This window comes from Curtobacterium sp. MCBD17_008 (assembly GCF_003234475.1).
Lineage (GTDB): Bacteria > Actinomycetota > Actinomycetes > Actinomycetales > Microbacteriaceae > Curtobacterium.
Genome location: NZ_QKTK01000015.1, coordinates 1 through 55216, shown reverse-complemented (window position 1 = coordinate 55216; position 55216 = coordinate 1). Strand labels below are relative to the sequence as shown.

The 55216-nt window shown below is 72.1% G+C and carries 55 protein-coding genes, 3 tRNA genes and 1 pseudogene; 23 read left to right on the top strand and 36 right to left on the bottom strand.

Annotated elements, in window-relative coordinates; all coding sequences use genetic code 11:
- Positions 1-165 precede the first annotated feature (165 nt).
- The 4 genes from DEI95_RS13540 to galU all read right to left on the bottom strand — a co-directional run bounded on the left by DEI95_RS13540 (position 166) and on the right by galU (position 3247).
- Positions 166-238 (bottom strand) — tRNA-Ala (locus DEI95_RS13540).
- Between the two features lie 74 nt (positions 239-312).
- On the bottom strand, positions 313-1461 hold the full coding sequence (locus DEI95_RS13535; protein ID WP_181436344.1) for a hypothetical protein: 1149 nt from the start codon (positions 1459-1461) through the stop codon (positions 313-315).
- 146 nt (positions 1462-1607) lie between these two features.
- Positions 1608-2267, bottom strand: a complete 660-nt coding sequence (locus DEI95_RS13530) for a GNAT family N-acetyltransferase (protein ID WP_110824056.1) — start codon at positions 2265-2267, stop codon at positions 1608-1610.
- Positions 2268-2356: 89 nt separating this feature from the next.
- The gene (galU, locus tag DEI95_RS13525; protein WP_110890996.1) at positions 2357-3247 is read right to left on the bottom strand and encodes a UTP--glucose-1-phosphate uridylyltransferase GalU; all 891 of its coding nucleotides are present in this window, start codon (positions 3245-3247) and stop codon (positions 2357-2359) included.
- A gap of 103 nt (positions 3248-3350) precedes the next feature.
- On the opposite strand from galU, the gene DEI95_RS13520 reads away from it, so the two are divergent.
- Positions 3351-3935 (top strand): 5-formyltetrahydrofolate cyclo-ligase, encoded by a 585-nt coding sequence (locus DEI95_RS13520; RefSeq protein ID WP_111060581.1) that lies wholly within the window; start codon positions 3351-3353, stop codon positions 3933-3935.
- A gap of 1 nt (position 3936) precedes the next feature.
- A pseudogene (locus DEI95_RS17125) lies at positions 3937-4029 on the top strand (FmdB family zinc ribbon protein); the annotation flags it as partial.
- 62 nt (positions 4030-4091) lie between these two features.
- Here DEI95_RS17125 and DEI95_RS17120 read toward each other — a convergent pair.
- Positions 4092-4346 (bottom strand): hypothetical protein, encoded by a 255-nt coding sequence (locus DEI95_RS17120; protein WP_375342355.1) that lies wholly within the window; start codon positions 4344-4346, stop codon positions 4092-4094.
- Between the two features lie 17 nt (positions 4347-4363).
- On the opposite strand from DEI95_RS17120, the gene mscL reads away from it, so the two are divergent.
- Positions 4364-4867: a large conductance mechanosensitive channel protein MscL gene (gene mscL, locus DEI95_RS13510; RefSeq protein ID WP_111060579.1), complete on the top strand. Its 504-nt coding sequence runs from the start codon at positions 4364-4366 to the stop codon at positions 4865-4867.
- Positions 4868-4902: 35 nt separating this feature from the next.
- Here mscL and DEI95_RS13505 read toward each other — a convergent pair whose 3' ends face one another.
- Both DEI95_RS13505 and DEI95_RS13495 read right to left on the bottom strand, forming a co-directional pair.
- Entirely contained in the window at positions 4903-5490 is a 588-nt protein-coding gene (locus DEI95_RS13505; protein ID WP_111060578.1) for a CDP-alcohol phosphatidyltransferase family protein, read from the bottom strand.
- 426 nt (positions 5491-5916) lie between these two features.
- Positions 5917-9669 (bottom strand): AAA family ATPase, encoded by a 3753-nt coding sequence (locus tag DEI95_RS13495; protein ID WP_375342315.1) that lies wholly within the window; start codon positions 9667-9669, stop codon positions 5917-5919.
- A 180-nt stretch (positions 9670-9849) separates the two neighbouring features.
- Here DEI95_RS13495 and DEI95_RS13490 point away from each other — a divergent pair, with 180 nt between their 5' ends.
- The 3 genes from DEI95_RS13490 to DEI95_RS13480 are packed head-to-tail and all read left to right on the top strand — an operon-like array spanning position 9850 to position 12165.
- Positions 9850-10722, top strand: a complete 873-nt coding sequence (locus tag DEI95_RS13490; protein ID WP_181436341.1) for a CoA ester lyase — start codon at positions 9850-9852, stop codon at positions 10720-10722.
- Between the two features lie 10 nt (positions 10723-10732).
- Entirely contained in the window at positions 10733-11227 is a 495-nt protein-coding gene (locus tag DEI95_RS13485) for a DUF6264 family protein (RefSeq protein WP_111060576.1), read from the top strand.
- Between the two features lie 56 nt (positions 11228-11283).
- Positions 11284-12165 carry an aldo/keto reductase gene (locus DEI95_RS13480; RefSeq protein WP_110890990.1) on the top strand — a complete coding sequence of 294 codons (882 nt, stop codon included), beginning with the start codon at positions 11284-11286 and terminating at the stop codon, positions 12163-12165.
- A gap of 100 nt (positions 12166-12265) precedes the next feature.
- Here the strand turns inward: DEI95_RS13480 and DEI95_RS13475 are convergent, their stop codons facing one another.
- Entirely contained in the window at positions 12266-12769 is a 504-nt protein-coding gene (locus DEI95_RS13475; RefSeq protein WP_110824067.1) for a hypothetical protein, read from the bottom strand.
- A 144-nt stretch (positions 12770-12913) separates the two neighbouring features.
- Here DEI95_RS13475 and DEI95_RS13470 point away from each other — a divergent pair, with 144 nt between their 5' ends.
- Positions 12914-13891 (top strand): NAD(P)H-quinone oxidoreductase, encoded by a 978-nt coding sequence (locus tag DEI95_RS13470; protein ID WP_111060575.1) that lies wholly within the window; start codon positions 12914-12916, stop codon positions 13889-13891.
- 41 nt (positions 13892-13932) lie between these two features.
- Here the strand turns inward: DEI95_RS13470 and DEI95_RS13465 are convergent, their stop codons facing one another.
- The 8 genes from DEI95_RS13465 to DEI95_RS13430 form a co-directional block, all read right to left on the bottom strand.
- Positions 13933-14679, bottom strand: a complete 747-nt coding sequence (locus DEI95_RS13465; protein ID WP_111060574.1) for an amino acid ABC transporter ATP-binding protein — start codon at positions 14677-14679, stop codon at positions 13933-13935.
- Positions 14676-15572 carry an amino acid ABC transporter permease gene (locus DEI95_RS13460; RefSeq protein ID WP_111060573.1) on the bottom strand — a complete coding sequence of 299 codons (897 nt, stop codon included), beginning with the start codon at positions 15570-15572 and terminating at the stop codon, positions 14676-14678. The genes DEI95_RS13465 and DEI95_RS13460 overlap by 4 nt, the downstream gene beginning before the upstream one ends.
- 7 nt (positions 15573-15579) lie before the next feature.
- Positions 15580-16404, bottom strand: a complete 825-nt coding sequence (locus DEI95_RS13455) for an ABC transporter substrate-binding protein (protein ID WP_111060572.1) — start codon at positions 16402-16404, stop codon at positions 15580-15582.
- A gap of 106 nt (positions 16405-16510) precedes the next feature.
- Positions 16511-16753 carry a hypothetical protein gene (locus DEI95_RS13450; protein ID WP_111060571.1) on the bottom strand — a complete coding sequence of 81 codons (243 nt, stop codon included), beginning with the start codon at positions 16751-16753 and terminating at the stop codon, positions 16511-16513.
- 86 nt (positions 16754-16839) lie between these two features.
- Positions 16840-17337 carry a cupin domain-containing protein gene (locus tag DEI95_RS13445; RefSeq protein WP_258367614.1) on the bottom strand — a complete coding sequence of 166 codons (498 nt, stop codon included), beginning with the start codon at positions 17335-17337 and terminating at the stop codon, positions 16840-16842.
- Complete coding sequence (locus DEI95_RS13440) at positions 17334-18665, bottom strand: amidohydrolase family protein (protein ID WP_111060594.1); 1332 nt, start codon at positions 18663-18665, stop codon at positions 17334-17336. Before DEI95_RS13440 ends, DEI95_RS13445 begins: the two co-directional genes overlap by 4 nt.
- 62 nt (positions 18666-18727) lie before the next feature.
- Positions 18728-20482: an adenosylhomocysteinase gene (locus DEI95_RS13435; protein WP_111060570.1), complete on the bottom strand. Its 1755-nt coding sequence runs from the start codon at positions 20480-20482 to the stop codon at positions 18728-18730.
- Between the two features lie 103 nt (positions 20483-20585).
- The gene (locus tag DEI95_RS13430; RefSeq protein ID WP_258366022.1) at positions 20586-21590 is read right to left on the bottom strand and encodes a PrsW family intramembrane metalloprotease; all 1005 of its coding nucleotides are present in this window, start codon (positions 21588-21590) and stop codon (positions 20586-20588) included.
- A 75-nt stretch (positions 21591-21665) separates the two neighbouring features.
- Between DEI95_RS13430 and DEI95_RS13425 the strand changes: the two genes are divergently transcribed.
- The 3 genes from DEI95_RS13425 to DEI95_RS13415 all read left to right on the top strand — a co-directional run bounded on the left by DEI95_RS13425 (position 21666) and on the right by DEI95_RS13415 (position 22874).
- Complete coding sequence (locus DEI95_RS13425) at positions 21666-21929, top strand: glutaredoxin domain-containing protein (protein ID WP_111060569.1); 264 nt, start codon at positions 21666-21668, stop codon at positions 21927-21929.
- 118 nt (positions 21930-22047) lie between these two features.
- On the top strand, positions 22048-22326 hold the full coding sequence (locus DEI95_RS13420) for a GlsB/YeaQ/YmgE family stress response membrane protein (RefSeq protein WP_110824076.1): 279 nt from the start codon (positions 22048-22050) through the stop codon (positions 22324-22326).
- Between the two features lie 128 nt (positions 22327-22454).
- Positions 22455-22874: a hypothetical protein gene (locus tag DEI95_RS13415; protein WP_110911691.1), complete on the top strand. Its 420-nt coding sequence runs from the start codon at positions 22455-22457 to the stop codon at positions 22872-22874.
- Positions 22875-22953: 79 nt separating this feature from the next.
- Here DEI95_RS13415 and nadE read toward each other — a convergent pair whose 3' ends face one another.
- The gene (nadE, locus tag DEI95_RS13410; RefSeq protein WP_110824078.1) at positions 22954-23775 is read right to left on the bottom strand and encodes an ammonia-dependent NAD(+) synthetase; all 822 of its coding nucleotides are present in this window, start codon (positions 23773-23775) and stop codon (positions 22954-22956) included.
- A 115-nt stretch (positions 23776-23890) separates the two neighbouring features.
- Between nadE and DEI95_RS13405 the strand changes: the two genes are divergently transcribed.
- Positions 23891-24832 (top strand): DMT family transporter, encoded by a 942-nt coding sequence (locus DEI95_RS13405; protein ID WP_258367613.1) that lies wholly within the window; start codon positions 23891-23893, stop codon positions 24830-24832.
- Between the two features lie 31 nt (positions 24833-24863).
- Here DEI95_RS13405 and DEI95_RS13400 read toward each other — a convergent pair.
- From DEI95_RS13400 to DEI95_RS13380, 5 genes are all read right to left on the bottom strand, one after another.
- Positions 24864-24935 (bottom strand) — tRNA-Arg (locus tag DEI95_RS13400).
- Between the two features lie 85 nt (positions 24936-25020).
- The gene (locus DEI95_RS13395) at positions 25021-25515 is read right to left on the bottom strand and encodes an HNH endonuclease (protein ID WP_110824428.1); all 495 of its coding nucleotides are present in this window, start codon (positions 25513-25515) and stop codon (positions 25021-25023) included.
- A gap of 433 nt (positions 25516-25948) precedes the next feature.
- The gene (locus tag DEI95_RS17070; RefSeq protein WP_111060567.1) at positions 25949-26995 is read right to left on the bottom strand and encodes a C40 family peptidase; all 1047 of its coding nucleotides are present in this window, start codon (positions 26993-26995) and stop codon (positions 25949-25951) included.
- Positions 26996-27577: 582 nt separating this feature from the next.
- Entirely contained in the window at positions 27578-28120 is a 543-nt protein-coding gene (locus DEI95_RS13385; protein WP_111060566.1) for a hypothetical protein, read from the bottom strand.
- A 113-nt stretch (positions 28121-28233) separates the two neighbouring features.
- A complete protein-coding gene (locus tag DEI95_RS13380) occupies positions 28234-28929 on the bottom strand; it encodes a metal-dependent transcriptional regulator (RefSeq protein WP_111060565.1) in 696 nt (231 codons plus the stop codon).
- Positions 28930-29102: 173 nt separating this feature from the next.
- Between DEI95_RS13380 and serC the strand changes: the two genes are divergently transcribed.
- The gene (gene serC, locus DEI95_RS13375) at positions 29103-30221 is read left to right on the top strand and encodes a phosphoserine transaminase (RefSeq protein WP_111060564.1); all 1119 of its coding nucleotides are present in this window, start codon (positions 29103-29105) and stop codon (positions 30219-30221) included.
- 156 nt (positions 30222-30377) lie between these two features.
- Here serC and DEI95_RS13370 read toward each other — a convergent pair whose 3' ends face one another.
- On the bottom strand, positions 30378-30986 hold the full coding sequence (locus DEI95_RS13370; RefSeq protein WP_111060563.1) for a DUF3027 domain-containing protein: 609 nt from the start codon (positions 30984-30986) through the stop codon (positions 30378-30380).
- Between the two features lie 2 nt (positions 30987-30988).
- Complete coding sequence (locus DEI95_RS13365) at positions 30989-31366, bottom strand: cold-shock protein (RefSeq protein ID WP_110824086.1); 378 nt, start codon at positions 31364-31366, stop codon at positions 30989-30991.
- A 53-nt stretch (positions 31367-31419) separates the two neighbouring features.
- Between DEI95_RS13365 and DEI95_RS13360 the strand changes: the two genes are divergently transcribed.
- The 5 genes from DEI95_RS13360 to DEI95_RS13340 all read left to right on the top strand — a co-directional run bounded on the left by DEI95_RS13360 (position 31420) and on the right by DEI95_RS13340 (position 37857).
- Positions 31420-31722, top strand: a complete 303-nt coding sequence (locus DEI95_RS13360; RefSeq protein WP_146243676.1) for a multidrug ABC transporter ATPase — start codon at positions 31420-31422, stop codon at positions 31720-31722.
- A 28-nt stretch (positions 31723-31750) separates the two neighbouring features.
- A complete protein-coding gene (locus tag DEI95_RS13355; protein WP_111060562.1) occupies positions 31751-33535 on the top strand; it encodes a helicase-associated domain-containing protein in 1785 nt (594 codons plus the stop codon).
- 58 nt (positions 33536-33593) lie between these two features.
- Positions 33594-35291 carry a DNA repair helicase XPB gene (locus DEI95_RS13350; protein ID WP_111060561.1) on the top strand — a complete coding sequence of 566 codons (1698 nt, stop codon included), beginning with the start codon at positions 33594-33596 and terminating at the stop codon, positions 35289-35291.
- Between the two features lie 80 nt (positions 35292-35371).
- A complete protein-coding gene (locus DEI95_RS13345; protein WP_110824090.1) occupies positions 35372-36067 on the top strand; it encodes a response regulator transcription factor in 696 nt (231 codons plus the stop codon).
- A gap of 83 nt (positions 36068-36150) precedes the next feature.
- Positions 36151-37857: a cell wall metabolism sensor histidine kinase WalK gene (locus DEI95_RS13340; RefSeq protein WP_110824091.1), complete on the top strand. Its 1707-nt coding sequence runs from the start codon at positions 36151-36153 to the stop codon at positions 37855-37857.
- Between the two features lie 186 nt (positions 37858-38043).
- Here the strand turns inward: DEI95_RS13340 and DEI95_RS13335 are convergent, their stop codons facing one another.
- The 7 genes from DEI95_RS13335 to DEI95_RS13305 form a co-directional block, all read right to left on the bottom strand.
- Positions 38044-38826 (bottom strand): hypothetical protein, encoded by a 783-nt coding sequence (locus tag DEI95_RS13335; protein ID WP_146243675.1) that lies wholly within the window; start codon positions 38824-38826, stop codon positions 38044-38046.
- A 403-nt stretch (positions 38827-39229) separates the two neighbouring features.
- Positions 39230-40852 (bottom strand): chaperonin GroEL, encoded by a 1623-nt coding sequence (gene groL / locus DEI95_RS13330; RefSeq protein WP_110824093.1) that lies wholly within the window; start codon positions 40850-40852, stop codon positions 39230-39232.
- Positions 40853-41064: 212 nt separating this feature from the next.
- A complete protein-coding gene (locus tag DEI95_RS13325; RefSeq protein WP_022903461.1) occupies positions 41065-41268 on the bottom strand; it encodes a cold-shock protein in 204 nt (67 codons plus the stop codon).
- A gap of 257 nt (positions 41269-41525) precedes the next feature.
- Positions 41526-42149, bottom strand: a complete 624-nt coding sequence (locus DEI95_RS13320; RefSeq protein ID WP_111060559.1) for a LytR C-terminal domain-containing protein — start codon at positions 42147-42149, stop codon at positions 41526-41528.
- Positions 42146-42445 (bottom strand): DUF3263 domain-containing protein, encoded by a 300-nt coding sequence (locus DEI95_RS13315; RefSeq protein ID WP_111060558.1) that lies wholly within the window; start codon positions 42443-42445, stop codon positions 42146-42148. The genes DEI95_RS13320 and DEI95_RS13315 overlap by 4 nt, the downstream gene beginning before the upstream one ends.
- A gap of 97 nt (positions 42446-42542) precedes the next feature.
- Positions 42543-43691: a DUF2332 family protein gene (locus tag DEI95_RS13310; RefSeq protein WP_111060557.1), complete on the bottom strand. Its 1149-nt coding sequence runs from the start codon at positions 43689-43691 to the stop codon at positions 42543-42545.
- Entirely contained in the window at positions 43691-44167 is a 477-nt protein-coding gene (locus DEI95_RS13305) for a GNAT family N-acetyltransferase (protein ID WP_110900944.1), read from the bottom strand. Before DEI95_RS13305 ends, DEI95_RS13310 begins: the two co-directional genes overlap by 1 nt.
- 73 nt (positions 44168-44240) lie before the next feature.
- Between DEI95_RS13305 and msrB the strand changes: the two genes are divergently transcribed.
- Complete coding sequence (gene msrB / locus DEI95_RS13300) at positions 44241-44642, top strand: peptide-methionine (R)-S-oxide reductase MsrB (protein WP_110900945.1); 402 nt, start codon at positions 44241-44243, stop codon at positions 44640-44642.
- A gap of 71 nt (positions 44643-44713) precedes the next feature.
- Positions 44714-44789 (top strand) — tRNA-Thr (locus tag DEI95_RS13295).
- 70 nt (positions 44790-44859) lie between these two features.
- Here the strand turns inward: DEI95_RS13295 and DEI95_RS13290 are convergent.
- The 3 genes from DEI95_RS13290 to DEI95_RS13280 all read right to left on the bottom strand — a co-directional run bounded on the left by DEI95_RS13290 (position 44860) and on the right by DEI95_RS13280 (position 48491).
- Positions 44860-46452, bottom strand: coding sequence for a glycosyltransferase family 39 protein (locus DEI95_RS13290; RefSeq protein ID WP_111060556.1), 1593 nt, complete (start codon positions 46450-46452; stop codon positions 44860-44862).
- Between the two features lie 139 nt (positions 46453-46591).
- The gene (locus DEI95_RS13285; RefSeq protein ID WP_111060555.1) at positions 46592-47623 is read right to left on the bottom strand and encodes an aldo/keto reductase; all 1032 of its coding nucleotides are present in this window, start codon (positions 47621-47623) and stop codon (positions 46592-46594) included.
- A gap of 82 nt (positions 47624-47705) precedes the next feature.
- Positions 47706-48491, bottom strand: coding sequence for an alpha/beta fold hydrolase (locus DEI95_RS13280; protein WP_110900948.1), 786 nt, complete (start codon positions 48489-48491; stop codon positions 47706-47708).
- A gap of 35 nt (positions 48492-48526) precedes the next feature.
- Between DEI95_RS13280 and DEI95_RS13275 the strand changes: the two genes are divergently transcribed.
- Positions 48527-49291 (top strand): NAD(P)H-hydrate epimerase, encoded by a 765-nt coding sequence (locus DEI95_RS13275; RefSeq protein WP_111060554.1) that lies wholly within the window; start codon positions 48527-48529, stop codon positions 49289-49291.
- A 29-nt stretch (positions 49292-49320) separates the two neighbouring features.
- On the opposite strand, the gene DEI95_RS13270 is transcribed toward DEI95_RS13275, so the two are convergent.
- Positions 49321-50262: a 2-deoxy-5-keto-D-gluconate 6-phosphate aldolase domain-containing protein gene (locus DEI95_RS13270; RefSeq protein WP_111060553.1), complete on the bottom strand. Its 942-nt coding sequence runs from the start codon at positions 50260-50262 to the stop codon at positions 49321-49323.
- A 79-nt stretch (positions 50263-50341) separates the two neighbouring features.
- Between DEI95_RS13270 and DEI95_RS13265 the strand changes: the two genes are divergently transcribed.
- Positions 50342-51238, top strand: coding sequence for a neutral zinc metallopeptidase (locus tag DEI95_RS13265; protein ID WP_110900951.1), 897 nt, complete (start codon positions 50342-50344; stop codon positions 51236-51238).
- A 91-nt stretch (positions 51239-51329) separates the two neighbouring features.
- Here the strand turns inward: DEI95_RS13265 and DEI95_RS13260 are convergent, their stop codons facing one another.
- Positions 51330-52274, bottom strand: a complete 945-nt coding sequence (locus DEI95_RS13260; protein ID WP_181422270.1) for a thioredoxin domain-containing protein — start codon at positions 52272-52274, stop codon at positions 51330-51332.
- Between the two features lie 262 nt (positions 52275-52536).
- On the opposite strand from DEI95_RS13260, the gene DEI95_RS13255 reads away from it, so the two are divergent.
- Both DEI95_RS13255 and DEI95_RS13250 read left to right on the top strand, forming a co-directional pair.
- Positions 52537-53637, top strand: a complete 1101-nt coding sequence (locus DEI95_RS13255) for an ABC transporter ATP-binding protein (protein ID WP_110890964.1) — start codon at positions 52537-52539, stop codon at positions 53635-53637.
- 145 nt (positions 53638-53782) lie between these two features.
- A complete protein-coding gene (locus DEI95_RS13250; protein ID WP_111060551.1) occupies positions 53783-55075 on the top strand; it encodes a DUF4032 domain-containing protein in 1293 nt (430 codons plus the stop codon).
- Positions 55076-55216 lie beyond the last annotated feature (141 nt).

Genomic DNA, 55216 nt, shown 5'->3' with positions numbered 1-55216 from the left:
TGGCGGCTCCCCCTCGGGACCACCTGTTGTGGCGCACGGGGAGTCTAGGGGCCGAGCACCCGGCTCCGACACCCCCCGTGGCGGTCTGTGGAAGGCCGGCAACGAGAACGGCCGGCAACGAGAACGGCCCGGAACCAATCGGTTCCGGGCCGTCGTGCTTCTCGGTGGAGCTAAGGGGATTCGAACCCCTGACCTTCTCATTGCGAACGAGACGCGCTACCAACTGCGCCATAGCCCCGAGTGCTCGACAACGATAGCACCGGGTCGCGGCGATCCGGTAATCGGGCCGCGGCGGTCGGGCGTGCCGTCCGGTCAGACCGCTCGACGGCGTCGCATGATCGCGTCGAGGTCCGTCTGTCCGTACGCGTCGTCGCCGATCACGCCCATCCCGGCCCAGCGGCTCGGGGCGGCGGGGGCGGCGGCCTCGTCGGTCGCGGAGGCAGCCGGACCGGGCGCAACCGGACCGGGCGCAGCCGACGCACCGGGCGCGGGCGCACTCCGGGGAGCGGGCGACCCGGCGGTCGCGGCACGGAGCCCGAGCCGCTCCGCGAGCCGCCCCTGGTCGTGCGAAGACAGCGCCGCGGCGGCCTCCTCGACGTCGGCACGCATCCGCGACACCCGGGCGAGCGACGGGTCGGCCGCAGCGGCTCGGACGGCAGCCGCTTCTGCCTCCGCCTCGGCCTTCGCCTGGGCCACGCGGTCACGCAGCCGGGCGGCGAGTTCGGCCGACGACTCCGGGGACGGATCGGGTCGGGTCGGCGTCTGCACGTACAGCGGCTTCGGGATCGGCCCCGGCGTCCAGGTGCGGTCCGCGGGCGCGGCCGTCGGCTGGTCGGTGGAGAGCGGCGGCGCGGGATCGGTCCACGCGGTGGTCGGCCGGGAGGCCCGGGTCTGCTCCGCCGCACCGGCCGCGGCCCGTCGACGGCGCGCGGTCGCGACCTGGTGCAGCTGTGCGAGCACGGCCGCGGAACCACCGGCCGCGACGAGTCCGGCCACCGCGAGCAACCAGGCGCCGGGGGCGACGACGAGCACGACCACCGCGAGCACGAGCCCGAGCGTGCCGAGCGTCGTGGCACCGAGGCGTGAGCGACGCATGCGCATCGCGGTCAGGGCGGGCACCGAGGACGCCTTCTCGAGCACGGGCGCCTGGGCGGCGAGGCGACGGGTGATCTCCCGCTGCCGTGCGGCCTCGTGGGCGCGGACGATCGCGACACGCTTCGCCTCCTCGGACCGGGCGACGCGCTGCGCCTCGGCGAGGGACTTCGCGTTCAGTTCGACGCGCACCTCGTCCGGCAGCTCGGCGGTCTGCGCCAGGATGCGGAGGGTCTGCTGCAGTCGGATCGCGTTCCGCTCGGTGGCGAGGTACTCACGACGGGCCGCCCACGCGGGCATCAGGTACACGACCCAGAGCACGGCCGCCACGAGCAGCACGACGCCGCCGCCCCAGGTCCCGATTCCCATGGGGGCAACGGTAGGGGGAGCGCGCCGCCCGGACGCCCATTGCCGGGAGCGTGTCGAGCGAGTCGTGACGGATCCGTCGGCGGCTCGGCGGGCCTCCCGGCCACGCCGGGGTCACCGGGCCGCGACGCGACCCGTCCCGTGGGTCGTCAGCCGCGCGGCGAGACGGGCAGCGGCACGCCCGCCTCGTCCCAGGCCTCCTGCGGCACGCGGCCGGCACCGTGCGGCACCTGCCCACGGACCCAGCGGTCGAGGACGCCCTCGCGGATCTCCTCCGCGACGAGGCCGAAGCAGAAGTGGTCGCGCCAATCGCCGTTGATGTGGATGTACCGGCGGCGCAGGCCCTCGTACCGGAACCCGAGCTTCTCCACGACGCGGAGGCTCGGGGCGTTCTCGGGACGGATGCAGATCTCGAGACGGTGGATGCCGACGGAGCGGAAGCAGTGGTCGGTCGCGAGCGCGACCGCGGTCGGCGTCACGTTGTGGCCGGCGGCGTCCTGCACCACCCAGTACCCGATGGAGGCGCTCGCGAGCGACCCGTACGTGATGCCGGAGACGTTCAGCTGGCCGACGAAACGTCCGTCCAGTTCCATCGCGAACGGGAGGCCCAACCCGGCCCGGGCGTTGGCCTGCAGCGCGCGGATGCTCCCCTTGACGTCGGCGGACGCGAACCCGGAGGGGTTCGTCGCTTCCCACGTGCGGAGCCACGAGCGGTTGCCGGCCAACGCCAGGTCGAGCTCACGGGCGTCGCGGATCCGGAGGGGGCGGATGGTGACCCGCCCGTGGGTGAGGGTCGGGATCGTCGTCATCGCTTCTGGTTCCTCCGGGGTCCCGCGCTCGGCGGGACGGGTGTCCCGCACGGGGCCGGGGTCACCGGACCCGTGCGGGATGGGTCGACTCATTCGCCCGCGTTGAACTCCTTGAGCCAGGACTTGAGGTCCGGGCCGAGGTCCTCGCGGTCCGAGGCGAGCTGCACGATCGCCTTGATGTAGTCGAGTTTGTCACCGGTGTCGTAGCGGCGTCCACGGAAGACGACGCCGTACACGCCACCTGTCCATTCCTCGGCGCTCGCCATCTTCATGAGCGCGTCGGTGAGCTGGATCTCGCCGCCCTTGCCGGGCTCCTGCTTCTCGAGGACGTCGAAGACCTCGGGGCGGATGACGTAGCGGCCGATGATCGCCAGGTTCGACGGGGCCTCGCCCTGGGCCGGCTTCTCGACCAGGCCGGTGATCTTCACGACGTCGTCGGTGTCGGTCTCCTCGACGGTCGCGATGCCGTAGAGGTGCGTCTGCGACGCCGGGACCTCGAGCAGGGCGACGACCGTGGCCTTCTTCTCGCCCTGGACCTCGATCATGCGCTTGAGCAGCGGGTCGCGGGCGTCGATGATGTCGTCACCGAGGAGCACGGCGAACGGCTCGCGGCCGACGTGCATCTTCGCGCGGAGCACGGCGTGACCGAGGCCGAGCGGGTCACCCTGACGCACGTAGTGCATGTCGGCCAGGTCCGTGGACTGGTTGACCTTCTGCAGCTTCTCGTGGTCGCCCTTCTTCTTGAGGGTCTCCTCGAGCTCCGACACGTGGTCGAAGTGGTTCTCGAGCGCGTTCTTGTTGCGCCCGGTGATCATCAGCACGTCGGTGAGTCCGGCGTCGACCGCCTCCTCCACCACGTACTGGATGGCCGGCTTGTCGACGACGGGGAGCATCTCCTTCGGCATCGCCTTGGTCGCGGGGAGGAAGCGCGTGCCCAGCCCTGCGGCGGGGATCACTGCCTTCGAAATCTGGAAGCCCATGGACAGACCGTATCCGAAACGCATTTCGCGGGCATGTCAACTGATAGGAGGACAGGCAGATCAGCGGGAAGCCGCAGCACCGGCGCTCGCTACACTCTTCGCCATGACCGACGATCTCGGGAACGAGAAGCGCGCCCTCCGAGCCGACCTCCGGCAGCGGCGACGCAGCCGGACCTCGACCGTCCGCGACGCCGACTCCCTCGCCCTGACCGCCACGCTGCAGCGCTTCGTCGAGGAACGCCAGATCACCTCGGTCGCGCTCTACCTGTCGGCGCCCGACGAACCCGACGTCCGTCCCTTCCTCGACTGGGCGTTCGAGCGGGGCATCCGGGTGCTCCTGCCGATCACCCGCGAGGACGGGCTGCTCGACTGGGCGGTCGGCGACGGGTCCTCGGAGCGCGAGGGACCGTTCGGCATGCCGGAGGTCGTCGGCGAGGTGCTCTCCCCCCTGGCGATCAACGACGTCGACGTGATCATCACGCCGGCCGCCGCCGTGGGGCACGACGGCGTCCGGATGGGCTGGGGACGCGGGTACTACGACAAGACCCTCGGGTCCATGGCCAACCGCCCGCCCGTCTATGCTGTGGTGTTCGACACGGAGTACCTCGACGAGGTCCCGCGCGAACCCCACGACGAACCCGTCGACGGCATCATCACGCCGTCGCGCATCATCACGTTCCGGAGCTGACGTGCCCACCTACTCGTACCGCTGCACCGAGTGCGGCAACGCGTTCGACATCAAGCAGGCCTTCTCCGACGCCACGCTCACCGAGTGCCCGGTCTGCGGCGGGGTCCTGCGGAAGGTGTTCTCGCCCGTCGGTGTGACCTTCAACGGTGGTGGCTTCTACCGCACCGACTCGCGCGCGACGCCGTCGGGGTCGGGGTCGTCGTCCGGGTCGGGGTCGTCCGGCTCGTCCGGGTCCTCGTCCGGCTCCGGGTCGTCCTCCGGGTCGGGGTCGTCCTCCGGGTCGGGGTCGTCCTCCGGGTCCGGGTCGTCCTCCGGGTCCGGGTCGTCCTCCGGGTCGGGGTCGTCCGCGTCCTGACCGGCCCCGCGCCTGCTGGATAGGTTGGACCGGGCCATCGCGCGGTGGCCGTCCACGACAGAAGGGGGCTCGCGTGAAGGGCTTCAGGGAGTTCCTGCTCCGCGGGAACGTCATCGACCTCGCGGTGGCGGTCGTCATCGGAGCCGCGTTCACCGCCATCGTGACGGCGGTCGTGACGGCGTTGATCAACCCGCTCATCGGTGCGGTCTTCAACGCCTCCAGCTTGGACAAGGCCCTGATCGTGTCGTTCCCGACCGTGTCCGGCGGCGACACCGAGCTGCTGTTCGGCAAGGTGCTCGGTGCCGTCCTGAACTTCGTGATCGTCGCAGCGGTCGTCTACTTCGCGCTCGTCGTGCCGGTGAACCACCTCAAGAAGGTCGCGTTCGACCGGACGAAGCACGACGAGGAGCAACCGCCCGCGGACGTCCCGCCGACGGACGTCGAGGTGCTCCTCGAGATCCGCGACCTGCTGCGCGCCCAGCAGGGTGCCGGGCCGGGTGTCGGCGGGCACGGGGCGCACGTCGCTCCGGCGGACGCACCCGAGGGCGCCGGCATCGCCGGAACGACGAAGCTGTAGGTGCCGGTGCCGGTGCCGGTGCCGGGAGGGTCGGCCTACGCCGGAGCGCGCTGCGCCCGGTGCTTCCGGGCCATCTCCCCCGCGTACTGCAGACCGGCGAGGACGTGCCCGACCGTGCCGAGCCAGACGAAGACGAGACCGACGCCCCGGACCCAGTGGTGGTCGGCGGCGACCGACGTCGACGAGAACAGCAGGACCGGCAGCCCGACGAACAGCAGCGCGGACCGGATCTTGCCCGTCCACGTCACGCGGAGGTCCGGGTTGCCACGGAACCACGCGCTCGAGAGCGCCAGGAGCGCCAGGTCGACGGCCACCACGACCACGACGACGATCCACGGCAGCAGCCCGACGAGCACGAGCGACAGCACGATCGCCACGATCGCCAACCGGTCGGCGATCGGGTCGAGAGTCTTGCCGAGCTGGGACTCCTGGTGGAGTCGTCGCGCCAGGAATCCGTCGGCCCAGTCGCTCACACCGAGGACCACCAGGGAGGCCAACGCCCATCCCGGGTGTCCGGCGACGACCAGCCCGACGTAGACCGGGATGAGGGCGAAGCGCACCAGCGTGATGAGGTTCGGCAGCGTCTGCCAGTCGGGCCGGGTCCGCCGGGAGGGCTCCGTCATCACACGCTTCCGTTCGGGGTGGGTCACTGCAAGGGTACCGGTCCGACCCGTGCACTCGTCGGTCGCACCCGACCGGCGGCAGGCCGTCCTCCGTCAGCCGGGACGGTCATCCCCAGTGCGGCGGCCGGTCGCGGAGGAGCCGGTCGTCGTTCTCGCCCGTGCCGTGGCGCGCCGGCTCCGGCGCCGGTGTCGGGTCGCTGCCGGGGACCGCACGGGTCGTGACGCGCCTGCCGGAGCGGGACGTACCTCCCGGCCCGGTCGACCGCGGCACGGCGGGTGCCGGGGTCGCCGCGGGGTCGGTGTCCGCCCCCGACGCGTCTCCTGCCCGGGACGCACCCGCGTCCGGTGTCCACGTCCCCGTCAGGTGGTCCGTCGACGAGGTCACCGGTCCTGCCTGCCGCGAGGCCCGGCGTGGAACCCTGGCGGTCATCGGCGCGCGGGCACCGGCGGGATCGAGATCTCCTGGGTGGCACCGCGGTCGACCCCGAGCACCTGCGCCACCGTGTTCGCCACCCGGTCCGGGTCGGAGAACAGCTGGAACGCGTGCACGCGGACGTAGTGCCAGCCGAGACGACGGAGCACCTCGGGACGGAGCCGGAGCGACTCACGCAGCGACCCCTTGACGAGCGACGCATCGGTCTCGATGGTGACGCAGACCCCGCCGTGCGCGGCGACCAGGCCGAGCTTGCCGCGGTGGCCGAGCGCGACCGGGATGCCGCGCATCTCCAGCCGCCGGGCCAGGTCGACGAGCAGCGGGTCGGAGTCGTCCGGCACGTACTCGGCGGTGGTCCGGGCGCGGACCTCGGCCAGGATCTCGGCGAGGGCGACCGTGCCGTGCCCCATGCGCTCGGCCTCGATGTCGGACGGCTGGAAGCACGTGACGATGACCATCGACCGACGGGCGCGGGTCATCGCGACCGCGAGCAATCGCTCACCGCCGGGCTTGCCGAGGGGACCGAAGTCGCGGAGGACCCGACCGTGCGGGGTCCGGCCGTAGCCGATGGAGAACACGACGCGGTCGCGGCTCTGCGCCACGGACTGCTCGAGGGTGGCCACGATGAACGGCTCCGGACGGTCACCGATGACGAACTCGGTGAGGTCCTTGTGGCCCTGCGCGGCAGCGAGCACGGCCTGCTCGACCCGGACCGCGTGCTTCGCCGAGGCCGTGATGACCATGAGCGACTCGGTCGGACGGGTGCGGGCGTGCTCGATGACGTGCCGGACGACCCGGTCCACCTCGGCGTCGACGCTCTCGACGGCGCCGGACTCGGGGTCCGGCACGGCCTTGCCCTCGCTGACGTAGTCGAGCGCGATCGAGCCGTGGCCGAGGAACGAGCCGGCCCAGGGCAGCGACTCGATCCGTCCGCCGTAGAAGCGACGGTTGACCAGCTCCGCCAGGTCCTCGCCGCCGGCGCGGTACGACCGGGTCAGCGACAGGGTCGGCAGGAGCGTGGACAGCTTCGCGAGGGCCGAGTCGGCGTGCAGGGCGTCGAGCGTCTCCTCGTCCACCTGCAGCGCGCGGTGGTCCGGGTCGACGGCGATGCGGAACGGCGACGGCGTCTGCGTGACCGGGTCACCGAACACGACGGTCTGCCGGGCGCGGCGGACGGCGCCGACGGTCTCGGCGATCGTCACGGCGCCGGCGTCGACGAGGATCACGGTGTCGAACGGCATCGTGTCGGCGATCTGCGCGACCTCGTACGGGGAGGCGAGCCAGACCGGGGCGATGGCGCGGGACAGGTGCGGTGCGGAGTCGTGGAGCAGACGCGACGTGATCGCGCCCTCCTTGAGCTGCGTCTTCAGCGCGGAGGACTCCTCCGGCCAGTCGACGAGCCCGACCTTCCAGTTCTCGGCGAGCTGCCACGCCAGGCCCTGGGACACCCCGGCCGCGTGCGCGTCGTCCACGAGTCGGAAGTCGGCCTCGACCCGGTCGAGCATGTCCGTGTTCGCACCGAGCAGGGCCCGGTCGGACTCGAGCATCGTCTCGAGCGCGGACTGCCACCAGGCCAGCTCGAGCTCGGCGGGCACCTGCACGTCCGGCACGTGCCGGTTCGCCAGGTCGGTGAGCAGCGGCTCGAGCTGCAGGTCGCGGAGCGTCTGCATGAGCTCGGTGCGCTCCTGCAGGTTGTGCAGGACGTCGGACTCGGCGGCCAGTTCGGCGATCGTCGGGACGAGCTCGTCGATCGGCAGGTTCGCGAGCTGCTGGTCGCGGCTGGTGCGACCGAGCGGCTCGTCCAGTCGGGCCAGGTCCTCGACGACGTTCGAGAACAGCACCTGGACGTCGGCGATGCCGGTGGGGACCTCGGGGTTCACGCCCGCGGCCACGTAGCGCTGCCAGAGGACGCGCTGCTGCTGGACGCGGGTGAGGGCCTCGTGCAGGTCGGACACGTGCACGCCGGGACGGACGTACTCGCGGGCGAGCTTCTTGAGCCGACGGCGGTTCGTGCTCGACATCGGCGCGCCCTCGCCCCGGGGAGCGGTCGCGGCGACGAGTTCGGACACCGACCGGTCGAACACGATCGGCAGGAAGCGGTCGAGGGTGTCCCGGATCTCGGTGAGCAGACGGAGGTAGATGCCGAGCTCGTTGATCGTCGTGAACTGCCGCATGTGGGTCGACGCCACGAGGTCGTGTGCGCGCTGCAGGAGGGCCGGCAGTGCGCCGCCGTCGAGTTCCCGCGCGGTCGCGTGGGCCCGCTGGGCGCCGTCGCTCGAGGTGAACCTCGCGCCGTACCAGGGCGAGTCGTCGGGGCCGTAGCGGAACTCGCCGAGGTTCGCGGCGCTGACCATGGTCTCGGCGACGCGGGCGCGACCGGTGACCATCGAGACGACGGACTGCTTCGACAGCCGGGCGGTCGTGGACGGGGCGACCGGCAGCAGGGACAGGCGGGAGAGCTCGACCAGGCAGTCGAGCACGCTGACCCCGAAGTCGGGGTCGGTGCGGGTGAGGGCACCGCGGTAGTCGGTGAGGACCTTGCGGAGCCGCACCAGGGCGTCGTCGACCTCGCGGAGGTTCGGTCGGCTCGCCTTCTCGTTGCGGGCGATCGCACGGACCACGTCACGGCGGAGCGTCGCCGGGGTGACGGCGACGCCGGGCAGGTGCACCTCGCCGAAGCGGGCCGCGATGCCACGGAGCGTTGCACGGCGCGGGCTGACGACGAGGACGCGCTTGTTCGCGGCGACCAGGCCGCCGAGGGCGTTCACGATCGTCTGCGTGCCGCCGGTGCCAGGGAGCGTCTTCACGACGATGGAGTTGCCGGCCGTGATCTGCGCGATCACGTTCTCCTGCTCGTCGTCGGCGTCGAGCAGCAGGGTGTCCGTCTCCGGGCTGCGCTCGTCCGACGGCGTCTGCTCGACCGGGTGGTACGACTGCTCGACCTGCCACTTGGCGCTCGGGTTGCCGGCGAGGGCGTCGAGCACCGGGTGCGCGAGGTCCTTCGTGTCCTCGACGAGACCGGTCGCGACCTCGGCGAACGTCGACACGACGAGGCGGGCGTGCACCGAGAAGCCGGGGATGTGCGCCGTCAGGCCGCGGAGCCGGTCGATCACCGGGTTCGGGGTGAAGGAGCCGTCCTGCTGGGCGAGGGCGACGAACGACTGCGCGTCGAGGGTGATGCCGAACTGCTCGCGGAGCGCGTCGGCCAGGCCCGGGTTGAGCACCGGTTCACCGAGCAGCCGGACCTCGAAGTCGCGGCCATGACGCCGGATCGCGAGCGGGCGGAGGAGGACCGGACCCCGGTGGTGCTCGTCGCCGTGCTCCCAGTCCGCGATGCCGATGCCGAGCTTGACGGCGTCGATCCCGCGGACGGTGGCGAGCTCGGTGCCCTTCGCCTCGACGTGTCCGGCGGCGACGCGGGCGGCTCGCAGCGCGACCTCGTCGCGGATCAGGCTCGAGAGCAGCGTGGTCTTGCCGGTGATGAACTGGGCCAGACCGCCCGGGTGCGTCGTCGAGAGTTCGATGCGCGCGCGGGGGTGGTCGGCGAAGTGCACGAGCGGACTCGTCCCACCGACGCCGGCGAGCTGCTCGCGCCACGCGTCCCACGCGGGCTCGGCCGCGTTGCCCGCGGTCAGCCGCGGGTCGCCGAGACTGATCGCGTGCGGGCTCGTGACCTGGAGCTCGGGGCGCAGCGGGGACTGCTCGTCGGGCAGGTCGGTGCCCTCGACGGGGGCGTCGTCGTTCACGTCGTCCTCATCGTCGGTCGCCCTGTCCACTCTCCACACCCGCCCACTGTAGGCGGAAGCGCTGCGGCACTCTGGCAATGAGCCCGCTGTTTCGGCGTTTCACCCGGCCCGGATGCGCTGTGGTGGACCGCCCCGCCGCCGCGCCGGGGCCGGGAGGCGCGGGTGTGGTACCAACGGTGCATGGCCACCGACGACCGTCCTGCTCCGTCCACCCCTGCCGTGTCCCGGCGTCGATCGGTCCCCGCCGAGATCTCGCGCTCCTGGCTCCTCGTCGCCGGCACCGCCGCGGAACGCTTCGAGCGGGCCACCCGCTCCCGTGCCGACCAGGTGATCCTGGACATCGAGGACGCCGTCGACCCCGCCGCGAAGCCGTCCGCCCGCACCACCGTCGCCGCCTGGCTGGCCGGTGGCGGCGAGGCCTGGGTGCGGATCAACGACGTCACGACCGAGTTCTGGGAGGACGACGTCGAGGAGCTCCGCGGCCTGCCCGGGCTGCAGGGTGTGATGCTCGCGAAGACGGAGTCCCCGGCGCAGGTCACCGACACGTGGCACCGGCTCGGCGGACACACCCCCGTGATCGCGCTGGTCGAATCGGCGCTGGGCATCGAGGAAGCGGTGTCGATCGCCCGCGCGCAGGGGGCGTTCCGGCTGGCCTTCGGGAGCGGCGACTACCGCCGCGACACCGGCACGAGCGCGGACACCCTCGCGATGGCGTACCCGCGGTCCCGCCTGGTGGTGGCGTCCCGCGTCGGCGACCTGCCCGGACCCATCGACGGCCCCACGGTCGGTTCCTCGCACCCGATCCTGCGCGAGCAGTCACAGGTCGCGGTGTCGCTCGGCCTGACCGGCAAGCTCTGCCTGGACACCGAGCAGCTCCCCGTCATCAACGAGGTCATCTCCCCGACCCCGACCGACGTCGCCTGGGCGCAGGACTTCCTCGACGACTTCGAGGCGCGCGGGCGCGTGATCCGGGACGGGTCGGACCTGCCGCGACTCGGACGGGCGCAGAAGATCCAGCGCCTCGCCCAGGCGTTCGGGGTGGAGGCGCGGTAGGAACGGTGCCATGACCTGGTCGAACGTCCCCGGATCCGGACCGCAGCAGCACCCGGGCGCCCGGCAGCACAGCGAGGCCGAGCGTGTCGCGTGGGAGCAGGGTGCGACGTCGCTGTTCCCGCCGGCGAAGATCGCGGACCGGGTGTCCACCGTCCTGCTCCTGGCGGCCGGCGCGGTCCTCACCGCGATCACCGCCGTCGCGGGCGTGGTCGCCGTGGCCTCCACGACCGCGTCCTGCGGCGCCGACGACGGCTGCTCCCCCGGCGGGACCGTCGGCGGTGCGGCGATCGCGGTCGGCGGAGCGTTCGTCATCGGGGTCGTCACGCTCGTGTTCGCGATCCGCGCCTGGATCCGGCGACGGACGTCGTGGTGGATCGCCGGGATCGGCTTCGTCCTGACCGTCGCCGTCGTCACGTGGGGGACGGTGCTCGTCGTGCAGGCGCTCGACGAGCAGGGCGTCGGCCCGGGGCGCGGCTTCGACACCGCACAGCTCCCCGTCCCCTGAGCCGCCCTGCGTCCACGGCTGGACGTCCGCCGACCGGCGCGGCGCATGCTGGGCCCATGAAGCAACGAGTCATCGGAGACACGTCCGTCAGCGCCATCGGACTCGGCGGCATGCCGATGTCCATCGAGGGCCGGCCGGACGAAGCGCGCTCCGTCGCCACCGTCCACGCCGCCCTCGAAGCCGGTGTCACCCTCATCGACACCGCCGACGCGTACCACCTCGCCGCCCACGACGAGGTCGGCCACAACGAGGAGCTCATCGCCCGGGCCGTCCGCGAGTACGGCGGGGACACGTCGGAGGTGCTCATCGCCACGAAGGGCGGCCACCTGCGGCCGGAACCCGGGGCCTGGGCACAGAACGGCGACCCGGCCTACCTCAAGGAGGCCGCGAAGGCCTCGGCGAAGCGTCTCGGCGTCGAGGCGATCGGCCTCTACCAGTTCCACCGCCCGGACCCGGCCGTCCCGTACGCGGACTCGGTCGGTGCGCTCGCCGAACTGCTCGACGAGGGCGTCATCCGCATGGCGGGCATCTCGAACGCCACGGTCGACCAGATCCGGCAGGCGAACGAGGTCCTCGGCGGCCGCCTCGCATCGGTGCAGAACCGGTTCTCCCCCGTCTTCCGGTCCAGCGAGCCGGAACTCGAGCTCTGCGACGAGCTCGGCATCGCGTTCCTGCCGTGGAGCCCGCTCGGCGGCATCGCCGGTGCGGCCGACCTCGGCACCACCGCCGAGGACTTCGCCGTCCTCGCCCAGGAGCGGGACGTCACCCCGCAGGTCATCGCGCTCGCGTGGGAGCTCGCGAAGAGCGACGTCGTCATCCCGATCCCGGGAGCGTCCCGCCCGCAGTCGATCCTCGACTCCGTGACGGCCGCGACCGTGAAGCTCCGTCCGGAAGAGGTCGAGCGTCTCGACGCGTCGCGTCCGGAGCAGGCCGCGTAGGTCCACCGCGCGCCGCGGCGAGCCGACCGGATCGCGCACCACGGGCCTCCCGTCCGGACGACGGGAGGCCCGTGGTGCGTCCGTCAGCGGACGGCGCCGCTCAGGACGCGCAGGTCGAGTCGAAGTCGGTCCCGGCCGTCTGGACCGCCGTGGCCGAGTCCTGGAACGCGCCGAGGTCGGCCGACTGCGGGTCCTTCGTGATCGCCTCGAGTCGCGTCACCATGTCGCCGTAGGCGCTCTGGAACGCCTCGGCCTTGCCCTTGACCTCGGTGTTGCTCACCGCGTCGACACCGGCGTCGATGTCCGCGTCGAGCTCCTTGAGCTTGGCGACCGCGGCGTCGGGGTCGGACTGCAGCTTCGTGGCCTCGGACTGCAGCCCCTCGGCTGCCGACCGCACCTTGCTCTCGAAGGCGGCGCACGCGTCGGCCTTGGACTGCGAGCCCGACTGCTCCTCGGCGGCCTTCGACGGTGCGCTCGAGGACCCGCTCGTGGCGCCCTGACCCTGGGTCCCCTCGGCCGTCGTGCTGCCGCCGGAGGAGCAACCGGCGAGCAGGACCGCGGCGAGCGCTGCGGTCGCGAGGACGGAGACGTGCTTCGTGGACATGGGATCCCCCCTGGTCGGTGTGGGGCCGCCGACCGGAGGCCCCGTTCCGCCCCGACAGTACTGATCGGATGCTCAGGGAGTGCGGGACGTCCATCCCCGTCCGCCCAGCCCCGTCCCGACCGGGGACGCGCGTACGGTCGAGGGATGCGTGCCATCACCATCTCCCAGCCCGGCGACGTCGACGTCATGTCCCTCGGTGAGCTCCCCGACCCGGAGCCCGGCGAGGGCGAGGTCCTCGTCGAGGTCGCGGCGGCCGGCGTCAACAACGCGGACCTGCAGCAGCGCCAGGGGAACTACCCGCCGCCGCCCGGAGCGTCCGACGTGCTCGGGCTCGAGGTGTCCGGGACGATCCGTGCGCTCGGCACCGGCGTGACGGGCTGGTCCGTCGGAGACCGCGTGTGTGCGCTCCTCAGCGGCGGTGGGTACGCGTCGGTCGCCGTGGTGCCGGTGGCACAGCTCCTGCCGGTGCCGGACGGGCTGGACCTGGTGTCCGCCGCCGCGCTCCCCGAAGCGGCCTGCACGGTGTACTCGAACATCGGAATGCTCGCCGGACTCCGGCCGGGGCAGACCCTGCTCGTCCACGGTGGGACCGGGGGCATGGGGTCGCACGCGGTGCTCTGGGCGAAGGCCCTCGGCGCCCGGGTGGTCGCGACGAGCGGTGGCGCGCGGAAGGTCGCGGCCTCCCGCGAGCTCGGCGCGGACCTGGTCGTCGACCACCGCGAGGAGGACTTCGTCGAGCGTGCCCTGGCCTTCACGGACGGTGTCGGCGTGGACGTCGTCCTCGACGTGGTCGGTCCGTCGTACCTGCACCGCAACCTCGAGGTCCTCGCGCCGAACGGGCACCTCGCGATCATCGCCGCCGGGTCCGGGCCGGACGCGACCCTGCCGATCGGCCAGCTCATGCGGAAGCGCGCCTCGGTCAGCGGCACGACCCTGCGGGCACGACCGGCTGCCGAGAAGGCCGAGATCGTCGCTGCCGTGCGGCGGGACGTGTGGCCGTTCGTCGAGGACGGCCGTGTCCGTCCGGTCGTGGACACCGTGCTGCCCCTCGCCGACGCGGCCGAGGCGCACCGGCGTCTGGCGTCCGGCGACGTCGTCGGGAAGCTGCTGCTCGCCGTGTAGCGGCGCCGGCGTCGGTCACACCGTCGACGGCCGTGCCGCCGCTATGCGTGGACCCGCGCCAGGAACGCCCGGAGCGCCGGGTGCTGCGGGGCGTCGAGGACGGCCGCGGGAGCGCCCTGCTCGACGACCTCGCCCTCGTGCAGGAAGACGATCCGGTCGGCGACGTTCCGGGCGAAGTGCATCTCGTGCGTCGTCATGAGGATCGTCGACCCCTGCTGCTTGAGCTCGGTGACGAGGTCGAGCACCTCGCCGACGAGCTGCGGGTCGAGGGCGCTCGTCACCTCGTCGAGCAGGAGCAGCTCCGGGTCCGACGCGACGGCCCGGACGATCGCGACGCGCTGCTGCTGCCCACCCGACAGACGGTCCGGGTACGAACCGGCGAAGTCACCGAGCCCGATCCGGTCGAGCAGGCGGCGAGCCGTCGCCTCGGCGTCCGCACGGGAGGTCCGGTGCACCTTCCGCGATGCGAGGGTCACGTTGTCGAGGACGCTCATGTGCGGGAACAGGTTGAACTGCTGGAAGACGACGCCGATCCGCGCGCGGGTGGCGTCGACGTCGACGCGGGGGTCCGAGACGTCCTCGCCCTGGAGGAGGACCTGCCCGTCGTCGATGCCCTCGAGCAGGTTCACGGTCTTGAGCAACGTCGACTTGCCGGAGCCGGACGCCCCGATGACGCAGATCACCTCGTGTCGGTGCACGGTCAGGTCGATCCCGCGCAGGACGGGGCGGTCGCCGAAGGACTTGCGCAATCCACGCAGTTCGAGGACGGGAGCGGTCTGCTCGGTCACACCGTGCCTCCGATCTGTTCACGCTGCTGCTGCTTCCGAGCGATGGCGTCCGTGACCCGGATGAGCGGCAGGCTGATGAGGACGAAGAGCAGGCCGGCGACCAGGTAGGGCGTGAAGTTCGTCTGCTCCGCCTGCGCGATCTGGGCGCTGCGGACGGCGTCGACGGCGCCGAGGATCGAGACGAGCCCGACGTCCTTCTGCATCGACACGAAGTCGTTCATGAGCGCCGGCGTGACCTTGCGGATCGCCTGCGGCAGCACGACGAGCCGCAGCGTCTGCGCGTGGGACAGGCCGAGCGACCGGGCGGCCAGGCGCTGGGACGGGTGCACCGCCTCCATGCCGGCACGGAGCACCTCGGCGACGTACGACGAGTAGGTCAGCACGATCGCGATGGTGCCCCAGAACTCGGGCGCCAGCCGCGGGAAGACCCCGAGCCCGGGCAGGCCGAACCCGACCAGGTACAGCACGATGATGAGCGGCAGGCCGCGGAACAGGTCCGTGTACCCGGTCGCGAGCATCCGGAGCGGGAAGAACACCGGGCTCCGCAGGCCGCGGACGACCGCGAGCAGGGTGCCGAGCACGGCGACGCCGATGCTGGCGGCGAACAGGATCCGGACGTTCAGCCAGAGCCCGAGCAGGATGTCGGGCAGGGTCTCCCACGCCACCTGCGGGTCGAAGAACGACCGCTGCACCGCGGCCCACCCGGGGGTGTTGACCACGCCGACCCAGACGAGCGCGACGACCACGAGCGTCGAGACGACGGACACCACGACGGAACGGCGGCCGCGCTGCTGGCGGTAGAGCTGCCGCTCGCGTTCGACCTGGCTGGGTGCCGGGGCGGCGACGGGCGCGCCCACGCCCGCCGGACCGCCCGCACCGGCGGGCAGGGTCATGCCTGCGTCACTTCAGGACCGGGGTGTTCGTCTCGGAGGAGAGCCACTTCGTCTGCAGCTGCTCGAGCGTGCCGTCCTCCTCGAGCGACTCGAGGGCGTCGTCGACCTTGCTCGTCAGCGCCGAGTCCTTCGGCAGGACGAAGCCGAACTGGTCGCCCGCGTCGTCGGACGGGAACTGCGCCGACACGGTGCCGTCGTCGAGCTGGGCGGCGGACATGTAGAAGGCGGTCGGCAGGTCGGTGACGATCGCGTCGATCTGGGCCGACTTGAGCGCGAGCACGGCGTCGTCGTTCGAGTTGAACACCTGCGGGGTGACGCCGAGCACGGACTTGACGCTCTGGATGCTCGTCGACCCGGCGGCGACGCCGATCGTGTCCTGCTTCAGCGCGGCGATGGTCGTGTCACCGGCGGCCTCCGACCCGGTGGTCGTCACGACGGCCTGCGTGGTCGTGTAGTACGGCGTCGACATGTCGACGGCCTTCTTGCGCTTGGCGTCGATCGAGAACTGCTGGATGTTGAGGTCCCAGTCCTTCGCACCAGGGGCGATCGCGCTGTCGAAGGTGCTGCGCTCCCACACGACGTCGCTCTTCGCGTAGCCCATCTCCTCCGCGACGGCGTAGGCCACGGCGGACTCGAAGCCCTTGCCGGACTCGGGCTGGTTGTCCTCGACCCAGGGCGAGTACGCCGGGTCGCCGGTGGCGATCGTGAGCTTGCCGTCGGTGACGGTGCCCTCGGCGTTGTCGCTGCTGCCCCCTGCGGAGCATGCGGCGAGGGCGAGCGCGGCGACGGCGGTGGTCGCGACGGCGATGGTCAGGCGGAGGGGACGGGTCACGGTCTGGCCTTCGTCAGGGGGAACAGGGCAGGAACCGAGTGTACTGGGCCGTGGGATACCAACGACCGGTCGACGCGGTTCCTGCCCTGCCGACGCTCGGCTGGTGTCAGCGACGCCGACGCTCGTTGATCGCCGCGCCGGTGTAGGTGATCGCCAGGAACATCGCCGCACTCGCCGCGAGCCCCGCGACCCAACGGTCGGACGCCGGCGGGCTGGTCATGACGGCAACGCTGACCGCGACCAACGACGCGCTCACCGGGAGTGCGACGGGGAGCCGGAGCAGCAGGCCGACAGCGGCGATCAGCGCCGCAGCAGCGACGGCTGCAGCACCGGTTCGGAGTCGTGCCATGGGCGGTTCCTCCCGTTGTGATCCTGGCCGGACGGCCAGCGATGCCAACGTAGGACCGCCTCCTTCACGAGGTCAAGTACGGTATGTCAGTCGACCATCTCGAAGTCGTCGAACGAGAACCCGGGCGACACGAGGCAGCTGAGGAGCACCTCGCCGTCACCCGGGAGCGTCCGCTGCCACACGCCACCGCGGACGAACGCCTGTGCGTCGTTCACGCGGTCACGGCCGGCGTCCGGGCCGAGGGTGATGCGTGCGCCGGGCTCCGGCTGGTCGCCGGACCCACCGAGTTCGAGCTCGACGGCGTCCGGCCCGTGCCACATCCAGATCTCGTCGCTCGTCACGCGGTGCCACGCGGAGGCCTCGCCCGGCGGCAGGAGGAAGTGGATGAGCGTCGCGGCGGGGCGCTCACCGGCGGGCGTGGTCACGGTCGCGGGCGACGTCCACGTGCGGACGTACCAACCTCCCTCGGGGTGCGGCTCCATGCCGAGCGCGGCGGCGCGCTGCGGGATGTCGAGCCACTCGACGACGTCTCCGGCGACGGTGCGGCGAGCGGCCATGCCGGGGCGGGGTGCGGTGTCGGTCATCGGGACTCCTTGCTCGGGGTGGGTGCCGCGCCTGCGGCGGACGGGGTCAGGGGGACACGGGCAGCAGCGTCGGCGGTCCGGACCACCCCGCGGACGACGGTCGCCACCGCACGCCCGGCTCCGCCCTCCACGAGTTCGGCGAGCGCGTCCGGCACGGTCCGGCCGTCGACGTCGAACACCGCGAGGTCGGCGCGGGCTCCGACGGCCAGGTGTCCGATCCGGTCCGGTCCGACCGCGAGTCCCATCGCGTGGGCGCCACCGAGGGTCGCCGCCGCGAGCAGCCGCTCGTGCAGGTCGCGTCCGCTGTAGCCCTGTGCGCGGGCGATGCGGTGCAGTGCGGTGACGTCCGCCATCGGGTCGAGCGACGGCGAGGACGACAGCGAGTCGGTTCCCACGGCGATCGGGCTGCCCTCTCGCAGGTAGTCGGCGACCGGCGGCGGGTCGAGCCCGATGACGGCGTTCGAGCGCGGGCAGAGCGCGACCGCGGTGCCGCGCGCGCGGAGCAGGGCCCGGTCGGCGGCGGTCATGTAGACGCCGTGCGCGATGTGGCAGTCCGGCCCGAGCACGCCGAGGCGGTCCACGAACGAGGTCGCACTCGCGCCGAACCCGAGCGCGCGCATGGCCCGGAAGGACGGCACGTTCGCCAGGTGCCAGTCCGCACCGTGGCCGACGCCGACGACGCCCGCGAAGCCGGGGATCGGTTCGATCGCGGTGCGCTCACCCTCGAAGGCCGCTTCGCCGAGGTGCAGGTGCAGCCGGAGTCCGCGCTGCCGGACGATGTCGGGCAGTTCGAGCAGCGGCGCGACGTCGAGCGAGTACGGGGCGTGCGGGGAGAGCCCGGCGCCGGGGGTGGTGGGCACCCGCTCGAGTTCGGCGAGGACCTGGTCGCGCCCGTGCTCCTGCCAGGCGGCGTTCTCCCAGTCCATCACCTCCCAGTAGGCGATGCCGCCGAGACCGGCGTCCTCGAGCGCGGTCACCGCCTCGATGTCGGTCACCACGTCGGCGATGCTCGTCACCCCGGCCGCCACCGACTGTGCCGCACCGGCCGCGGCCTCGGCCCGCCAGTCGTGTGGCTGCGCGTAGACGGCGTTGAACGCGGCGGCCCAGTCCTCGAACCCGGCGTACCGGCGGCGCCCGACACCGGCCATGCCCGTGTACTGCAGGTGCGTGTGCGCGTTGACGAGTCCCGGGAGGAGCGCACCCCGCCACCGCCGCTCGGTCACGGGGGTGCCGTCGAGCTGGTCCACCACCCAGGAGCGTTCGCCGACGTGCAGGATCCGGCCGTCGCGCACCGCGACGGCGCCGTCCGCGATCGGCGGCGCGGTCATCGGCACGACGATCCGCGCGGAGTGCACCGTCGTCTGCCCGGGTGCCGCCGGCCGCCGGCCCGTCACGTCGGGTCCCCGAACCGTCGGGTCCGGACGTCCGGCTCGCGGTCCACGGGCTGCGCGGCGAGCGCTCCGGCGGACGTCCCGCCCTCGTCGCCGCCACCGCCGGGAGGCCCGCCCCGCGCCCCGAACGCGGCGAGCGCCACGCGGGCGGTCGCCTCGTCCACCTCGGGGTCGATCGGCACGACGGCGCGGTCCAGCTCGTCGCCCCGCTCGACGAGCATCCGCACGGCACCGAGCTGCGCCGCGAAGGACAGGTCCATCACCTCGATCGGGTTGCCCTCGGCCGCGGTGATGTTGATGCACCCGCCGCCGTCGAGCAGCAGCACGCCGGGACCGTCCGGGAGCGTGAGGCGCTCGACCTGTCGACCCACCGTCGTCCGGTCCGCTCCCGCTGCCACGGCGTCCTCGACCGCGATCTCCTGGTCCACCCCGCCCGCGACCGACAGGACCGCTCCGGGAGCGCACGCGCGGAGCACCGCCAGGCTGACCGTGTCCGCCACCCCGGTCGCGCTCACCACCAGGTCGGCGGTGCGGACGGCGTCGACGAGCGGAGCGACCTCGTACCCGGCGAACACGGCCTGCAGCGCCCGGACCGGGTCGGTGTCGGCGACGGTGACCCGGAACCCGAGCGCCCGGAGGACCAGGGCGACCCCCTCCCCCACGTGACCGAACCCGGCGACGACCGCCCGGCCTCCCGTCAGGTCGGGCCGGACGCCGGGGTCGAGCGCGTCGACCAGGTCGAGTGTCGCGAACACCGTCGACTGCCCCGTGCCGTACCGGTTGTCGAAGAACGTCTTGGTGCGGGCGTCGTTCACCGCGACGACCGGGATCCCGAGCTGGCCGCGTGCCGCCATGACGCGCAGCGGGCGGAGGCCGCTCGTGGTCTCCTCGGCGGCTCCGAGCATCGTCGGCAGCAGGTCGGGGCGCTCCTGGTGCACGAGCCGGATGACGTGCGACCCGTCGTCGACGAGCACGTGCGGCCGGGTGTCGAGCATCGCGAGCGCGAGCGCGCGCTGTTCCGCCACGGTCGCGGTGCTGCTCGCGTGCACGGGGACGCCGGCCCGGCGGAGGACCGCGGCGACGGCGTCGTCCGTCTCGTCCGCATGTGCGTAGACGACCACCTCGGCGCCGGCGTCCTGCAGCAGGAGGGACAGCACGGCGGTCTTCGGCTCGAGGAACAGGCTCACCCCGACGCGGGTGCCCCGGAGCAGGCCGCCCTGCCGGAGCTCGTCGGCGACGGCACGGGACACCGGCATGGAGCGGCGGGCCCAGCGGATGCGGGCCTCGGCGGCGGGGTCGTCCTCGGGCTCGCGGCCGGTCGACACGAGGAACACGTCGTCGGAGAGCGTCGGCACGCCGAGGACGCCGGGGCGGGCGAGCACGGTCGGGCCGAAGGCGTCCTCGTCGACGGCGGGGACGTGGCGGCCGGCATCGACCACGAGCAGCAGCGCGCCGCGGGGACGGTCCGCGGTGGCGTCCTCCACGGCGGCGGCGCTCTGTTCGGGCGTGCCGAGACACCAGAGCTGGTCGACGGCCGCGCCGGCACCGGCGTCCGCGGGTCGAGCTCCGAGCCCGACGAGCGATGCGTGCAGGGCGGCGGCGTCCCGGGGATCACCGCCGACGACGCGGAAGCGCCGGGCGGCGAGGAGCGTGTTCGTCACGCGGGCGGTGTGCCGGACCGCGGCGGACGCCCAGGCCGACGTTGCGGGGTCAGCGCGGGTCGGGTCGGCGCGGGTCGGGTCGGCGCGCGGCATGGGGACATCGTAGGGCGGGCCGGTGGCCCGGCGGTGCCGGCGGTGCCGGCGGTGCCGGCGGTCGAGGCTGGCCGTGGCGCACGGGCGCGCCGGCCCAGCAGGCTCAGAGCACGTGCGGCGGCGGCGTCCGGTGCCAGACCTGCTCGGCACCGTCGTCGGGGACACCCCACGGTCCGGCGGGGACCTGCCACGAACCGACGGCCGGTACCTGCTGCGCCTCGATCCGCCGCGTCAGCCGTCGGTGGTGCAGGAGCACCCCGACCAGGACGGCGACGCCGATCACGCTCACGACGGCGAGGCCGGCGACGTACAGCGTCGTCACGACACCGGCGAGCGCGGGGGGCACGGTCCCGTCCTGCGCCGCCGAGAACGGCGTCCCGGTGATCACGAACGCGAGCAGGGTCGAGATCGTCGAGTTCGAGTCCCACAGCCCGTGCAGCACCGACACCACGACGTAGGCGACCAGCACCGACCACGTCCACCGGAACCGGGGACGACCGTGCGCCGCCCCGAAGAGCACCGCCCCGAGGATCGCCGTCCAGAGCACGTGCCCCACCGGCGAGAGCACGGCGCGAGCCACCTCGGTCTGCAGGAGCGACACGAGGTCGATGCCGCGGGTGGTGATCGCCGCGTTGAACGCGTACCCGGCTGACTCGAACGCCGAGAACCCGGCACCCACCGTCGCCCCGAGCAGTGCGCCCTGCCGTGCCGTCTTCGGTCGGACCCGCCAGCCGACCACGACCAGCAGCAGGCCCTTCACGAGTTCCTCGGCGAAGCCGACGAGCAGGTACAGGGTCGCCCCGGGGCGCAGGTCGGACTCGAGCAGGGACGCCCCGAGCACCCCGAGGACCCCGCCGACGAAGAACGCCGTGACCAGCTGCATCGTGCTCACCGTGCCGGTGACCCGTTCGATGACGAACAGCACCACGGTGAAGGGCACGAGGAAGCTGCCGAGCAGGATGATGGTCGGCACCAGGTTCGTGTTCTGCGTGGCGACGGTGACGATGATCGTCACGACCCACAGCAGGAACCCGCTGAGGAGGGTCTTCCACCACCAGCCGTGCCGGTGGTGGGGGTGCGCGCCGACGTGCGCGGTCTCGAGCGTCATGTGCCTCATCGTGCTCCGCGCCGCATGCCGAGGGTCTCCGGGAATACGGATGACGCGGTTCGCGTAGTCCCCCGCATGACCGATGAGACGTTCGACAAGGTGACCGTGTTCGGCGCGGACTGGTGCCGCGACTGCCGCCGCTCCAAGGCGCTGCTGGACCGATTGGGCGTGGACTACGAGTACGTGGACGTCGAGGCCGACCTGTCCGCCGCCGACCGCGCGCAGGCGATCAGCGGCCGGAAGAACATCCCCGTCGTGGTGCTGCCGGACGGCAAGCACTTCGTCGAGCCGTCCGACGCCGAGCTGCAGGCCGAGCTGGAGTCGTCGGGCGCGGTCTGACCGTCCGCACCGACGAACCTGGGAACGTGCTGAGCCGGACGCGTGTTCACTCGGGCGTCGGCCCTGAGCTCGGTGCACCGCCGAGGCCTCGGACCGGCCGCAGAACAAGGAGGACACCGTGATCGGTCTCATCATCAGCCTCATCATCGTCGGGCTCATCGCCGGCGCCCTCGCCCGCCTCATCATCCCCGGCAAGCAGCACATGTCCATCCTGATGACCATCGTCCTCGGGATCGTCGGATCGTTCGTCGGTGGTCTGCTCGGGTTCCTGATCTTCCAGCACGACCCGCAGGACGGCTTCTTCCAGCCGGCCGGCATCATCGGGTCGATCATCGGTGCCGTCATCGTGCTGTTCCTCTACACGCGCTTCGCGGGTCGGGGTGCCAACCGTCGCTGACGGCGCTCCCTGCGCTGACGCGCTGACCACACGACGGGAGGCCCGGTACCAGCTGGTACCGGGCCTCCCGTCGTCCTGTGCCCCGGAAGTCCGGAACGCGCGCAGGCGGCCGGCGTACGGTCCACGACATGACTGATGCGAACGACACCCGTCGCCCGGAGCAGGACGCAGCACGGCTCGGCCTCGTCGTGGTCGGTGAGGCCGCCGCGCTGCAGTCCGGCGACGAAGCCGCGATGGACGCAAGCGAGGCGAACATCCGCGAGACCGTCGACGAACTCGTGGACGTCCCCCTGACCGAGCGCCAGGAGGAGGTCGTGGAGCGGCTCGCGCAGGCCGGCGGGACCCTGACCGCCGGGCTCAGTGGCGCGCTCGCCGCCCGGACCGGCAACAGCGTCGACGACGTCCTCGAGGGCGCCGCGCGGAGCATCGTCTGGCAGGAGCGCCTCACCGAGGAGCGCGAGGACGCCGGGCCCCACGACATCGGGCGACAGGACATCGGGCGACAGGACATCGGGCGCGACGACCAGGACGGCCGCCACTCGGCCTGACTCCGGACCACGGACACACGGGAGGCCCGTCACCAGCTGGTGACGGGCCTCCCGTGTGTCCCCGGGCCCCGGAGTGACGTCAGCGACGCCACCACTCGTCGAACGGCGACGCGGGTACCTGGCGCTTGTGCTCGGTCGCGCGGTACCGCGCCTCGATCGCCTCGGCGACCTCGACCGGGACGTCGTGTCCCTGCAGGTATGCGTCGAGCTCGGCATAGGTGAGGCCGAGGTTCGCCTCGTCGGTCTGGCCGGGCAGGTCGTCGAGCAGGTCCGCGGTCGGTGCCTTCTCGTACAGGCGGGCCGGCGCACCGAGGTGCTCGAGCAACTGGCGCCCCTGGCTCTTCGTCAGACCGGTCAGCGGCGTGAGGTCGACGCCCCCGTCGCCGTACTTCGTGAAGAAGCCGGTCACGGCCTCGGCCGCGTGGTCGGTGCCGACGACCAGGAGCCCGCGCTGCCCGGCGACGGCGTACTGCGCGACCATGCGCATGCGGGCCTTCACGTTGCCCTTCACGAAGTCGCTCAGGGCGACGCCGGCCTCCGCGGTGTCCTGCACCACGCCGTCCACCCCGTGCTCGATGTTCACGACGATGCCGGGGTCCGCGGCGATGAACTGCAGGGCGAGCTGCGCGTCGTCCTCGTCGGCCTGCACCCGGTAGGGCATCCGCACGGTGACGAACTCGGCGGCGTGCCCCTCGGAGCGGAGCGACTCGACCGCGAGCTGCGTCAGGCGGCCGGCGAGCGTGGAGTCCTGCCCGCCGCTGACGGCGAGGACGTAGCCGTTCGCGCCGGTGGTCAGCAGGTAGTCACGCAGGAAGCCCACGCGTCGGGCGATCTCCTGCTCCGGGTCGATGGTCGGCTGGACGTTGAGGTCCGCGGCGATGGCGGCTTGGAGTTCTCGCACGCACCCAGTATCCGCCCGAGCTGCGCCGGGCGCACGGACACCGTGGAGGTGCTCACTAGAGTGGCGGCCACACCGGTCGGAGCCGCACCCGCACCGGAGACGACGGAGGTCGATCGTGAGGGACGAGCGCCGCGCCGGACTGCTCGCCGTCACCGTCACCGCCTTGCTCTGGGGCACCACCGGCACCGCCGCGACCTTCGCGCCCGACGTCGGCCCGCTCGCGATCGGTGCCGCGGCGCTCGGCGTCGGCGGGATCCTGCAGGCGGTCGTCGGCGCGCGGGCCCTCCGAGCGGCTGCTCCATTGCTCGTGCGGAGCCGCGCACTCGTCCTCGTCGGCGCGGTCGCCGTCGCGGTGTACCCGCTCGCGTTCTACAGCTCGATGCACACCGCCGGGGTGGCCGTCGGCTCCGTGGTGTCGTTGGCGTCCGCTCCCCTGGCGTCCGGGGTCCTGGAGCGGGTCGTCGACCGGCGGCCGCTCAGCCGGTGGTGGGTGCTCGCCGCAGCGCTCGGCGTCGTCGGGAGCGTGCTGCTCTGCCTGTCCAGCCTGGCGGGGTCGGCGGACCCGGCCGGCGTCGGGTCGCCTGGGTCGACGGTCCTCGGGGTCGTGCTCGGCCTCGTGGCCGGAGCCACGTACGCGGTCTACTCGTGGGCGTCCCGTCGGCTCATGGTCGACGGGGTCCCCCGCGCGGCCGCGATGGGTGCCGTGTTCGGCGGTGGTGGGCTGCTCCTCATGCCGGTGCTCGCCGTCACCGGAGCACCCCTGCTCGCGTCGCCGCAGAACGCCGCGGTCGGCGTGTACATGGCGATCGTGCCGATGTTCCTCGGGTACCTGCTGTTCGGGTACGGACTGGCGAGGATCCCGGCGAGCACCGCCACCACCGTCACCCTCACCGAACCGGCGGTCGCTGCCGTGCTCGCGGTGCTGGTGGTCGGCGAGCGGCTCACCGCGGTCGGGTGGGCCGGGCTGGGCGTGATCGCGATCGTGCTCGTCGTCCTGGCGGTCGCGCCGACGAACACGGCGGGCGGAACCAGCTCGGAGGATCGGCGGCTGCGGTAGCGCGGGATCGTCCGCGGACGGACCGCCGAGGTGCCCCTGGAGGGACTCGAACCCCCAACCCTTTCCTTAGGACGGAACTGCTCTTCCATTGAGCTACAGAGGCCGGCCCGACCACTCTAGCGGGAGCCGGGACGCGCCGGACGAGAGGCGTGGGGCGCGCGCACCCGGGGCCTCCCGTCCGGCCCCGCCTACGCGGCGACCAGGTACTCGTCCCAGTCCGGCTGCGGCCGCTCGATGCCGCGGACGACCCAGGCCGAACCGTGCGGGGCCTTCGGCGGGAACCGCAGCGTCCACCCCATCTCGCGCGGGGTGCGGTCGCCCTTGACGTTGTTGCAGGCGAGGCAGCAGGCGACGAGGTTCTCCCACGAGTCTCGACCGCCACGGGACTTCGGCTGGACGTGGTCGATCGTGGTCGCGTTCCGGCCGCAGTAGGCGCACCGGTTGGCGTCTCGGCGGAGCACACCGCGCCGGGACACCGGGATCAGCCGGGACTGCGGGATGCGCACGTACCGGGTCAGGATGATGACGGACGGACGGTCGTAGCTGACAGCGGCACCGGTGACGGGGTGCAGGGTGTCGGCGGCGACGACGGAGGCCTTCTGGTTCATGACGAGGACCAGGGCTCGACGGAACGAGATCACCGCGAGGGGCTCGTAACCGGCGTTGAGGACGAGAGTGCGCATGGGTTCCCTTCCGACGTGCCTGGACGGCTTCCAGGCGGTGCGGGCACCGGGTCGGTCGGCGTCGAACGGGTGGTCACGGCCTCCGGGCCCGAGGGCGGGTCCGGCCGGCCCACCCCGTCGGAGCGGGCCGTCCTGCCGGAGCGGGGCGGTCCCACCGTCGTGGCGGGCCGGATACACGAAGAGCACCACCCGTCAGGGCGGTGCTCCGGTCAGTCGCGCGCGAGTTGCGGCTCGCAGGCTGTGGTCGTCCGTATGTCGACATGCGCGCGCCGACCCATGGTGCGGGTCGTGCGTGACGTCGACATGTGGTCTCCCGTTCGGTTCGAGGCGATCCGATGCGTGCAGGCTAACCCAGAAACCGGCCCCGCACGAGGGGTGCGGGGCCGGTTCGGACGCTGTTCACATGCGCGCCCGCAGGGTGTCGTCCGGGGTGTCAGATCCCGAAGCGGACGATGTGGTAGTTGCTCGACCAGATCGGGCGGATCGATACGGAGCCGCCGGGCTTCGGGGCGTCCATGATCATGCCGTTGCCCATGTAGAAGCCGTCGTGCGAGTCGTCGTTGAAGACGACCACGTCGCCCGGCTGCGCTTCCGACTCGGGGATCGTGGTGCCGACCTGGTCCTGCAGCGTGACCGAGTGGGCGAGGCTGATGCCGTGCTGCGCGTAGACGTACATGACGTAGCCCGAGCAGTCGAACCCGGCGGGGGTGGCGCCTCCGAACACGTAGGGCGTCCCGATGTACTGCTTCGCCGTGGCGACGACGGCCGGCAGCGAGAACGGGGTCCCCGCGGCGGGGGCCGCACTCGTCGCGGCGGCGTCCGCGGCCGAGGCGGTCGTGGCCGCTCCGGTCGAGTCGTCGGCGAGGTAGTCCTCGGCCGTCTTGCCGTCGTAGGCGTACTCCGCTGCCTTCGCGGCACGAGCGGCCTCGAGCTCGGCGGCGGCCTTCGCCGCTGCCTTCGCGGCGGCCTGCGCCTCGAGGGTCGCGGTCGAGGTGGCGCTGAAGCCGTCGCGCGAGGTGTCGGGTGCGCCGGCCGCGGCGGACACGTCGAACTGCTGCGCCTGCACCGTGAGGTCGGAGGCCGCGTCGGTCTGCGCGGCTCCGGCCTGCGACGTGGAGGTGGTCGCGAAGGCGGCCGGGACGGCCATCGTGCCGAACATCCCCGCCGCGACGGCCAGGACGACGGGAGCCATGAACCGGCGCTTGCGGGACGACGCTGACGGAGCGGCCGCGCGGGTGACGCCGAGGGCGCGGCCGTCACGGGTCGCGGCAGCGCGGGTGGCGGGCGTCCGGGCGGCTGCCGGACGGGCTGCGCTCGTGTGGGGTGCGGTCGGGGCGGACGCCGTGCGGGCGAGCGGGCGACGTGCGGCACGCTCGGCTGCTTCGCGTGCTGCCCTGCGGGTCAGGGGAGCTGCGACGGTGTCACCGGTGGTCGTCGGGTTCGCGGTCGGGTCGTCCGCGGCGGTTCCGGTGTGGGTCAAGTGGGTCTCCGGCGCCTCGTGACACGCGCCCGGTCGAGGACGGTCGCGTGCAACCCCATCCGTTCGTCATCGTTTCCGATCGAGGCAGGAGACGGGTCACGAGACGTCCTGCCACGGGTCCCGAGATCGCTGCTCGCGGGACTCGACGAGTGTACGGGCGCACCGCGGACATGTCGAGACGAAACCGTGACCTGGTAACGGATCGGTGAAGAACCCCTGGTCAGAGCGAAGGAATCGATCACCACGATGGCCTGCTGCTTCTTGTACGTCCACTCAGGTCTTGTCCCCCGGGGTCGTACCCCCTATGGTTCGCCCACCACGAGGACCCAGGCGCGAGCTCACCGCGGCGATCCCGGTCCACCAACGGACCCTCGTGCTGTGACGCCCGGCACCTGCACCGAGCGATCGCAGCGACAGCACACGACCGACCGGCCGGTCCAGGACGGGTTGCGGAACGTCGACAGGGACGGTCACGGGATCGCGGTGCACATGTGACGAGGACGGAATGCAGGTACCCCGGAGCGCGGGCTCCGGTGCACCCCGACGCAGCGCCTGGCCCGGGCTGTGCCGGCGGGCGACAGGTCACTCGCCGGAGAGGTCCTCGGCGATGTCGTCGGCGTTGCCGGGGAAGCACAGCGAGACCGCCTGCACGGTGTAGTTCCCGGGGTACGCGTACGCGCTGATCGACGCGATCCTCCCGCCACCGCTCCCGATGACCGCCGGACCGTCGCTCGACTCGCGGCGGACGGCCTGCATCCCCTGGGACTTCCAGTGCTCCTCCATGCGCGTGGCGTCCTCGTCGGGCGACCCCTCGAGCGCGCTCCCGGTCAGGTAGCGCCACTGCGCCCCTCCCGTGCCGTCCTCGAGTTCGCAGTCTTCCGGGTAGTCCGGGCCGGTGCGCGCCTTCCACTCCCCACCGAGTCGCTCGGTGGCGTCGTCGACGGCTTCGATCATCTGCTGCTTCGCGGTGTCGGCGTCCACGGTCGGCTCCGTTCGTCCTGGTGCTGCGGTGTCGGATCCCCGCAGGACACAGCCTGCGAGCACGGTGGTGGTGGCCGTCATGACGAGGACGCCCGCGACGGCGCGCCTCGCCGTGGTCCATCGAGCGGTGGTCGTCGTCGTCATCGTCCCGCCATCCACCAGGGCTTCCCGTCGATCAGGTCCTGGTCTCGCTTCGTCGGTGGTTCCGGGTGGTGGGCAGACCGTTCCTGCCCCTCGGTGCGGCGGGCGAGGAGACGTCAGTCGACGCTGATGTACACGTGCTGCGCGACCTCGGTCGGCAACTCGATCCCGGCGTCCTCGCCGTCGACGCGGACCGCCACGTAGGCGCCCGCGCGCTGCACGCTGGCCGTGCGTCCGGGCATGACCCCGGCGGCGCGGAGCTGGTGCAGCAGCTCCGGCTCGAACTGCACCGGCTCGCCCAGACGGCGGATGACGCCGGTCGCGATCGCGTCGGTGTCGTCGGTGGCGACCACGATGTTGCGCACCCCGTCGAGGAAGCCGGCCGCCGTGGGTCCACCGATCTCCGCGAGGCCGGGGATGGGGTTGCCGTACGGGGACTCCGTCGGGTTCCCGAGCATCTCGAGCAGGCGGACCTCCACCTGCTCGCTCATCACGTGCTCCCACCGACAGGCCTCGTCGTGGACGAAGGCCCAGTCGAGGCCGATCACGTCGGCGAGCAACCGCTCGGCCAGACGGTGCTTGCGCATCACGTGCGTGGCGCGGGACCGACCGGTGTCGGTGAGTTCCAGGTGCCGGTCGCCCGAGACGACGACGAGGCCGTCGCGCTCCATGCGGGCGATCGTCTGCGAGACCGTGGGGCCCGAGTGCCCGAGGCGCTCCGAGATCCGGGCGCGCAGCGGGACGATGCCCTCTTCTTCGAGGTCGAGGATGGTGCGGAGGTACATCTCCGTGGTGTCGACGAGATCGGTCACGCCTCCGCCTCTCCTGATGTGGACCCAGCCCGACCCACACTACTTGCTGGCGCCGACGCACCGGGACCGACACCGTGCGCTCTGCGCGGACGCCGGCCGGGAGGCCCGTCCCGGCCCCGCCCCGTCCGGCCGGTCCATGGGGGCGACCGCAGGGCCGTCGGTAGGATCGGCCCATGGCAGACATCGTCATCCCAGCCGACCTCCTCCCCACCGACGGCCGCTTCGGATGTGGTCCGTCGAAGATCCGCGGAGCGCAGCTCGAGACCCTCGTCACCCGCGGAGCGACCGTCCTCGGGACCTCGCACCGCCAGAAGCCCGTCAAGGACCTGGTCGGCTCCGTCCGGCAGGGCCTCGCCGACCTGTTCCAGGTGCCGGACGGCTACGAGGTCGTGCTCGGCAACGGCGGGTCGACCGCGTTCTGGGACGCCGCCGCCTTCGGTCTCATCGAGCGCCGGGCGGAGAACCTGTCCTTCGGTGAGTTCGGGTCGAAGTTCGCCAAGGCCGCCGCCGCCCCGTGGCTCGAGGCACCGCACGTCGTGGAGGCCCCGGGCGGGTCCCGCGCCGAGCTCGAGATCGTCGAGGGTGTCGACGTCTACGCCTACCCGCACAACGAGACCTCCACCGGCGTCATGGCCCCGGTCGTCCGGGCCGCGGGCGACCCCGGCGCACTGACCGTCGTCGACGCCACGAGCGCTGCCGGTGGTGCCGCGTTCGACGTCGACCAGACCGACGTCTACTACTTCGCCCCGCAGAAGAACTTCGCCTCGGACGGCGGGCTCTGGCTCGCGCTGTTCTCCCCCGCGGCGATCGAGCGTGTCGAGCGGATCGCCGCGTCCGACCGCTACATCCCGGAGTTCCTGTCGCTGAAGAACGCCGTGGACAACTCCCGGTTGGACCAGACGCTGAACACCCCGGCGATCACGACCCTGCTGCTCCTCGACGACCAGGTGCGGTGGATCAACCAGTCCGGTGGTCTGGCGTGGGCCGACGGCCGCACGAAGACGTCGTCCTCGACGCTCTACGACTGGGCCGAGGCCTCCGACTACGCGACGCCGTTCGTCACCGACCCGGCGCACCGGTCGCAGGTCGTCGTGACGATCGACCTCGACGACTCGATCGACGCCAAGGCCGTGGCCGCGACGCTCCGGCAGAACGGCATCGTCGACACGGAGCCGTACCGGAAGCTCGGCCGGAACCAGCTCCGTGTCGCGACCTTCACGGCGATCGACCCCGACGACGTCAGCAAGCTCTCGCGGGCGATCGACCACGTGGTGGCTGCCCTGGCGAGCTGACCCCGCCGCCGGACGCGACGAGGGCGGTGTCCCGCAACGGTGTTCCGTTGCAGGGCACCGCCCTCGTCGTGTCGCGTGGGTCGTCGCGTCGCGTGCGTCGACGTGTCGCGTGGGTCGGTCAGGACCTGCCCGACGGGTCAGGACCGGAAGGACCGGTCAGGACCGGTGGAAGCCGGGGTCGGTCTCGCCGGCGTCGAGCTGGTCCAGGTCCAGGTCGTCGTCGGGGTCGACGGGACGGACGCGGCGGGTGCGGCGACGACCACGGGTGCGGGCGGGCGGGGCGACGGGCTCGTCGTCGTCCGACTCCTCGTCGTCGTCATCTGAGCCGTCGTCGTCGGAGTCGTCATCGTCGTCCGAGTCGTCGTCCTCGGACTCGTCATCGTCGTCCGACTCGTCGTCGTCCTCGTCCGCCTCGTCGTCGAAGTCGTCCTCGTCCTCGTCCTCGTCCTCGTCCTCGTCCGACTCCTCGTCGTCCTGCGCGGCCCGGTACTCGGCCAGTCGCTCGGACCACGGCACCCACTCCGGCGCGAGCAACGAGCCGTCACCCGGCATCAGTTCGACCTCGAGCACGGTGGGCTCGTCACCCTCGACCTGGGCGATGCTGACGGTCCAGCGCCACCCCGGGTACCCCGGCATGCGGTTGGCGAAGAGGACGGAGACGACGCCGTCGCCCTCCTCGACGGTGCCGACGGGGCTCCCGACGGTGGCTTCGGGGGTGATCTCGAGCAGTGCGCCGCGGGCGAGCTCGGTGAGGTCGGTGGTCATGTTCACGCGTCCAACTGGTCGGCGACGTGTCGCAGGATGGTGGCGATCCGCTCACCGTTCTTCGGGTAGCGGCCCCGCTTGAGGTCACCGCTGATGCGGTCGAGTTCCTTCACCAGGTCCTCGACGATGACGGCCATGTCGTCGGCGGAGCGACGGGTCATCTTGGAGAGCGACGCCGGCGCTTCGAGGATCCGCACGGTCAGCGCCTGCGAACCCTTCTTGCCCTGCACCACGCCGTACTCGAGCTTGGTGCCGGCCTTCACCGTGGCCACACCGTCGGGCAGGGAGGAGGCGTGCAGGAAGACCTGGTCGCCGTCGTCTCCGGTGATGAAGCCGAAGCCCTTCTGGTCGTCGTAGAACTTGACCTTGCCGGTGGGCATGCTGGGACTCCTCGATACATGGACGGCCGCGGTGCGTCGGATATCCTGGGCCGATGGCCAAGCCGACCCGATCCACCGGGGACCCCCGCACTGCTGCGGAACCCCCGGCGACGTCCAATCGTACCGAACGCACACTCGCGCTCATGGTCGGTGGGATCGTCCTCCTCATCCTGGCGAGCTTCATCGTCATGATCACCGGGTGGCTGACGATGAAGCAGATCCCCGGGGACGGCATCTGGCCGGTCGCCCTCGGCGTCGTCTACTTCGGCCCTCCGGTCGCCTTCGTCCTCATGCTGGCGCTCCTGGCCCTCACCTGGACCCGCAAGGCCCGGCAGCACCGCGCAGAGGCTCGCTGACGTCCGCCACGGACGCCAGCCGAGGACGATGACGACCACGACGGACCTCGCCGCACGCCTGCGCGAGCTCCCCGACGACGCACTCGAGCAGCTCGTGCTCGCGCGCGCCCTCCCCACCGCCGCGCTCGGCGAGTCCGGACCGCAGCACATCGCGGACTTCTTCGACCTCGCCGAGGCGCTCCGCACCGACGACGCGGTGGACGCCGCCGTCGAACGGCTCCCGCGCCGCACGCTCGTCGCACTCCGCGACGGGGGTCCCGCCGAGGACCTCGCGCCGGCCGTCGCACTCGGGCTCGTCGGTCACGACGGCGCCGTCGACGACGCGGTCACCTCCCGGCTCGCGGCCCGCCCGGACCTCGTCCCCGACGGCCCGGGAGGCCCGGCTCCGGTCCGCCCCGCAGCCGCCGCCCAGCGGGATGCTGACGGGGGCACCGACGACGCCCGCGCCCGCGCGACCGGAGCGGAGCACGCCTTCGAGACGCTCACGGTGCTCGCGGAGCTCCTCCGCGCGGCCGACGACGGCGCCGTCCGCGAGCTCGCGAAGGGCGGGATCGGAGCGCCCCTCGCCCGACAGCTCGCCGAACGCACGGGGGCCGACGCCGCCGTGGTCGCGGACCGCCTCGCCCTGCTCGACCGGATCGGTGCCGCCCACCCCGTGGACGGGTCCTGGACGGTCTCGGACCGCGGCCGGACCTGGCTGCACGCCACGTGGCCGGAGCGGTGGGCATCGCTCGTGCACGACTGGCGCGACGCCCTCGCCCCCGCCGTGGTCGAGGTCCTCACGCTCGCGGACGACGACCTCACCGACCTCGTGACGCTGGGCCGGTGGGCGTACCCAGCCGGCTCGCGCTGGCTCGACGCGGCCCTGCTCGACGCGGCCGGCGCCGCGGGCGTCCTCGGGCTCGCGGTGGCCGGGCGCCTGACGTCCACCGGGCACGCACTGCTCGGGGACGACCGCGACGCCGCTCTGGCCGCGGCGGTCGCCGACCTGCCGGGGACGGTCGACGGTGTGTACCTCCAGCCGGACCTGACGGTCATCGCGCCGGGTCCGCTGTCGCCCGCCGACGACGACGACCTCCGTGCCGTCGCCGACCTGGAGGCACCGGGGCTCGCCGCTCGGTACCGGGTGTCCGAGGACTCGCTCCGCCGGGCGCTCCGGGCCGGACGGACCCGCGAGGAGGTCGTTGCGCTCTTCACCCGGCTCGGCGCCACGGACGTCCCGCAGCCCCTCACGTACCTCATCGACCAGGTCGCGACCCGGGACGGCAGTGTCGTCGTGGGCCGTGGCGAGGGCGACCTCGGGTCGGTCGTGCACGGGACGCCCGAGCAGCTCGACCTCGTCGGGGTCGACGCCGAGCTCCGCCAGCTGGCGTGGGAGCGACCCGACCTCACGACCCTCGTGACGAAGTACCCGCCGCACGTCGTGGCCAGTGCACTCGAGGACCAGCGGTACCCGGCCGTGCTCGCAGCCGACGCCCGCCCGGAGACGCGATCCGGGCCTCCCGTCCGGCGGCGGACGCCGAGCCGCTCACCGGAGCAGGCGGCCCGCGCCCTGGTGGAGCGGCTGCGACTGACGACGGAACGCGGCGACGCGGAACCGGAGCAGGAGTGGATGGCCCGCCAGATCGACATGGCCGTGCGCGGCCGGACCCCGATCCGCGTGACCGTCCGGATGCCGGACGGGTCGGAGAAGCCGTTCTCGATCGTCCCGACCTCGGTCGCGGCCGGTCGGGTGCGGGGGAAGGACACCGCGGTCGACGTCGAGCGGACCCTCCCGCTCTCCCTCGTGGTCACGATCGAGAGCGATGCCTGACGGCCGTCCTGTGGACAACCGGGCGACGCACCAGCTGCGCCGCCTAGGCTGATCCGTCATGAACGGACCGCTGATCGTGCAGAGTGACCGCACCGTGCTGCTCGAGGTCGCGCACCCCGACGCCGAGGACGCCCGCCACGCGCTCGCGGTGTTCGCCGAGCTCGAGCGGGCACCCGAGCACGTGCACACGTACCGCATCACGCGGCTCGGCCTCTGGAACGCCCGGGCGGCCGGACACGACGCCGCGTCCATGGTCGACACGCTCGAACGGTTCGCCAAGTTCCCGGTGCCGCAGAGCGTCACGGTCGACATCGAGGACACCGTCTCCCGGTACGGCCGCCTGGTGATCCGGCGCGAGGAGCGCGAGGACGCCCCCGTCATCGCGAACTCCCCGACCGAGGAGCTCGAGCAGCAGCCCGCGCTCGTGCTGACCGCGTCGGACCCCGCGCTCCTGGCCGAGGTCACCCGGTCCAAGCGCATCCAGCCGCTCCTCGGCGAGCGCCGCTCGGACACGGCCGTCGAGCTGCAGGCCTGGGCCCGCGGGCAGGTCAAGCAGGAGCTCGTGAAGATCGGGTGGCCCGCCGAGGACCTCGCCGGTTACACGCCCGGTCAGCCGCACGACATCGACCTCGACACCTCGGACTGGGACCTCCGGCCGTACCAGCACGACGCCGTGGACAGCTTCTTCCAACAGGGGTCCGGCGTCGTCGTGTTGCCCTGTGGTGCCGGCAAGACGCTGGTCGGTGCCGGGGCGATGGCGACAGTCAAGGCGACGACGCTCATCCTCGTCACGAACACCGTCTCCGCCCGGCAGTGGCGGACCGAGCTGCTCAAGCGGACGACCCTCACCGAGGACGAGATCGGCGAGTACTCGGGCAGCGTCAAGGAGATCCGGCCGGTCACGATCGCGACCTACCAGATCCTCACCGCCCGCCGGAAGGGCGCGTACACGCACCTGTCGCTGCTCGACGCCCTCGACTGGGGGCTCGTGGTCTACGACGAGGTGCACCTGCTCCCCGCCCCGGTGTTCAAGCTGACCGCCGACCTCCAGGCACGTCGTCGCCTCGGGCTCACCGCGACGCTCGTGCGCGAGGACGGGCGCGAAGGGGACGTGTTCTCCCTGATCGGCCCGAAGCGCTACGACGCACCGTGGAAGGAGATCGAGGCCCAGGGCTACATCTCCCCCGCCGAGTGCTACGAGGTCCGAATCGACCTCGCGCACGAAGACCGGCTGGAGTACGCGGCGTCCAGCGACGACGAGCGGTACCGGCTCGCGGCGACCTCACCGGCCAAGACCCCGGTCGTACGGGACCTCATCGAGAAGCACCGCGGTGAGCAGATCCTGGTGATCGGCCAGTACATCGACCAGCTCGACGAGCTCGCGGCCTCCCTGGACGCCGCCGAGATCACTGGCGCGACGCCGGTCGACGAGCGGGAGCGGCTGTACCAGGCGTTCCGCGAGGGCTCGATCGACGTGCTCGTGGTGTCCAAGGTCGCGAACTTCTCGGTCGACCTGCCGGACGCGACCGTGGCGATCCAGGTGTCGGGCTCGTTCGGGTCCCGCCAAGAAGAAGCACAGCGGCTCGGCCGCCTCCTCCGCCCGAACAAGGACGGCGTCCCGGCGTCGTTCTACACGCTCGTCACGCGGGACACGGTCGACCAGGACTTCGCGCAGAACCGGCAGCGGTTCCTCGCGGAGCAGGGGTACTCGTACACGATCCTCGACGCGGACCAGATCGCCCCGGCCGTGGCGTAGTACCCGGACTCCAGACCACCTCTGGCCAACACACGAACTGCTCCCAGGAAGCAACCAGGGAACAGTCAGAGGATGGCCCCATGACCGACGGACCCAAGATCCTCATCGTCGACGACGAGCCGAACATCCGCGATCTCCTCACGACCTCGCTGCGCTTCGCCGGATTCGCGGTGCGTGCGGTCGGGAACGGCGCACAGGCGATCTCCGCCGTGCTCGAGGAGGAGCCGGACCTCATCATCCTCGACGTCATGCTCCCCGACATGAACGGATTCGGCGTGACCAAGCGCCTCCGCTCGTCGGGCTACACCTCGCCGATCCTCTTCCTCACGGCGAAGGACGACACCGAGGACAAGATCACCGGTCTCACGGTCGGAGGTGACGACTACGTCACCAAGCCGTTCTCGCTCGACGAGATCGTCGCCCGCATCAAGGCGATCCTCCGTCGCACGATGAACGACGAAGAGGACGCGATCATCCGCGCCGGTGAGCTCACGATGGACCAGGACACGCACGAGGTCACCATCGGCGACGCGCAGATCGAACTCTCCCCCACCGAGTTCAAGCTCCTCCGCTACCTCATGCTCAACCCGAACCGCGTGCTCTCGAAGGCGCAGATCCTCGACCACGTGTGGGAGTACGACTTCAACGGCGACGCCGGGATCGTCGAGTCCTACATCTCCTACCTGCGCCGCAAGCTCGACCAGTACTCGGCCGAGCCGATCATCCAGACCAAGCGCGGGTTCGGCTACATGCTCAAGGCGACCAAGGCCTCCTGATCGTCGGACCGCGCAGGTCGCACAGCTGACTGTCGGCGGCCGTCGGGATCTTCCCGACGGCCGCCGCTTACTGTTGGGGAAGCATGCACGAGCGAATGAGCCACTGGTGGGACGGGATCTCCCTCCGCACCAAGATCACCGGGATCACCGTCCTCCTGGTCGCCCTCGGCCTGCTCGTCGCCGGCCTCGGCACGATGACCGTCCTGAGCACCTACCTCAACCTGCGACTCGACACGCAGGTCGAGACCACGAGCTCGCAGCTCGAGGGGCAGAACGTCAGCGACGGCGAGCAGTACTGCAACCTGTCCGTCGTCCTCGAGAAGAGCTCCTACGTGGCCGCGTACGACGGCAACGGCGAGCAGATCTGCGACACCCAGTCCTCGTCCCAGCCGGACATCTCCCGCGTGGACTTCACGGCCGCCGCGTCGGCTGCGCATCCGTTCAGCCTGTACGACCGGCAGCACAGCCACGAGTGGCGCGCCCAGGTCATCCCCGCGAACCTGCAGAACCTGTCGAACGGCGCCACCGAGACCGGGTACGTCCTCGTCGCCGTGTCCAGCGCGGACACCGACCAGACCATCCTCCGGTTCACCGTCATCTTCCTGTTCTTCGGCATCGCGGTGATCCTGCTCGGGGCGATGCTCACGCGCCTCCTCGTGACGGCGACGTTCGACCCGCTCCGCAACGTCGAGGACACGGCCGCCCGCTTCGCCGCCGGCGACTTCAACCAGCGCCTCGACGCCGACACCCCGAACACCGAGGTCGGGCGCCTCAACCGGTCCCTGAACGCCATGCTCGAACGCATCGACGACGCCTTCGAGGACCGGCAGCGCACCATCGACCAGATGCGCCGCTTCGTCGGTGACGCCTCCCACGAACTCCGGACGCCGCTCGTGTCGCTCCGCGGGTACGCCGAGCTCTACCGGATGGGCGCCCTCCGCAAGGAGGAGGACGTCGCCCAGGCCATGGACCGGATCGAGAAGGAAGCCCAGCGCATGGGCCTGCTCGTGCAGGACCTGCTCCAGCTCGCCCGCATCGACGAGTCGAAGCCCCTCGAACTCGGTCCCGTCGACCTCGTCGCCATCGCCCGCGACTCGGCCCTCGACACGATGGCCTCGAACCCGGACCGCGAGATCCAGGTCCTCGTCGAGGACGCCGTGACCGGCGAGAACGTCCCGCAGGCCGTCCGCCCCGCCAGCTCCTTCGGTCCGGCAGCCGACGGCGAGGCCGGTGGTCCCGCCCCGGTGTCACCGTCGCTCAACACCACCGGACCGATCGCCTTCTCGCGGCAGACGATCGCCAGACTGCGTGCTCGACGGACCCGGGCCATGAACGTCGACGCGAAGCCGACGGACGAGACCACCCCGCTGCCGACGATCGTGCTGCCGAAACGCCCGCCGATCGTCCTGGCCGAGGAGAACAAGATCCGGCAGGTCATCACGAACCTGATGGGCAACGCGATGCGGTTCACCGAGCACGACGACCCGATCGAGATCGGCATCGGCGTGGACGACGACCGCGGCATGGCGCACATCGACGTCATCGACCACGGCGAGGGCATCCCGCCGCAGCTGCGCGACAAGATCTTCCAGCGCTTCTGGCGGGCCGACACCTCGCGCGCGCGGGACACCGGCGGCTCGGGGCTCGGTCTCGCGATCGTGTCGGGCATCGTGCATGCGCACCACGGGTCGGTCGAGGTGTTCGACACCCCGGGCGGTGGCGCGACCTTCCGCGTCTGGCTCCCGCTCCTGCCCCGCGACGCCGACCCCGCGGCCCCCACCCTGTCCTGACGCGGCAGCCGGCGGCGGCGGCCGGCCGGCGGCGGCGGCCGGCTCCCCGCCGAGGTCGCACGAACTGCCTGCTCACCGACCGTGCGGCGGCAGTCCGCGCGACCTCGGCGCATCGGCCGCGGCATGTCCTGCGACTTCAGGAAAACGGTAGCCGGGGGAACGGACGGCATGGCCTGGGCGCCAACATCAAGCGCCACGACTCCGAGCGGCGAACGCCTGCCGGAGTCGCTCGAAGACCAGAGCCGGACGTGCTGCATCCACCGCTGTGGCGTGCACCACCAACCAGTCGTTGACGACGAACCCGTTGTCACGCCGGTGGTCGTGGTGGAAGACGTCCCGGTCGCGATGATGGTCACCGTCGTACTCGAAGGCGATGCGTTGCTCAGGCCAGGCCATGTCGACCCGGCCGAGGAAGACTCCACCTGCGTCGAAGACCTCCACGTTCAAATCGGGCTCCGGGAACCCCGCGTCGACGATCGCAAGACGGAACCACGTCTCCATCGGTGATTCCGCTCCGACCCGCACGAGTTCCAGCGCTGCTCGCGCCACCCTGACGTGGCGATGTCCCGGACGGATGGCAGCCGCGAGGCGGTCGATCGTCGTCAGCGACCTCCTGCCGACGAGGGCATCGCCCACCGCGACGAGTTCCCTGACGGTCAGGACGCTCGCGCACTCCCACCAACTCCGCTCGGGCGTGCTGAGACGCGTTCCGAACGCGGTGACGGTGGGAACGTCGAGTTGAGCACGATGCGCGGTGATGCCGGGGCACCGCATCAAGGCGGCGGTCCCCGCGGTGGTGACGTGGACGTCCGCTCGGACGCGTCGCGGGAGTGGTGCTCCCCACAGGGCAGCAGCCGTGGTGTGACTGAAGAACTGGTCGGGCCGGAGGAGCGGCGTGAGCACGTCGACCATGGTGGCGTCGCTCGCGCGTGCCACCCGGACGCCGTGGACGGGACGTTGCAGGTCCATCCGGCGGAGCCGACCCGGGTCGAGCCCCGACGCGAGAGCGTCCCGGACTCTGAACGGGCCGTCGGAGAACGGCGCGGGCAGCGGTCGTGGTTCCACCATCATCGCAGCATCGGGCAGCCGCGTCCGGTGCTCCGCCTGTGTACCGAGCTTGTGGACGGAAGCTGCCTCCGTGCCTCCAGTGCAGGGCAGGCGTGAGCGATGGCTGCAAGGGGTCCTGATGACACGTTTGAAGTCGCACGACACGCCGCGCTGGCGTCACCGAGGTCGCACGATGTGCCGCGCCGCAGGCAGGCAGGCGGCACTTCGTGCGACCTCGGCGACACAGCACCGGCCGTTACACGGCCGCGCACGCGGAAGGGCCCCCGCACGCGCAGCGTGCGAGGGCCCTTGCCGGCAGGACGGACTAGAAGTCCATGCCACCCGTGGGGTCGCCGGCCGGCATGGCCGGGGTCTTCTCCGGCTTGTCGGCGACGACGGCCTCGGTGGTGAGGAACAGACCGGCGATCGACGCGGCGTTCTGCAGCGCCGAGCGCGTGACCTTGGCCGGGTCGATGATGCCCGCGGCGATGAGGTCGACGTACTCACCCGTCGCGGCGTTGAGGCCGTGGCCGGCCTCGAGCTCGCGGACACGAGCGGCGACGACACCCGGCTCGAGACCGGCGTTCAGCGCGATCTGCTTGAGCGGGGCGTCGATGGCGACGCGCACGATGTTCGCACCCGTGGCCTCGTCACCCTCGAGCGAGAGACCGTCGAGCGCGACCTTGCCGGCCTGGATGAGGGCGACGCCACCACCGGCGACGATGCCCTCTTCGACGGCGGCCTTCGCGTTGCGGACGGCGTCCTCGATGCGGTGCTTGCGCTCCTTGAGCTCGACCTCGGTCGCGGCACCCGCCTTGATGACGGCGACGCCACCGGCGAGCTTCGCGAGGCGCTCCTGGAGCTTCTCGCGGTCGTAGTCGGAGTCGGTCGCCTCGATCTCGGCGCGGATCTGCTTGACGCGGCCCGCGATCTGGTCGGCGTCGCCGGCACCCTCGACGATCGTGGTCTCGTCCTTGGTGATGACGACCTTGCGGGCACGACCGAGCAGATCGAGCGTCGCGTTCTCGAGCTTGAGGCCGACCTCTTCCGAGATGACCTGGCCGCCGGTGAGGATCGCGATGTCCTGCAGCATGGCCTTGCGGCGGTCGCCGAAGCCCGGGGCCTTGACGGCGACGGACTTGAAGATACCGCGGATCTTGTTCACGACGAGCGTGGCCAGGGCCTCGCCGTCGACGTCCTCGGCGATGATCAGGAGCTGCTTGCCCGCCTGGATCACCTTGTCGACGACCGGCAGGAGGTCCTTGATGTTCGAGATCTTCGAGTTGACGATCAGGACGTACGCGTCCTCGAAGACGGCTTCCTGGCGCTCGGGGTCGGTGACGAAGTACTGCGACAGGTAGCCCTTGTCGAAGCGCATGCCCTCGGTGAGCTCGAGCTCGGTGCCGAAGGTGTTCGACTCCTCGACGGTGACGACACCTTCCTTGCCGACCTTGTCGATGGCCTCGGCGATGAGCGCGCCGATGGTCGGGTCAGCGGCCGAGATCGACGCGGTGGCGGCGATCTGGTCCTTGGTCTCGATCTCCTTGGCGTCGGCGAGCAGCTGCTCGGAGACGGCCGCGACGGCCTTCTCGATGCCGCGCTTCAGGGAGATGGGGTCGGCGCCGGCGGCGACGTTGCGGAGGCCTTCGCGGACGAGGGCCTGGGCGAGGACGGTCGCGGTGGTCGTACCGTCACCGGCGACGTCGTCGGTCTTCTTGGCGACCTCCTTGACGAGCTCCGCACCGATCTTCTCGTACGGGTCGTCGAGCTCGATCTCCTTGGCGATGGAGACACCGTCGTTCGTGATCGTGGGGGCGCCCCACTTCTTCTCGAGGACGACGTTGCGGCCGCGCGGGCCGAGCGTCACCTTCACGGCGTCGGCCAGCTGGTTGAGGCCGCGCTCGAGGCCGCGTCGGGCCTCTTCGTTGAAAGCAATGATCTTTGCCATGTGAGTTCTTCGTCCCTCCCGGACGTCGTCATCGGGGTCGTTCTGGCACTCAGCCTGGCCGAGTGCCAAGCCCGATTCTGGCACTCGCCACCCGAGAGTGCAACACAGTGGGGAGGCTCTGCCCCACTCCACAGGTCGACCCACCGCGTCCCGGCGGACGACGAACGCGCCGCCCCCGAGGGGACGGCGCGTCCGCGAGTGGTTCCGGACGACTACGCGGGACGGACCGACTCGGCCTGCGGGCCCTTCGACCCGGTGCCGACGTCGAACGTCACCGCCTGGCCCTCCTCGAGGACCTTGTAGCCGCTCATGTCGATGGCCGAGTAGTGCACGAACACGTCCTGGCCCCCTCCATCCACGGTGATGAAGCCGAAGCCCTTCTCGGCGTTGAACCACTTCACGGTTCCGTTGGCCATGATCCTTGCTCCCTGCGGTACTGCTGTTGCGAACGACGGCCCCCTCGCGCGAGGCGGCCGCCGGGTCCGAGCGCATGTCGACTCACCCGCTCCCGGACGGCAACATGAGGCGTCGTCGCGATCACGGGGTGACCACTGGTGACTCTGACCGAAGGACGGCATTTCGGCAAGGGGTGTGACACGCATTTCACGCGGAGAACCCTGATCCGCAACGTGACGGAAACACGACGACCACGGAGGACCGCCGCGGACCCCGGTCAGCCCGTGTAGTCGGAGCCGAGCACGACCGAGACGTCCGCGTTCGGGAACGCCGCCGACTGCTGCACCGCACTGACCCCCAGCGCCTGCGCGACGCCCTGTGCGACGGCCGCCTGCGACTCCTGCTGGTAGTAGACGATCGTCTGCGTCGCCCCGGTCGTCCCGGCGTCCCCGGTCGCCGTCACGGTCCACCCGGCGGTGCCGAGACGTGTCGAGGCGTTCGCGGCCAGACCGGTCGTCGAGGTCCCGTTCAGCACGACGAGCGTCGTCGCACCCTGATCGGCAGCGGACGCGCCGGCCGCCGCTGACGGCGACTGCGTCGCTCCCCCGTCGTCCGTCCCGGAGTCGGCGTCAGAGCCCGAGTCCGAGCCCGAACCGGAGGACGCGCTGGCCGAGGGCGTCGAGGTCGCGGACGGCGTCGACCCACCGCTCCCCCCCGCGAACTGCCAGCTGCCGTTCAGCAGGGCGAGGACGAGGACCCCGATGCCGACCAGCACGCCGGTCGCGAGTGCGGCCCACGCGAAGACGACCCACCCGCCACCCCGGCGGGCAGCACCACGGTGGGCGCCGACCCGGGGGCCGTCAGCGACGTCGTCGAACCGGTCTCGCGGGAATCTCGTCATCGTTCCTCTTCACGTCCTTCGGGGTCGGCCGGGGGCGCGACGAAAGTGCGGGCAGCGCGGGCGCTCGTCCGGGCGCTGCGGAGCCGCTGCAGCCGGGTGACGAGCTGCGGGTCGTACGCGAGGGCGGCCGGGGTGTCGATCACGCGGTTGAGCACCTGGTAGTACCGCGCCGGCGACATGTCGAACTCGACCCGGATCTCCGCTTCCTTCGTCCGGTCGTGCCGCGCCCGGTCGTGCTCGAACGCGAGCACGTGCTTGGCGAGCTCGGTGAGCTCGTCGGCGGGGAGGGCGGTCACAGGTTGGTCCGATCGCGAACGGGTTGCAGGTCTCGCACATCGTAGGGGTGCGCGGCATGTCGACCCTGGCACGGTGCTGGACTGTCGCGGAACCCGCTCACCCCACGGTCTCCGCCAGCACCTCGGGCGGGGCGGACCACCGGACGCGGGTGCCGAAGGCGTCGGACACGGCGAGCGCCCGGCCGTCGAGCGAGAGCGTCGCGAAGGCGTCCGGGTCCGCGGGGTCGACGTCCTCCGGCAGGGTCGCCGCGACCCCGGTGAGGACACCGGTGCGTTCGAGCGCCACCCAGCGGACGCCCCGCTCGCGGAGCCGGTCGACGAAGCGCTCCCGCCCAGCGCCCGGCACGTAGACGAGCGTCCCCGTGGTCATGACGACCGGCTCGCAGTCGTCCGGCAGGGCGTCGAGGGCCCGGTCGAGGTCGTCCGGCACGCTGCCGCGGACCCGGACGGGAGGCTCGACCAGCGTCGCCCGCAGCGCGTCCCGCATCAGGGCGGTCCGGTCCGTCGCCTCGGGCGGGACGGCCTCGGCGAGTCGGGCGAACGCGTCCGGCGCCGCGGGGTCGATCGGGTTCGGGTCGAGGGCGACGCGGGCACCGATCCGGATCGGGGTCGTCGCGGGAGCGGGTGGTGTCCCCACGACCTCGGCGACGAGGTGCACCGCGGGCCCCTCGACCGCCGTGTGCACCCGGACGAGGTCGCCCGCCGTCGCGCTCCGTCGTCCGCGCTGCGTCGACCCGGGGCCGGACGGCACGGATCCAGACGGCACAGATCCCGACAGGATGTGCCCCGACGGGATCTGCCCGGACGGGACCGGACCGGCCGGACGCGCACGGTCGACGAGCCGGTGGTCGAGCGTCACGCGGTCCGGGATCGAGCAGAGTCCGGCCGCCGCTCCGACGTCGAGCAGACCGAGGGGTCGCGCCGAGGCCGCCGAGAGCGCGGCGAGCACCGGGACGACGGGGGCGAGCCGTCGCGGGTCGTTGGCCTGCACCGTGGCGGTGGTGAGGGCCGCGACGAGGGCGGGTCGGGCCTCCCGGCCGAGTGCGCGGAGCGCTGCCGGGTCAGCGGGGTCGGCGCCCAGCCGTCGCGCGACCGCGAACAGGAGCTCGGGCTGGCGCTTCGGCTCCGGCACGGCGTCGAGCAGGTCGACGAGCGGACCCTCGACCGAGCGCGCCCAGGCGGCGTACGTCGGGGAGACCCCGTCGATCCGGTCGGCGTAGGCGCGGTAGCGGTCCCGCGTGTCCATCAGGCCCCGGGGCGGTACATGCCGACGTGGGTGATGCCGGCCTCGTCGTAGGGGGCGCCGAAGCGGACGAACCCGTGCCGTTCGTACAGTCCGGCGACGTACTGCTGGGCGTGCAGGACGAACGGCTCGGCGCCGTGCGACCCGAGCACCGCCGCCACCAGGCCGCCGGCGATCCCCTGGCCGCGGTGGTCGGGGTGGGTGGCGACGCGGCCGATCACGCGGGTCGGCACAGCGGTCCCCGCTGGGTGCGGCTCGTCCGGTGCCGGCCGGACCAGGCGGAGGTACCCGACGACCGGTCCGTCCCCGACGCCGACCCACCAGTGCTCGGTGTCCGGGTCGCGGTCACGGCCGTCGAAGTCCTCGGCCGAGACCCGCTGTTCGAGGGCGAACACCCGGTTCCGGAGCCGCACGATGTCGTACAGTTCGTCGGTCGTCAGGTGCTCCCAGCGGGCACGGCGGACGGAATGCTCGGACATCGGTCGGAGTTTACTGGTGTGACGCACGATGACCGGCGGGCACGAGCCCCGGTCGGAACCAGGAGGTACGCACATGGCTTACAAGGTCGAAAAGTCCGACGCCCAGTGGCGCGAGGAGCTCTCCCCTGACCAGTACGCCGTGCTGCGCCAGGCCGGGACGGAGCGCCCGTGGACCGGTGAACTCCTCGACGAGGAGCGTGCCGGCGTCTACACGTGTGCGGCGTGTGGTGCGGAGCTGTTCAAGAGCGGCACGAAGTTCGACTCCGGCTGCGGCTGGCCGTCGTTCTACGAGTCGGTCGATCCCGACGCGGTGCAGCTCATCGAGGACAACTCGCTCGGCATGGCCCGCACCGAGGTCCGCTGCGCGAACTGCGGCGGCCACCTCGGCCACGTGTTCCCGGACGGCTTCGGGACGCCCACGGGCGACCGCTACTGCATGAACTCGATCTCGCTCAACTTCTCGGCGCAGGAGTAGGCGAGTGTGACGGCGCTCGGGCTGCGGCCCGGGCGCCGTCGTCGTGTCCGCCCGGTACGATGGGCGGGTCAGCCGGCATGGCGCAATTGGTAGCGCACCGTACTTGTAATACGGGGGTTGCGGGTTCAAGTCCCGCTGCCGGCCCCAGATCACGGCTTCCCGTGCAGCCGAAGGTGGATCCGTCGCTCACGGACACCCGCACCGGGGCGCCCGACGGTCAGCGCCGCACGGTCAGCCCGCCGTCGGACGTCCGGACGATCTCCCCGTCCGGGATCCACGCCACGATGCGGTCGAGTCGCACCCGCTCGAACGACGACCGCTCGGACGTCAGCAGTTCTTGCACCTCCGGCGGCAGCGGGAAGCGACGGTCCCGGCCGACCACGATCGCGACGAACGGTGCATCGACCACGTCCCGGACCCCGCGGTCCCCGACGTACTGGTCGTAGTCGCTCGGGGTGATCGCGCCGAAGAAGACCTGACCGTCCCGGATGCCCTCGTGCCGCAGGAGCGGGAGCAGCCGGGCGACGCCGGTGGCACGTGCCTCCCAGATCGTCCGCGCGGTCGGGATGCTCCCGACGAGTGCCACCACGACGAGCACGACGGCGACGCTGCTCGTCACCCACCGCGGCCGCACGCGGCCGAGCTGCCCGAGCCCCACGGCGGCGAGCATCACGACGAACGGCATCCACGCCGCGTAGTAGGTCGGCAGCGCGATCTCGGCGGCGAGCGAGTAGAACGCCACGAGCAGCACGAGCGGCGCGAGGAGGAACACCACGAGCCTGCCCGGACGCACGACCACCGCGAGCAGCACGGCGACGGCGAGCACCACCACCACGGGCGTGCCGACCCCGCGGAGCAGGAACCACCAGTTCGCCCACCACGGAGCGAACTGGTACGTGTGGCCGGCGATCGAGATGAGGTGTCCGTGCTCGTTCTGTCCGGACTGGAAGGTGAGCATGTACTGCACCGCGGAGCGCATCCCCATGGGGGCGTAGAGCGCGACGACGGCGACGACGAACGTGGCCGCCCACACCGCTCCGCCGACGACGAGCGCACGCCACCGGCCGAACAACACCGGGGAAAGGACGAGGACCGGCAGCAGCACGAGGGTCGACGCCTTCGACGTGACCGACGCCGCCATGAGCACCGCCGAGACGGGCACCCACCACCAACGGTCGGTACGGATCCACACCCAGATCGCGAAGAGTGCCGCCAGGGCGAAGAACACCATCACCGGGTCGAGCAGCGCCACCCGGTCCAGGCGGGCACCGGCACCGCCGCGAGGGGTGATGGTCCAGAGTGCGGCGGCCGCGAACCCGGACCAGAAGCCGACCTCCGCGCGCAGCCAGACGAACATGACCGCCGCACCGAGGACGACGAGCGACGCGACCAGGACCCGGGGTGCGACGGCACCGGGCCCACCGACCAGCTGCGCGAGGCCGAACAGGTACTTGGCGGTCGGTGGGTGCTCACGGTTCTGGTCGAACGCCCCGTGCACGTACGCGAGGCCGGCCTTGACGTAGGTGGCCTCGTCCCCACCGATGTTGCCGGCGCCGATGCGCCAGAAGCACTGGTAGGCGGCCGCGACCGCGAGCAGCACGAGGGCCGTGACGCGCAGCCACGCCCGGTCGAGCACGCCGCGGTCGAGCGCTCGCCGAGCCAGTGGTCCGCGGTGCTGCGCTGCGTGGTGCGGCGCTCCGCGGTGCTGGACCGGACCGTCCGTGGCGCGATCGTCGGTCAGCGCTCGTGCCGCGTCGGGGTCGTCGACCGACCGGCGGTCCGGGGACCAGGGGGCTCGGCGACTGGGCACCCCGAGATCCTACGCAGGCGGCGAGCGTCTCCCACCGATGCAGCCGAGGCCCGGCGCGGCGGGGCCTCCGAGCGCCCGCCCACCACGCGCCACCGGGGGCCCGTCGGGGTGACGGACCCCCGGCGACCGCGTGGCGCCGTCAGCGACCGCCGGTGATCTTCCGCTCGCGCTGTGCGACGCCGGCCGTGCCGTACGGGTAGTCGTCGATGCGGGGAGCGCTCGCCTCGGTGAGCGTCTGCAGCTCGGCCTGGTCGAGCACGAGGTCCGCGGCGCCGAGGTTGTCCTGCAGCTGCTCGACGGTCCGTGCGCCGAGGATGACGCTCGTCACCGCCGGCCGGGCGAGGAGCCAGGCCAGGGCGACCTGGGAGCGCGAGGCGCCGTGCGCGTCCGCGACGGCGGACACCGCGTCGAGCACCTTCCACGTGCGCTCGTCGGCGTTGCGGGCCTCCCACGCCTCCATGCCGCGCTTCGGGTCCTCACCGAGTCGGGTCGACCCGGTCGGGGCCTCGTCGCGCTGGTACTTGCCGGAGAGCCAGCCACCGGCGAGCGGGGACCACGGGAGCAGCCCGATCCCGGCGTCGAGGCAGGCAGGCACGACCTCGTGCTCGATGTCGCGGACGAGCAGGTTGTACTGCGGCTGGAGCGTGACCGGGGGTGCCCAGTTGTGCAGGCGGGCCTCGTAGACCGCCTTCGTGACCTGGTAGCCGAGGTAGTTCGAGAACCCGTAGGAGCCGATCTTGCCTGCCGACACGGCGTCGTCGAGGAAGCGCAGGGTCTCCTCGATCGGGGTGAGGGCGTCCCACGCGTGCATCTGGTAGAGGTCGATGTGGTCGACGCCGAGCCGCTCCAGCGACGCGTCGAGGGCCACGCGGAGGTGGCGGCGCGAGAGGCCGAGGTCGTTCGGGCCGTCGCCCTGCGGGAAGCGGCCCTTCGTGGTGAGCACCACCTGCTGCGCGTCGGTGGGGTGGTCGCGGAGCCACCGTCCGATGATGCGCTCGGACTCGTTGCCCGAGTACACGTCGGCGGTGTCGATGAACGTGCCACCGCCCGCGACGAAGGCGTCGATGATGGCGTGGGAGGTCGGTTCGTCGGCTTCGCTGCCGAACGTCATGGTGCCGAGGGTCAGCGACGACACCACTGTCCCGCTGTTGCCGAGGAGTCTGTAGTCCATGCGGCGGACGCTACGCCGCGCCCCCTCGACGGCGGGAGGGTCCACGAGTACCGGTCAACGGTCTGCAGACGCGAGCGCCCCGCTACCGCCCCTGCCCCAGGAACGCGATCGCCGCCTCCCGGAAGTGCCGCGACGTGGGGGCATTGAAGTGGTTCCGCCCCGGGATCTCGACGAAGGTCGCGTGCGGCGCTGTCTCGGCGAGCCGGAGCGCGCTGTCCTTGATCCCGTCCTCGCTGCCGGCGGCCAGCAGCAGCGGCTGCGTCGGCGCGTTCGCCGGCGTCGGCTCGACGCTGTCGCGCATCCCCTCCACCATCGCGACCAGCGCGCGGAGGTCGTTGCCCTCGACGTTCGCCGCCATCGTGAGGTACCCGTTCGTCACGCGGTCCTCGACCGGGGTGCCGTCGGTGATGAACGCCCACGCCTGGTCGACGCGGACGCGCCGCATCGGGTCCGCGTCCGGGATCCCGCCGAGCACCGCGCGCGAGATCCGGTCCGACATCCGCTCGGCGGCGTGCCACCCGACCCGAGCACCGAGGGAGTAGCCCAGGAACGCGACGTCGTCGAGCAGGTAGGTGTCCACCACCGCCGTGACGTCGTCGACGAGCAGGTCCATGGAGTAGCTGTGCGGCTCGTGCGGCTTCCCGCTGGCGCCGTGCCCGCGCTGGTCGAACGCCACGACGCGGTGGCCGGCGCGGACGAGGTCGCGGGTCCAGCCCGAGGCGTGCCAGTTGAGGACGGCCCCGGACGCGAAGCCGTGCACGGCGAGGACCGCGGGCGCGTCGGGATCGCCGAAGTCGTAGGTGGCGAGCGGCAGACCGTCCGGGGACATCACGACGCGGGGGCGGGGCGCTTCGGGGACGAGTGACATGGCCCGTCCAGGGTAGTGGGGCCACAGTGGCCGGTATGGACGGCTACGGCGGCGACCAGATCCGAGCGGCGGAACGCCCCCACCTCGAGGCGGGTGAGCCGCTCATGCAGCGGGCCGCGGACGGGCTCGCCGCGATCGTCGCGGACCTGCTCGACGACTCCGCGATCCGCCCGGGGGACGGCCCCGGCTCCGTCCTCGTCCTGGTCGGCAGCGGTGACAACGGCGGTGACGCGCTGTTCGCCGCTGCGCGGCTGGCGGCGGCCGGGAGGCACGTGACGGTCCTCCGCGTCGGCTCCCGTGTCCACGAGGCGGGCCTGGCCGCAGCCCGGGAGGCCGGGGCGCGCCTCCTGGACGACCCCGCGGACGGCGGCCCGGTGCCCTCGGCGGCGGGGGCCGCCGACATCCTGCGTGCGGCGACGCCCTCGGCGGGGGAACGGCTCGCGTCGGTCGCGCGGGAGGCGGCGCTCGAGGCCGACCTGGTGCTCGACGGGATCCTGGGGATCGGCGGCGGAGGGCCGCTCCGCTCCCCCGGCCGCGACGTCGTCGCGGCGCTCCGGGAGCTCGCCCGCGAACAGCGGGCCCCGTTCGTCGTGGCCGTCGACGTGCCGAGTGGCATCGACGTGGACACCGGCGGCATCGCGGACGACCACGTGCTGCACGCCGACGTCACCGTGACGTTCGGCGGGGTGAAGGCCGGGCTCCTCCGCGGTCCGGCGGCGACGCTCGCCGGGCGCATCGAACTGGTGGACGTCGGGATCGGCGCGGACCTGGCGTCCGTGGAGCCGCTGGTCCGCACCTGACCCGCGTCGACCGGCCGGGTCCGGTCAGCTCAGACGGCGCCCGCGTCCACACCGTGCTCGATCCCTCTGCGGGCCTCGAGCCAGGTGTCGACGAAGTGGCGGTAGTTGGCCGCGATGAGCCGTTCGGCGGCCTCGGTGTCGAGGTGCTCGCGGACGACGTCCTCGAGCGCCTCCTCCCAGTTGCTCCGTCCGATCGCGAAGCCGACGAACCCGTCGACCGGCGCCGCGGTGCGCAGCCAGTGGTCGAGCTGCTCCTCGGGGGCGTCCCGCCCGAGGACGATGCACCGGACGGCGTCCCGACCACCGCGGCGGGCGGCGGCGACGACGCGCTCGGCGTCCTCGGTGCGGTCGAGCCCCTCGAGCTTCCACACGTCGGCTTCGACGCCGTGGTCCTGCAGGTACTCGAGGACCTGCACGACGAGGTCCGGGCGGAGGTCGCGGTCGTAGTCCTCCACCGCGTCGCGCTGCTCGTCGGTCGCCGGGACGAGCAGTTCCACGAGGAACGGACGGCCCGCGTCGTGCAGGGTCGCCGCGACGTCGGCGAGCGCGGCGGCCTGCTGCGCGCGGTGCTCGGCGTCGAACGCCGGGTTGTCCCGCACGAGCACCTTCACCCAGTCCGGGTCGAACGCGTCGACGTGGGCGACCCAGTCGTCGCCGTACTCGAGCTCGAACCACTCGCGGCCGGACCGCTCGACCGGCATCGCGAGCTGCAACCCGGCCTCCTTGACGAGCCGGGCCACGTCGGCGCCGTACCGCTCGTCGACGAGGACACCCGTGTGCTCGCGCGCTGCACCGGCGGCGAGGGCGGTGAGCAGGCCACGGTAGACGAGCTGCTTGCCGGCACGGACGCGCTGGGCCTCGGCCTCGTCCGCGGGCTCTCCGGAGTCCTCGTCGTAGGTGTGCTCGAGGAGCGAGGACCGTTGGTCCATCGCGAGCAGGAACAGGGGGTGGGTCTCGTCGAGGATCGGCATGCCCCCGGTCTACTCGCGCCACGCCCGACGGTCGCGCCGGTGCACACGTCCCCCGCTGCACGTCCGTAGGTTCGACGCCATGACGTTCAACGACGACTCGCAGCTCAGTGGCGGCAAGGTCAAGCGACGCGGCCCCGGTCGTGGTGTGGCGATCGGTGGCGGGTCCATCGGCACCGTGATCGTGGTGTTCCTCATCGCACAGTTCACCGGGGTCGACCTCAGCGGCGTCGTCGGCGGTGGCGGCGGACTGACGACCATCCAGCAGGGCGGCGCGGAGGCCTCGCCGGTCGCCGAGTGCCGCACCGGTCGCGACGCGAACGCGAGCATCGACTGCCGCATGGAGGGCGCTGCGGAGTCCCTCGACGCGTACTGGTCCGCCGAGGCCGAGCAGCTCGGGGTCAGCTACTCGACGCCGGAGTTCTTCCTGTTCACCGGGTCGACCGACACCGGGTGCGGGACGGCCTCGGCGTCGACGGGGCCGTTCTACTGTCCGCCCGACCGTGCCCTCTACGTCGACACGGACTTCTACGACGAGCTCCGCTCCACGTACGGGGCGTCCGGCGGACCGCTCGCCGAGATGTACGTGGTCGCGCACGAGTGGGGCCACCACGTCCAGCAGCTCGAGGGCACCTTCGCCGAGACCGACCGCAGCGGCAGCGGGGCCGCGTCGGACAGCGTCCGCGTCGAGCTCCAGGCGGACTGCTACGCCGGCGCCTGGGTCGGTGACGCGGCGACCACGGAGTCGGCGAACGGGGAGACGTTCTTCGAGCCCGTCACCCGCGCCCAGGTCGCGGACGCGCTGTCGGCGGCGAGCGCGGTCGGCGACGACAGCATCCAGGAGCGCGCCACCGGCCGGGTCGACCCCGACTCGTTCACGCACGGCACGAGCGAGCAGCGTCAGGACTGGTTCGAGCGTGGCTACGAACGGGGTGCGACGAGCTGCGACACGCTCACCGTGCCCGCGTCGGCCCTCTGAACGGCGACGGCCGGGATGCCTCGTGGAGGCGTCCCGGCCGTCGTGCGCGTCCGACACGTGGTCGGTCGTGCTGGTCAGCTCGTGTGCGGTGTCAGCCGGCGGTCGGCGACGCGGACCCGGACGGCGCCGCGGACGCGGTGGGGGTCGCGCTCGGGGTCGGCGTGGGGGTCGTCTCGGTGCTGCCCGCGGCGCTGACGACGAAGGTCCGGAACTCGTCGTTCGTCGAGGCGGTGGAGTACGGGTACTGCTGGCCGTTGACGAGCACGAGCGGGGTCCCCGGGAAGGTCGTGAGCTCCGAGCCGGGGATGTCCCCGCCCGTCACGGCGGTGGTGCGCTCGTCGACCCACTTGCCGTACCGCTGGTCCTCGATGCACTGCTCGATCGTCGAGCCCTTGCGCACACCGGGCACGGTCGTGACGACGTCGGCGAGCTGCTCGTCGGTGAGGCCCGGCGTGCCCTCCTCCGGCTGCGCGGCGAACAGTGCGCGGTTCACGGCGAAGAACGAGTCCGGGGACTCCTGCGCGACGCAGGCCGCGGCGTTCGCGGCACGGAGGGAGTACTTCGTGCCTTGGGAACGGTTCGTCAGGATCGCGACGGGGTGCACGTCGAGGGTCGCGGCACCGGAGTCGACGAGCCCCTCGATGTACTCGCTGTTCGTCTGCTCGAAGGAGCCGCAGATCGGGCAGAGGTAGTCCACGTAGAGGGTGATCCGGACCTGTTCGGCCGAGGCGGTCGAGCTCGGCGACGGCGTGGACGCGGCACCGGGCTCGACGGCCTTCAGCCCGGCGCCGATCGTGATCCCGCCGTCGGCCATGGTGTCCGGCCCGGGGCCGGCCGGACGCGAGGAGTTCACGAGCACCAGCGTGACGATGGTGGCGGCGGCGATCAGCACGACGCCCAGTCCGACCTGGAGCCCGATGCGGACACCCCGCTGGCGTCGCTTCTGCTGGGTACGGGTTCGCTGAGCTCGCTCGCGCGCGGCGGCACGACGCGCGTTGCGCTCGGCGCGGGCGTCGCCTTCGGGGCGGTTGGTCATCGTGCGGTCGTCCTCCTGGTCGGTGTCCGCCGGCCTCCCCCCGGTCGGCGGACGGACCCGGCGATTGTAGTGGCGGCCGATGGGAACCAGCCAACCAGCCGACGACGCCCGGAGCCCGCGTGCCCCCCGCACTGGCGCCAGCCGGAGAACTCGTGTTGTATGAGGCGTGACGGTCGACGGCGACCGTCCGGGGCCCGACTGGGCCGCCGCTTCACCACGGATCGTCCGGCACGTACCTGCCGGTGGAGAGGACCGAACGCTCATGGCGTCCGTCACCTATGACAAGGCAACCCGTCTCTACCCCGGGGGCAACCGCCCCGCGGTGGACTCACTCGACCTGGACGTCGCCGACGGCGAGTTCCTCGTCCTCGTCGGCCCGTCGGGCTGTGGCAAGTCCACGTCCCTGCGCATGCTCGCCGGCCTCGAAGAGGTCAACTCCGGCGCCATCCGCATCGGCGACCGTGACGTCACCGACGTCCCGCCGAAGGACCGCGACATCGCAATGGTGTTCCAGAACTACGCGCTGTACCCGCACATGACCGTCGCCGAGAACATGGGCTTCGCGCTCAAGATCGCCGGCGTCGGCAAGGAGGAGCGCGCCACCCGCGTGCAGGAGGCCGCCAAGCTCCTCGACCTCGAGCAGTACCTCGGTCGCAAGCCGAAGGCGCTCTCCGGTGGTCAGCGTCAGCGCGTCGCGATGGGCCGTGCGATCGTCCGTCAGCCGCAGGTGTTCCTCATGGACGAGCCGCTGTCGAACCTCGACGCCAAGCTCCGCGTCCAGACCCGTACCCAGATCGCGTCGCTGCAGCGTCGTCTCGGCGTCACCACGGTCTACGTCACGCACGACCAGACCGAGGCGCTGACGATGGGCGACCGCATCGCGGTGCTCAAGGACGGCATCCTGCAGCAGGTCGGCACCCCGCGCGACCTCTACGAGAAGCCGAACAACGTGTTCGTCGCCGGCTTCATCGGCTCGCCGGCCATGAACCTCCTGCCGGCGTCGGTGCTCGAAGGCGGCATCAGCTTCGGGTCGCTCAACCACCCGATCGACCGCGACACCCTGTCGAACGCCCGCTCGGGTGCCGTCACGGTGGGCGTCCGCCCCGAGGACATCATCGTGTCCCAGTCCGGCGAGGGCCTGCCCGTCACGGTCGACGTCGTCGAGGAGCTCGGCGCGGACGGCTACCTCTACGGCCACGCCGACGTGAACGGCACGCGCACCGACATCGTCACGCGCGTCGACGGTCGCAACCACCCCTCGATCGGTGACACGATCGTCGTGAGCCCGAAGCAGGGTCACGTGCACGTGTTCGACGCTGAGTCGGGCGAGCGCCTCGACGACAAGGCCGTCGTCAGCGCCTGATCACCACCCCCGGGAGCCCGTCATCCGCCGTCCTCGGCGCCTGGCGGGCTCCCGTCGTTCCCACCTGCGGGACGGGAGGCTCGGTGCGGGCCCGCACCGAGCCTCCCGTCCTCCAGACCCACCGCCGAGCACCTGAGGACCCGTCGTGCCCGACTCCATGACCATCACCGCCGCCACCGTCGACCCCGGCCTGCTCGACCTTCCCTGGGACCTGCCGCTCGAGGCCTGGCCCGACGAGACGATCGTCGCGCTGCCGAAGGGCATCTCGCGGCACCTGGTGCGGTTCGTGCACCTCAGCGGCTACGTCGTCGCGGTCAAGGAGACGAGCGCCGAACTCGCGCGCTCCGAGTACGACATGCTCCGGACCCTGCAGCGCATGGACGTGCCGTGCGTGGACCCCGTCGCGGTCATCACGAACCGCGTCGGCCGCGAGGGCGAGGAGCTCCAGCCCGTCCTCGTCACCCGGCACCTGCGCTTCTCGCTGCCCTACCGGGCGCTGTACTCGCAGACGCTGCGCCCGGACACGGCCACCCGCCTGGTGGACGCCCTGGCGCTCCTGCTCGTCCGGCTGCACGTCATCGGCTTCTACTGGGGCGACGTCTCGCTGTCGAACACGCTGTTCCGCCGCGACGCCGGCTCGTTCGCCGCGTACCTGGTGGACGCCGAGACCGGGAAGCTCTACCCGGGCGGGCTGTCGAACGGGCAGCGGGAGAACGACCTCGAGGTCGCCCGCGTGAACATCGCCGGCGAGCTCCTCGACCTGGAGGCCGGTGGACGTCTGGACGAGAACGCCGACCCCGTGGACGTGTCGAACCGCATCGTGGCGCAGTACCGGACCCTCTGGACGGAACTCACCGGTACCGAGCAGTTCGACGCGGCGGAGCGCTGGCGCATCAACGACCGCGTGGAGCGGCTCAACGCGCTCGGCTTCGACATCGAGGAGCTGTCGATCCGCACCGCGGAGTCCGGCGCACAGGTCCGCATCCAGCCGAAGGTCGTCGACGCCGGACACCACCAGCGCCGTCTGCTGCGTCTGACCGGCCTCGACGCCGAGGAGAACCAGGCCCGACGACTGCTCAACGACCTGGACGCGTACCGTGCCCGCAACGGCCGCGAGGAGCTCGACGAGGAGATGGTCGCGCACGAGTGGGTCTCGCGGGTGTTCGAGCCCGTCGTGCGGGCGATCCCGCGGGACCTGCGCGGCCGGCTCGAACCGGCCGAGGTGTTCCACGAGTTGCTCGAGCACCGCTGGTTCATGTCGCAGCAGGAGGAGCGCTCGGTGTCGCTCCCCGAGGCCACGACCGCCTACATCAACGACGTGCTGCGGCACCGGCGGGACGAGCGGACGCTCATCAACCCGCCGACGTCGTCGATCGCGCTGCCGCTCGACGGCGAGGACGAGGACGAGGACGACGAGGACTGGCGCGCGTCCGTCTGAGCCGTCCCCCCTCCCCCCCCCCAGGTTCCGGAATTCGCGCATCTCGCGCGTCGAGACCCCGCGATCGCGGAACCACGGCGGACGTGAGCGGCAGGTCGTGCGACCGCGGCAGACGCGGTCGCACGACCTGCCGCTCACGTC

Coding starts and splice junctions, on each gene's coding strand:
- DEI95_RS13535 (WP_181436344.1), bottom strand. CDS start 1,461: ATGGGAATCGGGACCTGGGGCGGCGGCGTCGTGCTGCTCGTGGCGGCC.
- DEI95_RS13530 (WP_110824056.1), bottom strand. CDS start 2,267: ATGACGACGATCCCGACCCTCACCCACGGGCGGGTCACCATCCGCCCC.
- galU (WP_110890996.1), bottom strand. CDS start 3,247: ATGGGCTTCCAGATTTCGAAGGCAGTGATCCCCGCCGCAGGGCTGGGC.
- DEI95_RS13520 (WP_111060581.1), top strand. CDS start 3,351: ATGACCGACGATCTCGGGAACGAGAAGCGCGCCCTCCGAGCCGACCTC.
- DEI95_RS13505 (WP_111060578.1), bottom strand. CDS start 5,490: ATGACGGAGCCCTCCCGGCGGACCCGGCCCGACTGGCAGACGCTGCCG.
- DEI95_RS13490 (WP_181436341.1), top strand. CDS start 9,850: ATGGCCACCGACGACCGTCCTGCTCCGTCCACCCCTGCCGTGTCCCGG.
- DEI95_RS13485 (WP_111060576.1), top strand. CDS start 10,733: ATGACCTGGTCGAACGTCCCCGGATCCGGACCGCAGCAGCACCCGGGC.
- DEI95_RS13480 (WP_110890990.1), top strand. CDS start 11,284: ATGAAGCAACGAGTCATCGGAGACACGTCCGTCAGCGCCATCGGACTC.
- DEI95_RS13475 (WP_110824067.1), bottom strand. CDS start 12,769: ATGTCCACGAAGCACGTCTCCGTCCTCGCGACCGCAGCGCTCGCCGCG.
- DEI95_RS13470 (WP_111060575.1), top strand. CDS start 12,914: ATGCGTGCCATCACCATCTCCCAGCCCGGCGACGTCGACGTCATGTCC.
- DEI95_RS13460 (WP_111060573.1), bottom strand. CDS start 15,572: ATGACCCTGCCCGCCGGTGCGGGCGGTCCGGCGGGCGTGGGCGCGCCC.
- DEI95_RS13450 (WP_111060571.1), bottom strand. CDS start 16,753: ATGGCACGACTCCGAACCGGTGCTGCAGCCGTCGCTGCTGCGGCGCTG.
- DEI95_RS13445 (WP_258367614.1), bottom strand. CDS start 17,337: ATGACCGACACCGCACCCCGCCCCGGCATGGCCGCTCGCCGCACCGTC.
- DEI95_RS13440 (WP_111060594.1), bottom strand. CDS start 18,665: ATGACCGCGCCGCCGATCGCGGACGGCGCCGTCGCGGTGCGCGACGGC.
- DEI95_RS13435 (WP_111060570.1), bottom strand. CDS start 20,482: ATGCCGCGCGCCGACCCGACCCGCGCCGACCCGACCCGCGCTGACCCC.
- DEI95_RS13430 (WP_258366022.1), bottom strand. CDS start 21,590: ATGACGCTCGAGACCGCGCACGTCGGCGCGCACCCCCACCACCGGCAC.
- DEI95_RS13425 (WP_111060569.1), top strand. CDS start 21,666: ATGACCGATGAGACGTTCGACAAGGTGACCGTGTTCGGCGCGGACTGG.
- DEI95_RS13415 (WP_110911691.1), top strand. CDS start 22,455: ATGACTGATGCGAACGACACCCGTCGCCCGGAGCAGGACGCAGCACGG.
- DEI95_RS13395 (WP_110824428.1), bottom strand. CDS start 25,515: ATGCGCACTCTCGTCCTCAACGCCGGTTACGAGCCCCTCGCGGTGATC.
- DEI95_RS13385 (WP_111060566.1), bottom strand. CDS start 28,120: ATGACGACGACGACCACCGCTCGATGGACCACGGCGAGGCGCGCCGTC.
- serC (WP_111060564.1), top strand. CDS start 29,103: ATGGCAGACATCGTCATCCCAGCCGACCTCCTCCCCACCGACGGCCGC.
- DEI95_RS13370 (WP_111060563.1), bottom strand. CDS start 30,986: ATGACCACCGACCTCACCGAGCTCGCCCGCGGCGCACTGCTCGAGATC.
- DEI95_RS13365 (WP_110824086.1), bottom strand. CDS start 31,366: ATGCCCACCGGCAAGGTCAAGTTCTACGACGACCAGAAGGGCTTCGGC.
- DEI95_RS13360 (WP_146243676.1), top strand. CDS start 31,420: ATGGCCAAGCCGACCCGATCCACCGGGGACCCCCGCACTGCTGCGGAA.
- DEI95_RS13355 (WP_111060562.1), top strand. CDS start 31,751: ATGACGACCACGACGGACCTCGCCGCACGCCTGCGCGAGCTCCCCGAC.
- DEI95_RS13350 (WP_111060561.1), top strand. CDS start 33,594: ATGAACGGACCGCTGATCGTGCAGAGTGACCGCACCGTGCTGCTCGAG.
- DEI95_RS13345 (WP_110824090.1), top strand. CDS start 35,372: ATGACCGACGGACCCAAGATCCTCATCGTCGACGACGAGCCGAACATC.
- DEI95_RS13340 (WP_110824091.1), top strand. CDS start 36,151: ATGCACGAGCGAATGAGCCACTGGTGGGACGGGATCTCCCTCCGCACC.
- DEI95_RS13335 (WP_146243675.1), bottom strand. CDS start 38,826: ATGGACCTGCAACGTCCCGTCCACGGCGTCCGGGTGGCACGCGCGAGC.
- groL (WP_110824093.1), bottom strand. CDS start 40,852: ATGGCAAAGATCATTGCTTTCAACGAAGAGGCCCGACGCGGCCTCGAG.
- DEI95_RS13325 (WP_022903461.1), bottom strand. CDS start 41,268: ATGGCCAACGGAACCGTGAAGTGGTTCAACGCCGAGAAGGGCTTCGGC.
- DEI95_RS13320 (WP_111060559.1), bottom strand. CDS start 42,149: ATGACGAGATTCCCGCGAGACCGGTTCGACGACGTCGCTGACGGCCCC.
- DEI95_RS13310 (WP_111060557.1), bottom strand. CDS start 43,691: ATGGACACGCGGGACCGCTACCGCGCCTACGCCGACCGGATCGACGGG.
- DEI95_RS13305 (WP_110900944.1), bottom strand. CDS start 44,167: ATGTCCGAGCATTCCGTCCGCCGTGCCCGCTGGGAGCACCTGACGACC.
- msrB (WP_110900945.1), top strand. CDS start 44,241: ATGGCTTACAAGGTCGAAAAGTCCGACGCCCAGTGGCGCGAGGAGCTC.
- DEI95_RS13285 (WP_111060555.1), bottom strand. CDS start 47,623: ATGGACTACAGACTCCTCGGCAACAGCGGGACAGTGGTGTCGTCGCTG.
- DEI95_RS13280 (WP_110900948.1), bottom strand. CDS start 48,491: ATGTCACTCGTCCCCGAAGCGCCCCGCCCCCGCGTCGTGATGTCCCCG.
- DEI95_RS13275 (WP_111060554.1), top strand. CDS start 48,527: ATGGACGGCTACGGCGGCGACCAGATCCGAGCGGCGGAACGCCCCCAC.
- DEI95_RS13270 (WP_111060553.1), bottom strand. CDS start 50,262: ATGCCGATCCTCGACGAGACCCACCCCCTGTTCCTGCTCGCGATGGAC.
- DEI95_RS13265 (WP_110900951.1), top strand. CDS start 50,342: ATGACGTTCAACGACGACTCGCAGCTCAGTGGCGGCAAGGTCAAGCGA.
- DEI95_RS13260 (WP_181422270.1), bottom strand. CDS start 52,274: ATGACCAACCGCCCCGAAGGCGACGCCCGCGCCGAGCGCAACGCGCGT.
- DEI95_RS13255 (WP_110890964.1), top strand. CDS start 52,537: ATGGCGTCCGTCACCTATGACAAGGCAACCCGTCTCTACCCCGGGGGC.